The organism is Halomonas sp. N3-2A (assembly GCF_002216165.1).
Classification (GTDB): domain Bacteria; phylum Pseudomonadota; class Gammaproteobacteria; order Pseudomonadales; family Halomonadaceae; genus Vreelandella.
Genome location: NZ_CP022286.1, coordinates 1,677,995 through 1,734,593 on the forward strand (window position 1 = coordinate 1,677,995; position 56,599 = coordinate 1,734,593).

A 56,599-nucleotide genomic window follows, 5' to 3' on the forward strand; every position below is an offset into this window, starting at 1 on the left:
GGCCACACCAGCGACTAGCTGGAATGAGAGCGCGGACCACACTCCCTGCGCCGAAAGGCTGCTTTGTTCTGCGCCGCGCATCAGCTGCAAGGCGATAGCAACCACCAATGTCGTCACGGCAACCAACGCCAGCACTGCTAGTACCAGCAAGACAACCAGATGCCAGGTTTTGCGCCGAGCGTGTTCCTGAGCAGTAAAAAAATCCATCTAATCCTAGCTCCTGCGCAGTAGCTTAGAACGATACTTTGGGTGCCACTTGGATCTGGGCGCTGTCTTCGAATTCTAGCAATGAGGCATCTTGGCCATGCCCAAACATGCCAGCCACCGCCACTGGGGGGAAGCTCTGCCGATAAGTGTTGTAGTGCATTACCGCATCGTTGAATGACTGACGCGCAAAAGCCACCTTGTTTTCCGTGCTGGTGAGCTCTTCTGACAACTGCATCATATTTTGCGACGCTTTTAGGTCTGGGTAAGCTTCCATGACGACATTGAGCCGTCCCATCGCCTGAGTTAGTGCACCTTCAGCACCACCAAGATCAGCAATTGCTTTGGCGCTACCAGGGTTCGCCGCCGCCGCTTTAAGTCCGGCCACTGCCGTGTTACGAGCCTCAATGACCGACTGCAGCGTTTCCCGCTCATGGGTCAGATAGCCTTTGGCGGTCTCTACCAGGTTAGGAATTAGGTCATGCCGCCGCTTAAGCTGTACTTCAATCTGGGCAAAGGCGTTCTCAAAGCGATTTTTCAACGAAACAAGACGGTTGTAGATTCCGATAACGTAAAACGCGATAACGGCGACGACTACCAAAACAATGATGAGTGTCAGCATTTGAGTCCATCCTTAGCGTTAGCTGTAGTTAGCGGAAAGTGCTAGTGGAAAATGTTAGCGGAAAAATAATAGCAGTTGGGCGTCAGACGCGTATTAACGAAAGCGGACGTTTGGCCGCACTACAAACGCGCTGCCAGCCATTCGATCGGCCTTGCAAACGCATCACCCCTTAAGCGCCGCCTCAATCTCAGCAATGTTGATTTTTCTCATTTGCATCATCGCATCAAAGGCACGCTTAGCGATGTTAGGGTCGGGATTGGTAATCGCGTTCATTAGTACCGCCGGTGTTATCTGCCAAGATACGCCCCATTTGTCCTTACACCAGCCACAGGCACTTTCTTCACCACCGTTGCTAACAATGGCATGCCAATAGTGATCCGTTTCGGCTTGATCATTCGTTGAGACTTGAAAAGAGAACGCCTCATTGTGTGTGATCGCAGGTCCACCGTTGAGCCCAAGGCACGAAATGCCCATCACGGAAAACTCGACGGTTAATACATCCCCTTGTTTACCCGACGGAAAGTCTCCCGGTGCATAATGAACGGCCTTGATGAACGAATCAGGAAAGGTATCAGCGTAAAAGCGTGCAGCCTCTTCTGCGCGACCATCGTACCAAAGGCAAATAGTGTTCTTTGCGAAGCTCGTCATGAGGTTTCTCCAAGATATGCGGACCTAACTGCACCTAGGTTTTCAGCTTAACGCATCTGATCTGCTTCGCCAGAGGGGATTTAAGAGGATGAAATACGGTGGTGAATGGTGAACAGTTAATGGTTAATGGTTAATGGTTAATGGTTAATGGCTGTAGGGATGGTTTCGTCGTCGCGAAGTGTTAACACTTCAAAACCGGATGAAGTGACCGCAATCGTGTGCTCCCACTGTGCAGACAACTTCTTGTCACTGGTAACCACTGTCCAGCCATCTTTCTTGGTTTTTATCTTGGCTTTCCCCTGGTTAACCATCGGTTCTATGGTAAATACCATACCTTCTTGTAAAACCAGTCCTTTACCCTTCTTCCCATAATGCAGCACCTGGGGCTCTTCGTGCATTTCTCGGCCAATTCCATGCCCACAATACTCACGAACGATAGAGTAGCCCTGTTTTTCAGCATATTGCTGAATCGCGTAACCTACATCACCTAACGTTGCACCAGGCTTAACCGCGTGTATCCCTTGCCACATGGACTCGTAGGTTTTATCGACCAACCGCTTGGCATAGGGCGTTACATCTCCAAGAAGGTACATCTTGCTTGAATCTGCGATAAACCCGCCCTTCTCTAAGGTAATATCGACATTCACGATATCGCCTGACCTAAGTTTTTGCGTTTCAGATGGAATGCCATGACAAACCACATGGTTGACTGACGCGTTCAACACATACTGATAGCCATACTGCCCCTTGCTGGCAGGGCGAGCCTGTAAATGGTCAACGATATAATCTTCGGCCCAATGATTAATATCCATCGTGGAGATGCCGGGCACTATTTGTTTATCGAGATAACTGAAAACTGATGCGAGTAGCCGCCCAGCCTCGCGCATTACGCGCAGTTCCTCTGCACTTTTCAGCGTTACCTTAGCCACCAATCACCTTCCTTAGATCGACATCGGCTTGCTGCATTTGGTCACGCATAATTTCAGAGAAGGTCATGCCCGGATTAGCCTCCGCGAGCATCCCTACTTTTATCCAATATTCAGCTTGGGCATTGATGGAACGCACCATCACCGAACTAGCCTTGCGCACGTCTTCGTGCAGCTGATCATTAATTTTCACGATCCCCATAGCGCCCTCTCAAAATATACGAAATGAATATGAAACATATACGAATCATATATTATCGAACATTGAGCGACAAGCTTCCCTGCCATTAGCGCAGCAGGCCACACCAATGCATTGCGCTTGGTTAGCCGGGTTCGAAGATATCAGGATCTGAAAAAACTAACGGAAGTGTGATTTGGCCGCACGACAAACCAGCTAGCCAGCACCAAGCCACCAAACAGGGTATAAACCACGATAAATACCCATTCAGGCATAGTGAAATAGAGCAGGCTCTGCAACCAGTATTGAATAAAAGAGCCCGTATAAGTACCCGCCCCAGCCTTGGCCCGTAGCGCCATTTCCCACGTGGTTAATGGGCAAACGATCCCAAACCACGCCTGCACGACCACATAACCAATGGCACACAGATGAATGATCCGGAATGTCCGATGTCGCACCCACTGCCATTGCAGGAAATACCCTGCGTAGATGGCTAGCAGGCCGACAACAACAAACGCCACAAACAAAACGTGGAGAATTAAAATCAAATCTGCCAAGCGTAACAGTAGCGTTTGTTCAGACATAGTAATCTACGTGATCCTCACCTTACCCCAGAGCTTGAAGCGCACTGCGCAAATGCTGGGTTAGATGGTCGGGGTGGACATCAGTCAACGACACAGTATCACACTGCTGGAAATGACAAAACTGGGTGATGGCATCCACAAAAGCCGTTACGACGAGCCCCTCATCAAACGTATGTGGTTCGAAATGTAAGAACTTGATCTCTAAATGACGGCTTTTTCGATGGGCTTTACAATCCATACGCCCAATAAAGGCATCGCGATAAAGTAGCGGAAGGCAAAAATAGCCATACTGACGTTTGGCTTCAGGCACATAACATTCCAATTGATAATCATATTGAAAAAGCGCCTTGAGCCGTTCGCGCTGAATAACACTGTTATCGAACGGGGAAAGAATCAGCAGCCGGTTTTTTAACCTAGGCAACGGGCTCTCAAGCGTCCCCGCTTCCACTATAAAGACCTCGCCACTGCTTACTTTTACGCTTTCTAACGTTCCCTGCGCTAACCTTTCGTTTACCAGATGTTTCACTGCATTGCGCAGCTCAGAGCTACGCCGTAGATAGGTAAAGCCTTTGAGTGATGCAAACCCATGACAGCGTAATTGCTGGTCGACCATGTGCGTCGCAAACTCTTCCACGCTGGGCATTTGCGTATTGATATGAGCTGGAAGTACCCGCTCGGTTAGATCATAGGTTTTTTGAAAACCTTCGCGGTCGCTGACCATCAGGTCGCCCTGCATATACAACTGTTCCAGTGCCTTTTTGGCAGGTTTCCAGTCCCACCAGCCTGAGCGTTTCGTCGTCGTGTTTTCCAGGTCTCGAGAGCGCAGCGGGCCATCTGATTCTATACGAGCCAATAGCTCACTCATCAGCTTTTTGTCAGGGTTTCTGAACCAGTGCGTTTGGCCACTTTTGATGGTGTATTTGTAGGGTAACGAAAAGCGAAAATCGTCGATGGGTAAAAAAGCAGCCGCATGGGCCCAATATTCAAAGATGTCTCTATTGATCAACAACTGATGAATCATGTCTGGTTTGAACCCAGGCACTCGCGAGTGAACCACATGGTGATGGGCTCGCTCGACAACTGAAATAGTATCGATCTGAACATAACCCAGATGATTAATCGCGGCACGGGTTCCAGCCAAACCGCGCCCGAACGGCTGAACTTGCAGCAACCCTTGCGCAGCCAGGGCAATGCGACGTAAGCGCGCCAACGCTTGCGGACGTTCAATTTCAATCATCGTCGTACTTGCCTCAACGCCCGCCATAAACTGCGCGAAAGACGAGCGCCTGACGACCGTACTTAGTGTATTTAATGCGTTTTACTCAACAGTTACACACCGAGAAGGGGCAAATGCTTAAGCCTGTGATACTTCAGAGCCAACTCGATGCAATGCCCTAACGGGACTTGCTCAATATTCATACCCAAAGGGATCACAATAGCTCTCTTGCCTTCATACTCAAATTCACTGCGATATATCTCTTTGAACGTTTCAATCAAACGCGTTTGGCAGTGAAAAAATACCTTAATAGCATCTGGGTCTTTCGCTTTCCAATCGATGCGAATGGTCGTGCCTCCTTTAACAAGGTAACTAGCCTCTCCCCATTTGAGCACTTCTTCGACATCACCCAACCCATCCTCAGCCGCTATTGTCAGAATAAGTTGCCGCACACTCTCAAGCTGCCGCCGAGCGCTTTTCGGATAGGTTTCAAACTTAGCCTGAACAGCTGGATTCACAATAATCTTTCCAAAAAAATTAACGACAATATGGCATAAACGTTTATTTATTAACTCAATTATCTATGCTCAATGGTTCAAATATCATGCGGCCCGCGTTGCCATAAATTGACCATTGCCGACTGGCACAGTGCACGTAGCGAAATCTGGGTCTGCCGACACCAGCGCTACAAAACTAGCCATTTCATCAGCATGGGAGGTGGCGTTATCCACCACAAGAAGCCCACCACCTTTCAAGACTCGCTTAATATTCGGCCACCACTGCACATACTCAGAACGGTTAGAATCGAGAAAGAGCAGATCGAATGAAGAATCCTCCACGCTTTCCAGCAACTTGCCAGCCTCACATTGCAGCGATGTAATGTAGTCAGAAAGACCCGAGCGCTCAAAATTCGTGGCGGCCAGATCGAACTTGTATTCAGAAAGCTCTACCGTCGTGACGTGCCCGGAAATCTTCTGAGCGGCCTGGGCAAACCACAACGTGGAATAGCCATTAGAGGTACCAATCTCCAGCACTCGTTTTGCGTCCGTGGCTTGGGTAAGTACCGAAAGAAACTCCCCCGTACCACGAGTGATATTCAACATACGACGTGGACGATCAGCAATGGCAGCATCGTTTTCCTGGCCAAATTGCTCTAGCTCAGTTAGCAACTCGCGTAATGATTCGACCACACTTGCCCCCTTAGCAATCTAAACAGCTTTAAAACAAGAGCCGACTAATCGGCCTCAGAAGGTAGTAAAACGTCATGCCCACCTAGCTTAGAAACTTAACGTTTTCAGCTTAACGCACATAATAAACTTCACCAGATTGATCGAAAGCTCACCGGTGACGTTGACGCAGCTAAGACAACGGTATTCTAGTAACGCCCCTGGTTAGCTGTTCCCAAGCATGTACGCACGAAGCTGCCGCTCCTCTCGCATAACATAAAGGACCAGAACCTGTTTCTCCTCCTCACGATAAAAAATGCGACATGGTGGAACCACTACCTCCCTGTATACCGAATTGGGGAGCTCAGGAGGAATCCGTCCGGATTGGGGGAAATTTTCCAAACGCTCGGTCTTATCGAAAACGTCTTGGACCAGATGGCTTGCGGCAGCAGGATTATCCAGAGCAATGTACTCAGCGATGGCATCCAGTTCTTGAAGGGCAGGCTCTGTCCAAATTACTTCAGCCATTTACTCATTTTCTCCCTGGCCTCACTTTGGCTGTACGTTCTATCCTCAAGTACAGCGCGCTCTCCCCGCGAAAGCCCCTCAAGCAGCTCTAGTCGGCGCTGCATAAACTCGTAATCTTGCACATCGACAAGGTATGCGGATGGCTTGCCATGTTCAGTGATCAGTACCGGCTCTTTCGAAAGATGCAGGTCTGCCAAGATTTTTGTGGCTTGGCGCTTAAGGTTGGTAACAAGTTCAACTTTCATGGGCACACTCTGAGTCAGACTGATAGTGGCACTATAGTATCACTTCCCAAGTGGGGCAATCACCGCTGATGATCACCAGTTAACGACAAGTTGCCCACTAACAGCGGCAGTTTATGCACTATTCGTAGTGACTCCAGAGCCGAAGAACCTTAACCACCCGCTCTTCTTCAAGCACTTGCTAGACCAAGCTATGCTGGATATTAATCTGACGTAAATAAGCGCCTGCATGATCACCGAGGAGCTTTTCACATGGTGGAGGCTTTCGATTGCTCAAGGTGCTGGTTTTGGTTCATGAACTGCGGTGGCGGCGGATAGTCAGAGCAGTACCACAGCAGGAGATACAGCAGGAGATAGCGATATGCAGACAATAGAGCTAGGCGGAGAAAGCGTACCCCGTATCGGCCAGGGCACCTGGCATATGGGCGAGAATGCAGGTCAGCGGCAGGCTGAGGTCAGGGCGCTGCGCGAAGGCTTGGATCTGGGCATGACGCTGATCGATACCGCAGAGATGTATGCCGAAGGCGGTACTGAAGAGATCGTTGGCCAAGCGATCCTCGGTCGGCGCGATGAGGTGTATCTGGTCAGCAAGGTCTACCCCCACAACGCCAGTACCAAGGGTGTTCAAGCCGCCTGCGAGCGCAGCCTGCGGCGGTTGGGCACCGACACTATTGATCTATACCTGCTGCACTGGCGCGGCCAATACCCGCTGAGCGAAACAGTGGAAGCTTTTGAGCGGCTGCGCGAGCAGGGCAAGATTCTACGCTGGGGTGTATCGAACTTCGACATTGACGACTTAGCTGAGCTCGACGCGCCAGCTTGCGCCACCAACCAGGTGCTCTACAACCCCGAAGCAAGGGGGATTGAACACGACCTGTTGCCCTGGCAAGCACAACACAACATGCCGCTCATGGCCTACTGCCCCATCGGGCAAGGCGGCGCGTTACTGCATGATGCCGCCCTGCAACGCATCGCCGACAAACACAGCGCCACCACCGCGCAAGTCGCCCTCGCCTGGGCACTGCGCCACCCCGGCGTGATTGCAATTCCTAAGGCTGTGAATCTGGATCACCTCAAGCAAAACTTTGATGCTGATAACGTCAGACTCGACGACGATGACCTGGCCCAGATCGATGCCGCCTATCCTCCGCCAACGCGCAAGCAGCCTTTGCAGATGGTGTGAATCCGAGCCATTAACGGCCCAGCACTGGAGCGATGTCATATCAAAACCCAATGCCTGGATCAGCTTTCTCGCCCACCTGCTGTTCATACTCGCTGCGTGGACGATGTTCATCAAATACCCCATCACGTGTAGACAAAGCCTTACGCTCATCGGTATCGAACAGGTATGGGATAAAGATGGCCGAAGCGTGCAACTGGACGAAATCGACTTCGCCCAGGATGCCCTGCTCACTCAGCTGTTTTGCACCACCCTTGGCCAGAGCAACTGGCAAGACCCGCTGGATCAATTAGCGCTGGATTCCGCCACCCAAACGGCATTGATACACACCCTACGCCACTATAGCCAGCGCCGACTGCCAACTCTGCGCCCAACCGGTGGACTACCTGCGTGGCAATTAAAACGAGTGGTGGAGTTCATTGAGCATCACCTGAACCAACCCCTTACGCTGGCATGCATGGCGGGTATCACTGGCTTAAGTGACTACCACTTCGCCCGCATGTTCAAACAAGCCACTGGTTACCCACCACATCGCTATGTGCTGCACCGTCGTCTTATCCGGGCGCAATACTTGTTGGCGGAAACATCGCTAAATATGACTGAGATCGCACTACGCTGCGGTTTTGGCTCCAGCAGTCATTTCAGCAACCGCTTTCGCACAGAGACAGGTGTCAGTCCTACTGAGTATCGGACGCAACAACGTAGCTAGGGTTCTTACGAAGGCTGCCTGCTACCCGCCCCGCTCTGGGCCTACGCTGGCGTTATATAAGATCACCTCATCTCCAGCCCCATAGCCGCTAATCACGGCCGCGCGGGAGACTCCTAGCGTGGATTGATACAGCTTCTCTGCGAAGTTGCCTTCCGAGGTGGTCACCATCACCGCCCCCACATCGCAGCCCTGGCGGCGCACGTGAGCCTTGAACGGTGCTAGCGACTCCACAATGAGCTGCTTACCCAGCCCCCTACCTGCTGCTTCCGGGTGAATACCGATTTGCTCCAGCTCGATGATACTTTTTTCCCGAAAGCCGTTTTTCACGCTAAACGAGGCTTTTAACTCTTGCTTGAACGCATCAAATGCTGATGCGTCTGCCAACGCCAGCGTGACTGCGGATGAATGTTCCATGGCTGCGCCTATTTGCTCAACGAGCGTTATCAGTCTGCCATCATTTCTAGCGCTGCGCGCCCCGGTGCTTCGCGCGGCTTGCGATCAAAGAACCAATGACGATGAGCACGCTAGCACTCAATACGGCCACCGTGGCCTCGCCGTATCCCGCCAAGATCAGTAGCACCACCGAAATGAGTGGCGCGCTGTAGGCTAGGGTGCCAAGTAGCTGGATGTTCCCGTGTTTGACGCCATAGTCCCAGGTGAAAAATGCGATTCCAACCGGCCCAAGGCCCAGCCCAACCACGCCTACCCATTGCATCAAGCCATCCGGCCACACCGTCTCTTCCCACAGCATATGGCACCCTAAAGCCAGCAGCGCCGTCACGCCGCAGAACCAACCGACGGCATCGGTTGGCACTGAGCGCACCAATCTGCTAAGCACGGAGTAAGAAGACCAAATCAATGCACACGCCAGTGCTACCAGATAACCGGGCAGGTTCTCCCAAGCAAATCCGCCTGCATTTCGGCTGATCAACAACCAACAACCCACCAGCGCCACCAAGGCGCCAACGATAGACTGAGCTCGCATCCTCTCGTCCGGTAACAGGGCAGACAGCAGAACGATCAGTAGTGGCCAGAGGTAAGCCAACAGGCTGACTTCCACCGCCGGTGCTAGCGTCATCGCCTTGAAATATGCAAAGTGATAACCGAATAACCCGACGATACCGATACACCAAGCAAACGGCGACTGGCGTATATACCGAACGCCCGTATGGCCAGCCAAGACCCAACGCCCACCCATCAACAGAAACGCAATGCCGAAAGTCATGGCCATCAGCTGGAACTCTGGAATATCTCCGCCGGATAGCTTGGTCAGCAAAGCCAAAGTACCCCAAAGCAGAACGGAAATGGATCCGATCCAGGTAGCGGCATTCACGGTTGCCATGTCACTTTCCCCCGAGATTCTCATGCGTTAGCAGTGACGGGAGAGCGTATCCATGGCATCGATGGGAATCTTTTGAATCCTGGCGGAATTATGTCGAGAGACGGCGGAAGTGGCTAGGCGGTTTGCCAAAGTGACGTCTAAAGCGGTCGCTGAAGGCCGATAACGACGAATAGCCTACCGAATCAGCCACCCGCTGAACGCTGAGGCCTGACTGTTCCAGAAGCCGAAACGCCTCTTTCATTCGCACTTCTGTGAGGTATTGATGAGGCGTCACGCCCACCTGATGGCGAAAAAGATCGTTCAACTGCCGAATACTCAAATGGGCCACGTTAGCAACCTCTGCCATGGAAATCGGTTGGTGGAAATGATCATCCAGAAACTGTTGCGCTGTGTGAACCCTGCGATCCAGTTTCAATTGACTTCCATAGCGCTCCTGCAGCAGCTGTATCAGTAATAGCAGCATGTGATGCTGGGTAACGTTTGACCCAGCCCCGCTCATAGCCTGAGCATGAAGGAACTGGACATAATGGTGCAGTGCCGAATCCAGCCCCACGAAACAAGGCAGCTTATCTAGCGCAGGAGCCAGCCCTACAGGCAAATCGGCCACCAAAAACCGATTATCTTCTGTTGCAGCAAACCCATGGCCGCTTCCTGAAGGGATGATGGCCGCACGGTGCTGTGCCACCTCCCCCGCCATGGAATCTACTGACAGAAACAGCGTGCCGACCAGGGGCAATACCAGTTGATGATGGTCGTGGGAATGACTTTTCACTTCATCATCGTAGGTACGTATGTGCAGGCCGATCTCTGGATATTTCATGACCTTACTCAGCAGTCGTGGGCATATTCACTTCCTTGACCTGATTCCCCCAGCCTTAGGCTGTGGGTTTTTAGGCAACGCTCGCTTGGTGGATGGAGGTGGCATCCAGCGTTTTGTAACCCCATTGCGAATACCAGCTTTTCATCCCCTCGAATACCCTGCGGGACTCCTCGAATGTTTGATCACGCTCTGAATCTGTACCGTAAATGTCCTCCCATGGCGTCAGAAGAAAAACAACGGGATTATAGGGGAACAGTTGAACATAGTTGGCGATGTCCACCCGTGACAACGCGTTCTCCGCATCAAGCATGTACAGCGCATCCCGCACCCCACGATCAAAGAACGTGGCCTGCTCGCCACCAGCGACACTCCGGTACTTTTCAATATCGGATTTCAGAATATCCTGAGCGAAACTTACTTTGATCAGGGACCTCTACAGCCCAAAGCCCCCACCCACGCTCAGCAATGAGAGACTTGATTCTTCTCCCCATACTGTAGCTTTCTTCCTCCGTCAGAGGCTTCAGGAAGAACTCCATCACGTCCTTATCCCTACACATCTGTGAAAAGGGATATAGGTCTTCGTCATCCCATTGCCGAAGTATCAATCTTTCCGTTCTAAATCATACGTCAGGTGATGCCTTATAACGCCGCAATCACTCGCTTGTCGCGTGCATTCCCTGGTTATGAGATGCTGGATGGTCACTTACCAGCCGCCCATACATTGCCGAGTCAGAGACGATCTCTGCTTCAACTCGCCAAAGTCCCAATGAATTGAATCCGTGCCGAAAGAAACTCCCCCGTATCACGAGTGATATTCAACATACGGCGCGGACGATCAGCAATGGCAGCATCGTTTTCCTGGCCAAATTGCTCTAACTCAGTTAGCAACTCGCGTAATGATTCGACCACACTTGTCCCCTAGCAATCTAAACAGCTTGAAAACGAGAGCCGACTGGTCAGCCTCAGAAGATGATAAAACGTCATGCCCACCTAGCTTAGAAACGTAACGTGTTCAGCTTAATGCACATCATGAACTTCACCAGATTGATCGAAGGTCTAAAATCGGCCAAGAGCGGTCTTTTGGGTAGTGCTGATATGACGCTTTGGCTACGCCGCCAGCATGCAGCGCGAGTACGTTCACCAACAGCCACCTTTTGAAATGGTCAAAGCATCTGATTGAGATGCTTCATTGTCAGGTAACCGCGCACATTAGCACTATGCCACTACAAACAAGTATCGAATTTGCTTACTCTGAAAGCTACCCATATAGGATCATCTAAGGGTTCACCCATAGTCAATCTTGGGGCGATTGGATCAAAGTTCGCCCCATTAAAACCTTCAGGATAATCTTCTTTTGTTGATAATCTAGCAATCGGATAGTACCCAATACGCAAAACTGGCTGATGGATATTTGGTGACCTATTTCCAGATGTCAGACTAAAACTGTGCTGTATGATCTGGTCATCATCACTGTGTATTTCTTTATAGGCAGATATAAAAAGTTCTACCGCATTTAATCCAACAGCAACCATTCCTGTTCCAGACAAAGTAAATGTAGCATCAGCCATCGCTTTGGATAAAGCGCTATGCACGTCAAGACTCTGGGTATCTTCAGGTAGTCTCTGTGATATTTCCATTATTTGTGTCGTAATGTCGGATTTAAGTGCTTCTAATTCTTCCTTATCTTGTTCCACCATACTTATGTGAAAAAAAAGATCACCGCCTTCGTACCTGCGTGGCCCGTAGATAGGTACATTTTCTACTGCTAATGGTCTTTCAGACAATTGCCCTGATGTAGAAAATATGTTGTATTCAGCATTTGAAGGAAAAATCTCTTCTGGATTTTGGTTAATCGTTGTACTGTCCCTTCTCTCATATGTCGCTATTGCCACGGTTACTTCACTTCGAGCTCTTGACCCGAATAGTTTTCTTTCATGCATAGGTTCAAATGTTTGGTTTATATAGCCTCCAATCATATCAATCGCGATACATTCGCCTTTATTAATAACTTCATCCCCACTAGGGTATGAGATATTTGGATTCTGTATAGATATACCATTGCCACCTTCTCTGAGAGAATATGTTGTTGTATCTTCTATTGGCGGAACATAGCCAACCGCACTGTTCGATTCAAAGTTATTTGCAGTACCATCAAAAATACCGCACCCAGTTATTAACATATACACCGGTAAAGAAAGATATAATTTTAGCATATTTATCACCTTATTCTTTTAGTTTTCTTCAGATCTATGCTCAAACATGCGGTGCCTCGATAGGTGTATCCGGTGGAGGCCGCATGCTGGAAATAACTTAGCTGACTAATAAATTGGTAATTTCAATTTATCACACCTTAATTTTAATTTTCCTGAAGCTATGACGAACGTTTGAGCGCAGAAGTTTTTTTGGAGGTCAGCACCTATTCTTGCCCACCTTCCCTAACGCACAAAATCCAATACAATAATGGCTTGCCACATTTTCATTTCCACCAGCATTGTCAGCTTTAAGTGCCAACTGCCAATGCACTATCAAAGTAGCTCAAAGTTCTGCACTCGGCCAAGAGCGGTCTTTAAGGCGGTACTGATGTAATGCCTTGCTCTGGGGCTGCATGGAGTGGAGGGTAATGCAGTCCCTAGTAACTACTTGTTACTTGTTTTTTCGCTCCATTGTAATTAGTCCCGCAGTATTCATCCCACGTTGCCATGCTCTATTTGTCCAGTATGTCCCTTTCAAGACCGTATTTTCTTCATTAATTATGATCTCAAGCTTGGCCGCTCCCTCAAAAAATCTATCATCAGTATCTTTAGGAATAGGAACCAAAGCTTCAAAAATATAACTCAGATAGAAAGTTCCGGTGCGAGGATCTCTGTAAAGTTCGCTTTGTATTACCTTGCTTCCTTGGTAGCCATCCAGTGACCTCAATGCCAAATTAAATCCAAATAAATCTGCTTTAATTGTTAGCTCCACTTCCTTTACGGTTTTTTTTCCATTTTCGTCGGTGTAACTTGAGTGGACCTCGCCTAGCCACTTTCCGTTGAGATTTGGGCACACCGCTTTATGTAGAACACTACCAAGAAATGGAAGTTTCCAAAAAATCAGCCATCCCCACTTTCCAATGCAAAAAATAATTGCGACAAATATTAGCGTTATTGGCGTTGCAAGCTTAAAAGAGTCGCCAAAGTTGCCCCAGGAAAGATCGCCACCATCAGGTCCAATTAGTAGAATCAATGCAGATAGGAATAATGCTGAAAAAATAGCGAGCAATAGCTTTAATAGTCCGAGTTTCGGAAGTACTTTCCACATATCTATCAACCTTTAAAATATTTTATTCTCGGAGGGTTTCTCACTGAACGAGAAAAACCAGTTATTCGCAACTTCTCTGCGCCCGTACCCTTTAAGAGGAGGCGAAGCCGCAACGGTTAAGCCATCGTTGAGTCTGCGCTTATTAGGCTCCTTAGTAAAACGAAACATCCTTATTAGAGTCTTTACAAACCTGAGTTAGCCGAATTCTACCTACTGTTTTTCGGTCAGTATAATATTGCCCAGAAAGCTCATACTTTTTACCTTTTTCCGAGCCTATAGTACGGATATCAAATAATGTAGAACCATTATATGCAGGCCATCCTGGTGTTTTTGGAGTTGAACGATAGACGTAGTATAGCTTTTTTTGCCCTTGCTCTATTGTTGGAGTTGTTTCCAAAGTAATTGATTTAGTCGTTTCACCATGCATATCAATTTGAGTTGCGAGCAACGATTGTCGAATCACAGCCTTGGCGGAAATATCTTTACCATCTTCAAGAGTAATTTTTCCTTCCCATGTTCCATTTAAATCAGGAAACATTGATTTATCAAACCAAGCTAGAACACCCCATAATTTTCGAGAAATAAAGGAGGTCAATAATAATAGAACTAAAAGGGTGCTTACTATTGACGATATCGTAATGACCTTAAATAAAGATATACCAGGCAACCAATATGTTTGTATAAGGGCATAAATCCCCATGCTGATGACTACAGTAGTTAGAGCAATGTATTTTAAAAGAAGATCAAACCTAACGATTCTGAACAATTGCGCTCTCCTTGCTTGCATCATCTAATGCAGAATACTCATGCAAGCAATTTTTCCCACTGCACTTAGCTGAAGTTAACGCGATATATGATTCACGAAGATTCCCCCCTGCTCCAGCGGAAAAAGTCACTCCTTCTGGAGCAATTTCACGCATCTCAGAAAATAACGATCTCACATCAACCTCTAATGCTGTCGAGCCCACAACTCCATCTGCGGCGCAAAAAATAACGTCAAATCCATGCTCCTGAAGCTTAATGGATATTGCCTTAGTAGAAACCTCAAGGGACTGGCTTAACTTCACAAGCCCGTCACGATCATTACTTAAATAACATGAGGTTATTTTTCTACCTACATCATCACCATCAATTGAAATGTATTTCAACTAAAACCTCTGTTGCTATTTTATTGGAGCCTAAAGCTTGAAGCAGCTGCGCGGTACGCGTCGGCTGACTTTGTTTGTTAGCAGCCTACACCAAACTTGCGCGGCTTGCCGCACTAGCAAACCCGAACAACGGCACGGCCGCTTTGGTGCGAGGCTGTGTAAAAACGCTCGAAGAGTCTCGATCCGGCCAAAAAATTATCAAAAATCGCGCTCTCTCGCTAAATTTGAGTCATCTTCATTGCGAAATTTCTCCAGATTTTGCTTACGGACGTCAACTTCTGGACGGTTTAACAGTTTTCACACAGCCTCGATCGATTCCCAACCGTCAATTAATCTTAGAATATGACAAGCATGAATGCCATCCTTTTGACCCTACCCATGGATGGTCATGCCATGAACGTTTCAACTGAACATTCCTTTAAACATTGGAATAAAGGCAGTTGGTGGGATGATCACCACTAAGATACGTTGATAACTGAGCACCTATAAGTACCATCAAATCTTGAGAAGCGGAATGACAGTTGAAGTACATTTTTTAGCAGCCCATATTTCATTCTTACCTACTATCAGCAAGACCATAGGCTCGTCAGCAATAAGATATCGTTTCCATGAATTTAAATCTGTTGAAGACGGAGAGGGAACATCCTCAGGATGAGTGTGCCATTCTCCTAGGTACTGAAGACGGCCGGACGAACGTGAAAAAGCATCTTCGACAGCAGCTTGATGATGAGGCCCTCGGCGATCAACAAAATATCGGCGTCTGATATCGCCTTTTCCCGGCTCCGAGACCTGATGCACTACCAAGTGCGATCCCCGGCGCTCGCCAATGAGTACACCAGCTGCTTCGTTGTTGCTTAAATTATACTGGCGATAGCTTAGGAGTCTACTCAGGACTGTAGGCAAGATTACAAGTAGACTGCCCCGGCTATCTGTAAATGTCAGTTCCGTCTCAATCATGACAGATTGGGCAATTGGAATTACGCGGTAAAAGGCGAGGTCGCCTAGTTCGGCTGCCATCGAGCATATGCTCGCTGTACGTCCAACTCAAGCTGGGTTCCAAGAGCGACAGTACAGCTTCTTGCACCATTGCCGCCGTTATTACGCTGACCGCCGCGTCATAAGGTGTGAAAGTGCTCCCACAACTGACTAAACGCTCTTGGCTAACATCAATATTATCAAACCGTAGATCCAAGCCATTTTTGTAAAATGCAGGGGCGGTGAGTAGACAACCATAGCAACACATGCCGTCGTCAATTAAGACTTTTGATGCTCGGCCATTGCCGTCATTAAACCCATGGATGAGCTTAGGTCTCTCATCGGGTGCCATGGTGCGAACTACATGGGCCAGACGCTTTGCAACTGGGGGACGACCAGTAGCGTCGATGACAATGTCGTATTGGTTCAATAGCTCAGGATGAATCGAAAACTGATAAGGTTTTCCCTCAACATCACAGTTTAGATGTGTAGATGATTTAAGTGTAGCTGCTAACGATATTGCTTTGTTATGTCCAAAATCCTCGGTGGATAAGGGGTGCCGTCCAAAATTTTGAGGCCCGAAAGAGTCGTTATCATAGAGGTCAAATCTAGACTGACCGCATCCCGCCCCGGAGCGAAGCAATAGGCCACCAAGATACCCGCCAATGGTTCCACAGCCTATAAGCGCGATACTCTTAGTGCTCAACTCTTCACTGGCTACACGGCGCCGATTGCGGCCCAGGATTGTTTTCTTATCCGCCTTCGTCACCCCCATTCGAGTGAATTTTTGAACCGAACGGTTGGCAGATAGACAGCCAATCAATTTCTTAGTATTTACTACGCGTCTGGTATGTTTCTTTCGATTTTTTTTCTTGGGATAAGTATTCAGCCCGGTCGCAGCAAGATCAAGTTCAACGTAGAGACCCACCAAATCTTGATGCTTTACATCGAACAGGATTACGTGCCGTTTAACAGGATTATCAACAAAGTGTTTTAGAAGGCGGCTGAGAGCACTTAGATCCACTTCACTTAGCCATTGGAGTAGCTCCCGAAAGTTTTGTGGCGGCCACTCCACCCCAGCTAGACGCGACGGATTAACTTTGAGGTAACAAGTGAGAATGCTCTTACTACTACTTCGTGTTAGGCACCTTTGCTTCATCCACTCATAGAACTCCTTTTCCTCTTCCTTCTCAAAGACGACCCACTCCTCACCAGACCCTTTTTCTGATTTCTCATTTCCTATCGCATTAATTGCCACATGACACTGCATTTCTAACTTCTCTACAGCATCTGAAATAAGATAGAGTTCCTTATCAGACAACCAATAGGAGGCGAACTCTCCTTCCATCTCTTGATCATTCAGAGAGCCGTGCATTACTGACGCGACTGATGCATCCAATGTTCGTTGGATCTGACCATCTACCTGCAAATAAAGTCCATGCAGGTTATTAGCATCCCAGTCTGCTTCCATCTCTCGAACGTAGCAGAGATACCACCCCAAGTTAATATGAGGTAATAATAGGCCCTTGAATTGATCAGGTTTTTTGAGAATGTATGCGGTAGGTAAAGTGATATGTGGATCGGCAGGTAAGCTTAATGCGATTCTGAAATTGCCTTCCACTGTTCCATAGTTTTTAACGTAAAAGCCCTTGGAGGAGTTGAGGGCGCGCAGAGGTGTGCTTTCAGAAATATGCTGAGCCTTGGTGTACTGATACCCACAACCCAGCAATATCTGATGAAGTTCACTAGACACGTAATATTAACCGCTTGCCATAGTGGGACTGATGCTAGTGGCTTGAGCACCACGAGAAGGTTCAGCTACAAACGCAGGTGCAGACACTTCGCTCACGATCAGTTCGCTCTTAATTACACGCTGTCCGAATGCCCGGTTGATTGAATCGAGAGCAAGCACTTTGGTCGAGGATTTCTGAGCTTCTATTAAAATTTCCTGCAGTTCACTGAGTCGTTTAATAACCTCTCTCTCATATTCACCATGCTCACGATGGCCTGGAAATAAAGGTTTTTCAACAGTGAGATCTGGGCTTTTTACACCATTGAAAAACTCCGCCGGAAGATTCTCGGTAAGCGACATCATAGCCGCTCCAAGATCTCCTTTCTGGAGGGGCACTTTATCGAAAATGCTAACGGTTGCTGCCATAAGTGAAATCGAAGACGGACCGCCACCGTCCTGCCATTGCGCATCGCGCCAGGACTTCATAAAACGGCAAACTTTGCGCAAATCAGGGCCGATCCGTTCACAACTTTCAACAAACCAGTCTTCTATAGTTTTTGGATCACTCTTTATCCATTTCTTTTCACCTTCGCGCAAAGCGAGGTTCACGCAATCTTCATCAAGCCTGTAATCCTCACGATTAAGCATGATGGACCCGCTAATTGAATCCATAGCCTCCATACCCAGTCCGCGTGATTTTGCTACAGCTATAGATTCCTCTTTGAGTAGAAATTGATCCTTCGGTATCGCATACATGGGAACGTCAATATGAGTATGCTTAGCAGGAATTTTCAAGCGCGCGCAGGTGGCCTTTGACGAATCAAACTGCCAGCCTGCATTTTCTTTCTCCAAGGACTTCAATGAGGAGTCCACAAGCAGTATGAGAATCCTGTGACCAATGACAGGTTTGCCTTTAAAAACTTCCATAGGAAGGTAAGTGCCATCGTCTATATCCATCTCCTGTGGCGGGGTGGCATAGGGATTATTAAGGGTATCGTACTGAAAGCTCCCTTGTGTCCAGAAACGTGGCTTGAGATTCCGGAAGGAATTTCTTGCGTCTTCATCCATGTTCAATAGCAATATCGCTATTTCAGCCTGATCTTCATCGCTGAGGTGTTTAAGGTTTGTATCAGAAATACGCGCCTTAAAGCTCTCTAAGGAGCTGGTCAGATTTGACGTTTGGACAAGCGCTTTCGCTTCTTCAAACACCTCTTTAGTACGATCTCGAATTTTAGCGCGTAATTGTTTGAGCTCGGTAACGCGTTGCTCACTCAATTTCAACTTGCCAATAAGCCCGTCACTGGGGTCGTTATAATAGCGATGGAAGTTCCAATTCATTTCTTTGTCTCCTGTTGGGCAGAGGGACGTCTGCCACTGCCAAAGGGGGCCGAGGGCTGATAGAAAAACCCCGTAATCGACTGTTTTTGGTGAACTCGGTCGTGGCCTACTGCTTTCCACGGCTAGCAAAGTTGCGCAGGCTGCTTTCGCTCGCTTTGTCCAAGTAATGGCGGATGCCGCTTCGTTTGGAACAATAGTGCCAAGGCATTACTAACCCATTGAAAATTAATGTTATTAATTATTGCTCGACAGTATAACATCAATCATTGTGCCGCTGCGTTTGCTGACACGTCCGCTCAGGGTCGAAAACGGACTTCCAGCAAGGTGTCTGATCGCAGTAACCGACTCCGCTTACGTTTATTCAACAACCTGCAACTATCAAAATATAATTAGCCTAAAAGCTAGCAGATAATAATTGCTGCCGTCATTAGAAATTAGTCGTCTAGCTTTGGTTTCACCATGGATAGGCGCGTGATGCCGCCTCTTATTGTGAATACCGGCCTCCCTGGCCATGGTTAATTCCGTCGGTTTCCTGACAGTCTAAAATCACCAACCGCCTATTTCGCAGGCCGTTTATTATGCAGGTCGCTTAGCCAGCAGCGCCCAAACACCCGCCGAAGAAAGTAGCGTTCCGCCCACAATATTGAAACGGCGCTGGGCGCGGCGTGAGGCAAGCATCTTGCGCACGGATGAGGCAAACACCGCGTAAAGCGTGGCATTGAGTGTCGCTAACGCCACGAACGTGACTGCCAAAATCCACAATTGCTGCCCCGCATTAGCACCAGGGCTGACAAATTGCGGCAAAAAGGCGACGAAGAAGATGATGCCCTTGGGGTTCAGTGCCGTTACCAAATAGGTATTGGTGAACAGCTTCCAGCGCGACCCTGATACGGCGGGTGTTACCGGCTGAACCGACGATATCCCGGCACGCAATAGCTTTATACCCATATAGAGCAGGTATAAACCGCCAATCCATTTGATAACGGTGAACCAAAACGCCGAAGCGGCCAAAACAGCACCCAAGCCAAGTAGCGAAAAAATCAGCGCCGTGGAATCGCCTAATGCAACCGCAGCGACAAGCGAAATATTAGCGCGTCGGCCTTGGGCGATGGAGTAGCTGACAACCGTCAAAATCGTCGGCCCAGGAATAGCGAGCAAGGCCACGGATGCAAGCGCAAAGGCAAACCAAATTTCGATAGACATAGGACAGCACCTTAGACGTAGTAATGACTAAGTTAGCATAAGCCTCGGTAGGCTGGAGTCCCCCATTAGCAACGCCCTCTGAGATCCCCACTATTTTGACGATGTGAGCTCCCCTGGTGGTCGAGCTCGCACCATATTTTTAACTAAATAAATATAAAACGTTGACGAAATATAAAAATGTAGATATTTTTTAAGCGTAGGTTATTTATTCAATCGGTTCTTTTTCACCCTTTTGCTAAAGAGAGGCGTCCAATGAACGCTCCAGCCACTATCCCCGCACAGCAGCATCATGGTTTCACCCTTGGCCGCTCACCGCAGTCGGACCGCTTACTGCAACTGAGCTTCCCTAAGGAAACAGTGAAAGCGTTTCTTGACGCCGTGTCGGAATGGCCGGTTCAGGCACTGGAATATAAGTCTTTCCTGCGTTTTCGAGTGGCCAAGATTCTTGATGACCTGTGTAAGAACACCTTGCAGCCGGTGTTGATCGATACCATGGTGGATCGGGATACGGGAGCGTTTCTGGTGACGCCAGAGGGGCTGGATCAGGTTGAGCAGGCTGACGACATGGTGATATTCGCCACGGCAGTGTCTCACCTGATGGGACGCTCTAATTACGACGCCATGAGTGGCCAGTACTATGCGCGTTTTGTGGTGAAGAACGTCGATAACTCAGACAGCTACCTACGTCAGCCGCACCGCGTGATGGAGCTGCATAACGACGGCACGTTCGTGGAGCAGGACACCGACTACGTGCTGATGATGAAAGTTGACGAACAGAACATGCAAGGCGGCAACTCGTTACTGTTGCACCTCGATGACTGGGAAGGGTTAGACAGTTTCTACTCTCACCCACTGGCGCGTCGTGACATGCGCTGGACCGCGCCACCCAGTAAGAATGTTGATCGCGATATCTACCACCCCGTGTTCGATGTGGACACCGAGGGTCGCCCGATCATGGCCTACATTGACCAGTTCGTTCAGCCGAAGGACTTGGAAGAAGGCAATTGGCTAGCTGATCTGTCTGATTCGCTGGAAGGTAGCCAACATCAGCTATCGGTTCCGGTCGCCACTGGCAGCTTCCTGCTGATTAACAATCACTTCTGGCTGCATGGTCGCGATCGCTTCACCCCGCACCCTGACCTGCGTCGTGAGTTGATGCGTCAGCGTGGCTATTTCACCCATGCCAAAACACTACGTCAGCCGCGTCAGGTATAATCATTTAGAATAAGCTGGCCACCGCCATGACGGTGGCCATTTTCCCTTGGCTACCGAGACGCCTATGTACGACTACATTATTATCGGGGGCGGCATTCTTGGGCTGTCGACTGCCATGCAGCTGATCCGCGCCTACCCTGACAAGAAGATGCTGCTGGTTGAGAAAGAGGATGGCCCTGCCCGCCATCAAACAGGCCACAACAGTGGCGTGATTCATGCAGGGGTTTATTACACGCCCGGCAGCTTAAAGGCGCGTTTTTGTTTAGAGGGAAACCTCGCCACCAAGGCGTTTTGTGACGAACATAGCATTGCCTACGACGAATGCGGCAAGCTGCTGGTCGCCACGAATGACCTCGAACTCCAGCGTATGAAAGCACTGTGGGAACGCACGGAGGCTAATGGCCTGGAGCGGTATTGGTTGACGGCGGAAGAACTGCACGAACGTGAGCCTAACATCACGGGCGTCGGCGGTATCTTTGTCCCCTCCAGCGGTATCGTCAATTATGCTGAAGTGGCTGCCGCCATGAGCCGCGAATTCGAAGCCGCTGGCGGTGAGATCCGCTACAACACTTCAGTGACAGGCTTAAATGAGCGAACCAATGAGGTAGTGGTATCCACCAGCCAGGGTGATTTCTCTACCCGCTATATGGTGTCCTGCTCTGGCCTGATGGCAGACCGCGTGGTACGCATGCTGGGTATCGAGCCAGACTTCACTATCTGCCCGTTCCGCGGCGAGTACTTCCGCCTTCCCGCGCAGCACAATCAAATCGTTAATCACCTAATCTACCCGATTCCTGACCCTTCGATGCCGTTTCTTGGCGTTCACCTGACACGCATGATTGACGGCAGCGTAACGGTCGGCCCCAATGCGGTGCTGGCCTGGAAACGTGAAGGCTATCGAAAGACCGACATCTCGTTTTCCGACACGCTCGCCATGCTGCGCCACCGCGGCATCCGCCAAGTGCTGAAAGACAACTTGCGTCCAGGGCTTTCCGAGTTTAAGAACTCAATCTATAAAAAAGGCTACCTACAGCAAGTGCGTAAGTACTGCCCAAGCTTAACGCTGGCTGATCTTGAGCCTTACCCGGCTGGCGTGCGCGCCCAAGCGGTGTCCAACGATGGCAAGCTGGTCGATGACTTCCTGTTCGTCAACACGCCGCGTACTGTCAACGTGTGTAACGCACCCTCGCCTGCGGCGACGTCTGCCATTCCCATTGGGGCGTATATCGTAGAGAAAGTTAAGCAGCAGGTTGGCGATAGCGCCGCCGTAGTGAGCTAAGAGCCCACCAAGCTGCTTAGTATCAAGCCTATTTCGGGCGCATAGTTTGCGTCCGAAATAGGCCTAAACGGTTACTTAACCAGCGCCGCGTAACGCCATCAGCATTGCCTGCATCATAAGAGAAGAGTCCTTCCTAAGCGGCACCGGCTGCCCCATTGCCATAAATCCAGACGACCGATACAAATCAACTGCCGCCTCATTACTGGTTGTAACGTCAAGCGCGAGACGCTCACACTCTTTATCTATCGCCCAGGTTTTAATCTTACCCAGAAGCGCCTTGGCGATGCCTTTCCCTCTTGCCGCAGGCGAAACCCACATTTGGTAGATATGCGCGGTTTCCACCTCTGGTGCATGTATCACACCCCAAGCAAGCCCCACCGGCCGGCCACCCTGCTCTGCCACTAACGGGAAAGCCACAAGCCCTCGCGCGTTAAGATCTAAGCGCGCTTGCCAATCAGCATCCGACAATGCAGATTCCTGCTCGTAAGTGGCACCAAACGAGTCAGGGGAATCCTTGAGCGATTCCAGCCTGACTGACTTGTACAGCGCCCAATCTTCTGGGGTTACTACTTTGACGTTGAAATTTTTCATTTAAGGGATGGGCTGCATAGTGTGTGGGTGCTTAGGGAATGAAGGCAGCAAGCCAGCGTTAAGACATTAATACACAGAACAGGCCGCCATCAAAGGCGACCCATGGCATTAAAAGGAGATGACTTCGCCATCAGCGGGGATAGACACGCGATCCTGGATCCCAACTTCTTGCACGTAACCAGACAGCTCGTCACGGCTTAACGTCATATGGTTCACGGCGTCCATATGCACCGCGATGATCGCCGCATTAGGAGCTGCCTGATGCATACGTAGCGTATCTTGCTTACCCATGATGATTGGGTCGCCTGTGAAACCAGTGATCTCTGCGGCGCCGGCATTCACGACAATCACCTCGGGATTATAACGCGCCAGCGTCTGCTCAACCTCGTCGCGCCAGATGGTGTCGCCCACCAGGTACGTGGTTTTTTGGCCTGGGGCTTCGAAGACCACACCCATCACATCACCAAGGGTTTCCGCCAGTACAGGCACAGCGTAGAGAGTATCAGAGCCATGCTGACCGCCCGTTTTATGCAGTGTCACTCCACCAAATTCCACTTCTCCGTCCAAAATACGCACATCGCTGAAACCTTGAGAGCGAATAAGCTCGGCATCGGCAGCATTCTGTGCAAACAGGGGCATGTCCTTCGGCAGCAGTTCCTGGGCAGCATCGTCCCAGTGGTCGAGGTGTGTGTGAGTAACGATGATGGCGTCGACGCCGTCGGTTATCTCCTCAACGGGCATGGGCAGCCCCACCAGCGGGTTACGCAACTCGCTACGATAGGTATTTTCGAAGCCTGGATAAACACCCTGCTCGGCCAGCATCGGGTCCACCAAAAAGGTGGTATCCCCATAGGTAATTTTCACCGTTGCATTGCGAATCTGCTGCACCTGCTGCGTCGCCCTCTGAGCGTTTGAATCTGCCAAGGCGTTACCGGCAATGAGTCCTGTGGCGAGGACAAGAGAACTGGATAAGGTTTTGATAGGCATCTAACGACTTCCTTCAATACGCTATTGGATTGATAGCAAGCAGTGTAGAGAGAGACGACTGACAAAAAAATTGGCCTAAAAGTCAGTGTTCGAAAGTTTTGGGCCATCATGATACGGTTACGTTGAGAACAGCATAGGAATTACCCATGTCCTTACCCCGCGTAGGTTTAATTCTCCATCCCCGTATCACTCCTTTTCATTTCTCGGTGCCCTATACGGTGTTCGGCATGGCTTTCCCCGATCGCTCACTCTTCGATCTGACCATCGTCGCGCCTTGGGAAGATTCGCTAGAGAGTGATGAGGTGATGACAATAAAGCCCAATGGCGGCTTATCTCTCTTGGATAACGTGGATATAGCCGTGGTACCTGGCTGGCATGACCTGGATGAGCCGCCACCGCCTGAGCTGGCAGAGGCGCTCGTACGCTGCCATCAACGGGGCGCTCATGTGGTGGGGCTTTGTTACGGTACTTATGCGCTGGCGTACGCTGGACTGCTCGACGGCAGGCGGGCGTCAACTCACTGGGTCGCCGAGCAGGATTTCAGTGACCGCTTCCCCAAGGTCAAGTTGGACACCAATGCGCTTTATGTGGAGGAGGATCGTCTAGTGACGTCCGCAGGCACGGCGGCAGGCCTGGATTGCTGCTTGTTCTTGGTGCGCGAGTATTACGGCGCGAAGATCGCCAACAAGATTGCCCGCATCATGGTGATTCCCCCGCACCGCGAAGGTGGACAGGCACAGTTCATTGAGCAACCCGTTGCCATCTCCACTCAAGACGCCCATATCAATCGCTTATTGGACTATTTGAGAGAAAACCTAGCAGGTTCGCATCGCATCGATGAGCTAGCCGCTCGCACCTCCATGAGCAGACGCACCTTCACGCGTCACTTTCAAAAAGCGACCGGAATGACGGTGGTGGAGTGGCTTGTCAACGAGCGCCTACGGCGTGGGCGCGATCTACTGGAAACCACCTCCTTGTCGGTGGAAGCGATTGCAGAACGAGTTGGCTTTCATACAGCGACGTCTTTCCGTCAACACTTTAGGCAGCAGCATCAAGTCAGCCCACGCGACTGGCGTAAAACTTTTGGCGGCAACGCCTGAGTTTTTCGGGCCAGAATTCCCTTAACCACGCTCATAGATTTTTGGGTGGACTGATAGGAGCTACCTTCAAGTCTCGTCGAGTTTTCGGAGCTATCTCATGGGTTCGTCAAACAACGGTTTGGCCTAAACCGTCGTTATCGGCCAGGAGCGGTCTTTTAGGTATCACTGATGTGGCGATTTATAACGCCCGCATTACGGGCTGGTTTGTAGTGGCAGCGCAAAACCAGTCCCGGTACACGCAATTTAAAGGTTGTCAGAAAGGAACCTTACAAAGTGCATTTCGAGGCCGTTGCAGCGGCCCTTCAATCGTAGTCGATAGCGTATCAAACGCGCATAACCGTGTTCCAATCTATACTGTGGCCAGCCGCTTCGAGTTCACGCGCAAGTGCCTCTTCCAGCTACCGTTGCTGTCCATCGTCTCCAACACAACTGTTGTCAACGCACTGAATCAAGAATATTAAAACACTAGGCAAGCGCCGGTACGACAACGCATACGCCGCACCTCACTTAGTGAACGCGCAAACCTTCCGTCTGATAAAGCAGATTGACTTCTACCACCCGTCCTTCCAACAGGTGGCAATACTGACGAGTCTTGCCCGCTTCCTGGCGCGATCGCACCTCGCCGCCTTCCTGCTCACAGTAATTGACGGCAACCTGCTGCGCCTGGTTAGCACCATCAGTAGTACCTAGGGTCGAACATCCCGCCAGTGCCATCCCTATCAAAACCAACAGGCCATAACGAGCCATGTGCTTCTCCCTTTGCATTGTTACGTTGAACAGTGATTATTAGCAGCGCAAAACCCGCTGATATTCATTCATTATAGTCAACGTTCGGACTTTCTTGGCATGGCAGCCAGAAATGATGACCTGCTTCTAATATGTCGAAAGTCAGGTTGAATACGCTATCCCCCTGCCACCATCAAGGCGCTGCCAGCGCGTGACCGATTGGGTACGTTGATCACTTTTGTGATCCAATCCCCCGTTCTTGCCAGCGCGTTTAAATCAATGCCTGACTCGATTCCCAAACCCTCAAGCATATACACCACATCTTCGCTGGCCACATTGCCAGAAGCTCCTTTGGCATAGGGGCAGCCCCCCAAACCGGCGACGGAACTATCAATAACGCTTAGGCCCTCTTCCAGCATCGCATAGAGATTCGCAAGTGCTTGGCCGTAGGTATCATGACAGTGGGCGGCCAGGTTATTTATTGGCACCTGAGCGGCAACAGCCGCCAACATATGTTTGGCTTTTGATGGCGTTCCGGTGCCGATCGTATCGCCCAGTGATACCTCATAGCAGCCCATCTGGTATAGCGCCTTGGCAACTCGCGCCACCTGTAAAGGCGCGATCTCCCCCTCATAAGGGCAGCCAAGCACGCAGGAAATATATCCCCGTACACGTAGCCCGGCCTGGCGCGCATGCTCTACCACTTGCTCAAAACGCTCGAGCGACTCGGCGATAGAGCAGTTTATGTTCTTGTGAGAAAAGGCTTCACTTGCTGCGCCAAATACGGCGACTTCGTCAACATCGCACTCAATCGCTGCCTCAAGGCCTTTCAGGTTAGGTGTCAAGGCTGAATAGACAACGCCAGGGCGTCGCTCAACGCCCTGTATTATTTCCCGATGGTCGGCCATTTGCGGCACCCAGCGAGGCGACACAAAGCTCGCCGCCTCGATATTTGCACACCCCGCCTCCACCAGGCGCTTGATAAACGCAAGCTTCAGGTGAGTAGGCACAAACGCCTGTTCATTTTGCAAACCGTCGCGCGGGCCGACCTCGACCAGGCGCACAGAGGATGGCAAGGCCATGCTGTCTCCTTAGCCGTTACGCAGCTGTTCAAGCAGTTGCTGGGCGATATCCACACGCACCTTGCCGCCATCCACAAGCAGCGCTGCGATACGATCAACTTCATCGTTCTCGGCCCCGGCCATTACCGCAATATTTTTAGCATGCAGTGCCATATGGCCCTTCTGAATGCCGGTGGTCGCCAGCGCCTTAATGGCGGCAAAATTCTGCGCCAAACCCACCGCGACAATAATACGAGCCAAGCGATCCGCTGTTTTAACGCCCAGAATATCAAGACAGTGCCGAGCACTAGGGTGCGATCGAGTAGCGCCGCCTACCAAGCCTACCGGCATAGGCATTTCTAAGGTGCCGGTCAGGTTCCCTTCGCTATCGGCTTCCCAATGTGTCAAGGAACGGTAACGCCCCGTGCGAGCGGCGTAGGCATGCGCACCCGCTTCTACCGCGCGGGTATCGTTGCCCGTTGACAGCACGACAGCGCTAACTCCATTCATGATGCCTTTGTTGTGGGTAGCTGCCCGGTAAGGGTCCTGGTCTGCGAAGCGATACGCGTTGAGCATACCGTCACGTACCGACTCCCCGCCAAGATCTTCAAGTTTCCAGGTAGCACGTGCGCGAGCAATGCGTCGATCAGCGAGGTTGGACAGAATACGCAGACAGCTGCGACCACCGCTCCACTCCGCTAGAGAAGGCGCGACAGCTTCCGCCATCGAGTTGACAGCATTGGCACCCATGGCATCACGCACATCCACCAGCAAATGAACGATCAGCATGTTGTCGAGAACGCGCACTTCCAGGTCACGGAAACCCCCACCGTGCTGGAGCAGTACTGGATCGGTTGCATCACAAATGCTTTTTACCTGTTCGAACTCGGAAAGCAGCCGAAGGCGTGCAAACTCGGGGTTAGGCACATCCAGCAACTGCACCTGCGCAATCATGATGGGTTCTGACGTATCGGTATGAAACCCGCCCAGCGCGCGACACTGCCTGGCCGCATTACACACGGCGGCGACCACGGAAGACTCTTCGGTCGCCATGGGTACCAGCTGTTCCTCGTCATCAATAATCAAATTGGTGGCAACGCCGATTGGCAGGTTCAGCGTACCAATGACGTTTTCGATCATGGCATCGGCAGTGGCCGACGAGATATTGCCCGTATCAGAGAAATGCGTGCGAACCTCGCTGCCGAGCTCAGCTATTTCGATGACTTTCTCAAGCCGCTCGCTGGGAGTAAGCTGATAAAAACCAGGAATGCGGGATGTGCTGTGTGCCATGAATAATGCCTCTGATCAATTGAGGTTGAATAAGTAAATGTGCCTGACGTGTACGATTTACCAAGAGTCAGCATATGCGTCAGGCATGGATCCAAACGGATTAAGCGATTAACCCTAAAAGCCACGGTGCGGCATAAAGCGTCATGAACTGCACGCCATAGTTGACGCCCCAACGGTTGAGTAGACCTGCCATCAGTGCCAGCACCATCACGCCCAAAATGCCCATTACTCCGGCATCCATATAGGCAAGCAGCATGACCAGCGAGAAGAACATCGCCAGGAACGCTTCGTGAGGAATGTGCTTGAACACAAAGATGCAGATACGCCGCGCGTACCGAACCGCAATCGGGTAGGTAATCAGCAAAGCGACACCGGCACCCAAAATGCTGGCGATGGTAATTTCAGAAAAACTCATCAAGTGGTGAGCATTTTGCTCGAGCGTCAGTACCGGCGGTGCGTTGAAGAAAGCGTTGCCCGGGCCAATCGCCATCGGGCTCATCGGTATGCCTAGTGCCGCTAAGGGAATCAAGATGCCCGCGATGTAAGAGGCGTTGGTGACGGCATCCATTGAAGATAGCGCGCGACTAGCCTTATTGACCGTACCTTTCACCCAGCTCGACATTACTTCGCCCAGAAAGATCGTGATGCCGACCGGGCTCATGAAGAACGTGACCGAACCCAGGACAGAGCTAGCTGCGGCCGAGGCGGTTTCCTGACGCGTCAGAATGCGAAACGGATTGGGTAGCTGCCCTTTCTCATCGTTACCGTAGATCTGGATCTGCTTGGGCTCAGACTCCGCCATTTTATGGCGCTCACTGTTGACCGTGAGCTGTGCCAGATTAAACATCATCGGGCCAATGGTGATGCCCAAGAAGAACGAGATGAATACAGTCTGCCCTTCCGGAATGACGCCCATCCCCCAATACAGGTGCCGCAAGCCCTGAATCAATGCTGCCAGTAGCACAATACTGATCAGGCTGATGACTTTCTCCTTGCTCATCAGGGCAAGAAATACGGCCCCACCAAAGAAGATCTGGCTGGCATACTGGCCAAGCACATCGGCTAGGGGTGTCAATAGAAAAGCCAGAAACAGACTAATGGGGATCGCCACCAGCGTACCGATGACCGAACCGGACGCCATTTTACGAATCGCCAGGGTGGCATGACCTTCACGCTTCAAGATCAGTGCGTGCTCAACCATAGGTGCCGACATCACCCCTCCCGGTATACCGGCTACCGAAACGGGAATGGAGTCGGTCAGCTTCTTGGCAACAATGGCCGCCATAAAGAAAGCCAGCACCACGGGAAGCGGTATGCCCGCGACCACCAGCGCCAGCGTTACCGGAGCCAGTACGGCGGTTTCATCGGTACCCGGTGCAACACCGATCGCGGTATAAACGATGACGGCAATGATCGCAGCCGCCAACATTTGAAGTAATAAGACGGGATCCATGACTACTTATCCTCACCGGTTTGCAGCTGTCGCTTAGGGCGAAACAGCAGCGCATTGATGAAGAAGCCCAGAATAGCGCCGCTCAACCCAAGAATAAGAGGAAGCGGAGGCTGCGCTGGAGCAAGTAGATAGCCGCCTAGTGTTAACGGCGTCGAAATACACAGTGACAGCAGAAGGTCTCTCCCACTCACCGAGTCATCCCACACATTGAGAAACCGATTCTTCTTTTCAGACATAGCGTGTCTCCTTGAATTTATTATGGATGTGTCTTTTTTAATGGAGCACATGATGGGTAAACTTGCTGAGTACTGATAGGTACAGTTGGCGAGATTGTACGAAGTACTGTACCCATCAAAAGACAGGTACACTGATTTCACCGGGCTTAACCCGTTTTGCGGAAGATACGGATCATGTCGAAATCCAGGCACGTGGCCGACACCATTCTCAAGGCTATCAACGAAGGCCGCCTTGCCCCAGGGGCTAGGCTCGCTTCTATACGCGAAGCCGCCCGGCAGCATGGAGTGTCAAAAAACACCATTGTGGATGCTTATGATCAGTTAATTGCGCTGGGCAGGTTGCGCGCCCGCCAAGGGGCAGGCTTTTTTGTTACGCAGCCACCCGCGCTTGAAGCGCGGGAAAAGACCTACGAGCTAAAGGAAGCCGTCGATAGCGTCTCGCTTCTGAGGGAGCAGTTGGTAGGTAACTTTCAGGTACGGGTAGGCGACGGCCGAGCGCCCGCCAGCTGGATGGGCGGCGCGGCGCTTGCGCGGCAAGCCAAGCGATTAACGTCTATCGGCAATGATGATATCGAGTACGGTGCTCCTCAAGGGTATCTCCCACTGCGTGAAACGATTGCCAGGGTACTGGCCGGACGCTCCATTCACGCTTCTCATGAACAGGTATTGCTGACCTTCGGCGCCAATCATGCCTTTGATCTTATTATTCGCCACCTAATCGCCCCGGGCGACCGCGTCCTGGTGGAAACGCCCGGCTATTACCCGCTGTTTGGCAAGCTGCGCCTGGCCAAGGCCAAGCTGATTGGCGTTTCGCGCAGCCACGATGGGCTGGACCTAGATGACCTGGAGCGCAAGATTATTCAATATCGCCCCAATGTTTTCTTTCTCCAGCCCAATGCCCATAACCCTACGGGCTCTACCCTTTCACTTAACCAGCTGTATCGGCTACTGACACTCGCAGAACGCTACAACCTGATACTAGTAGAAGACGACGCCTTCGCTGACCTACTCCACCGAGGAAGCGCTCACTTGGCAGCACTGGATGACCTGAGTCGCGTGATTTACGTCGGTACGTTTTCCAAGACGCTTTCCACCGGCATTCGCTCGGGTTACTTGGCGGCCAACCCTGGGCTGGTTAATGCACTTACCGATATCAAAATGGTGACTGTCGTTAACAGCTCCACCTTCAGCGAGCGCCTGATTCACGAAATGATTACCCACGGGCGTTACCGCCGTCACCTGGTACAGCTTCGCGAACGTATTACCAAGGCCAGTGCCAGTACCATTACCGCATTGAAAGAAGTGGGACTTGAGAATATAGAGGGGCCTGGTGAAGGTTATTACTTATGGGCGCGCCTGCCGAATAATATCGACGCGATGCAACTTGCCAAAATAGCCTCGGACGAAGGTATTTTCATCGCGCCTGGCAGTATCTTTTCACTACGCCCTAATGGGCCGGATGCATCGTCTATGCGTATGCATATTGCCTATGCCAATGATCATCGGTTTTTGGGATTTCTTGAGCGTTTTTTGGGGTAGGGTTGGGCTCCTGGAAAGTCTAGAACTATAAGTAAACATATAAATCTAAAAGATTTTATATGCAAACTCGAAAAGTATACCGTTGCGTATACCAGTGCCCCTAGAGGCAACCCGCTAAAAGAAAAGCTTATCATTGGATAATATCAATCACTGCTAATTCTGTTTTAGCATATATGGGCTGCTCACGGCCAGAAGCGGTCTTTTAGTCGTATCTGATATAACGCTGAGCGAAGCGGCGGCCCGCTAAGGGCGTTGGACTTCCCCCAATAAAATGGACACCCCCCATCAGTTGATTCCTTCGAACTCTAGCGGAGCCCGGTAACCAAGGCCACTGTGCAGCCGTTGGGTATTATAAAAGCCCTCAATATAGGCTTTTATATGTTTCCGTAATTGGCGCATCGTCACGAAACTGGTGGCGTGTAGCAGTTCTCCCTTGAGCGTCTGGCTCTGGCTCTGGCTCTGGCTCTGGCTCTGGCTCTGGCTCTGGCTCTGGCTCTGGCTCTGGCTCTGGCTCTGGCTCTGGCTCTGGCTCTGGCTCTGGCTCTGGCTCTGGCTCTGGCTCTGAAGAAAGCATGGCGGCACTCTCCACCTCGTCAAGCGACCAGGGTGGCGCTTGCTCTGATGAAACAGCGTCAGGCGCGCTTAACTCGTCAGTTGCACCCGAGGCAGCACTCGCCTGCACCGCGGCTGAGTCAGGCATTGTTGCCTGATTGCTCGGCAGCGCAGGCTCAGGCTTTTTTGCCGCTGGCTCATGGGCAGAGACTGGTTCAGGTGCGCCGCTATCCTCAGATGCAGCTACCTGAGCAGCAGGTTCATGAGAGACAGGTTCATGCGACACCGCGGCTTGGGAAACAGTGTCACTGGAAGGCTCGCGACGCAGCGGAAGCGGCGTGGCAGCAGGCTTTGGTACGCCCTGGGGGCGAAACGCCAGCATTCGCAACAGCGTCATTTCCAGCGCACTGCGCAGATCAGGTGCATGCACCATGTCGCCGCGCCCTTGAATGCCGATCTGGTAATAGAGTTGAATATCCTCGGCAGTAAAGCGGCTCGCCAGCTGTTGAATAAGCGCTCGATCACCGTGGCTATTATCAACGGCATCAGGCACCATCTGCGCCACGGCCAAGCGATGCAGAACCGCACTCAACTCATCCAATACTGCTGCAAAGTCAGGCCCCTGCTCCGATAATTGAGCAACCTCGGCTAGCAGACGCTGAACATCAACATCAGCCAGTGCTTCTACCAGCGCCAACACATGGCGATGATCCAAGGTACCCAGCATGGCAGCGACATCCGCATGGCGAATCGCCCCCTGGCCAAAGGCAATGGCTTGATCGGTCAGGCTCATTGCATCGCGCATAGAACCTTCCGCGGCCTTACCTAACAGCCACAGAGCGCTCTCATCATACTCGACCCCTTCCTCTCCCAGCACATAGGTTAGGTGCTCTACCACTCGCTCAGGGGGCATATGCTTAAGCGTGAACTGTAAACAGCGGGATAGGACGGTGGCGGGCAGTTTTTGCGGATCCGTGGTGGCCAGCAGAAACTTCACGTGGGGTGGCGGCTCTTCCAGCGTTTTAAGCAGCGCATTGAAACTGCTGGTCGACAGCATGTGTACCTCGTCAATCAGGTACACCTTATAGCGCCCTTGCGTTGGCGCATACTGCACGTTATCGAGCAGCTCTCGGGTATCTTCAACCTTTGTCCGTGAAGCAGCATCGACCTCGATCAAGTCAACGAACCGACCTTCATCAATCGCGCGACAGCTGTCGCACTGACCGCAAGGCGTCGAGGTAATGCCTTCATTACCACGGCCATTCGCGGTGCAGTTAAGGCATTTAGCCAGGATACGCGCAAGGGTGGTCTTGCCTACCCCGCGAGTACCCGTAAATAGGTAGGCATGGTGAAGACGGCCTTGGTCGAGCGCATTGACCAAGGCGCGCTGAACATGGGCCTGGCCCACGAGCTCGTGGAATGTACGCGGCCGCCATTTGCGGGCCAGAACCTGATAGCTCATTGAGCATTACTTCCTTTGGCGGGCTAACTGTCGATGCGAAAAGGACACCATTCTAGCGGCTGCGCTGCAGCCCGCCAACCGCTCAGCCCAATAGACTAGCAGTCCACCAGACCAAGCGGCATTGGGCAATAAACGTTAAGCGTTGTTGTCACTTTCAGCAGCGCCAGCACGCTGGGCAGCTTCTTTGATTAGCTTTTCGAGCTCACCACTTTGATGCATCTCGATCACGATATCGCAGCCGCCAACCAATTCGCCTTCCACCCAAAGCTGCGGAAAGGTCGGCCAGTTAGCAATTTTTGGCAGCTCAGCGCGAATATCTGGATTATCCAGCACGTTAACAAAGGCAAAACGCTCACCGCAGCCCATCAGCGCCTGCACTGTTTGTGCAGAAAAACCACACTGCGGCAGTTGGGGGGTACCTTTCATGTAGATAAGAATGGGGTTTTCACTAATTTGGCGCTGAATATTTTCGGCAGTCGTACTCATGATGTGCTCCTAAAACAAGTGATGTTATCTCGCCAGTTTACGCAATTCGTTAACTCGCTTTAACCCTTAAAGCCGAAGATTACCTTTTGTTGCTGTGCAACCTAATACTTGAGCAAACTACTCGGCCTTACCATGTGGGTCGTCATTCTACGCATGCCGAGCGCGTTGCGCATCCCCCGCCGCATCGCTAGGATAGTGTTTTTGCGCGGAGAGATATCATCATGGCGACACGCCATTTCTTAACCTTGCTGGATTTAACCCCAGATGAGCTGGCGTACCTGATTCAGCGTGCGATTAAGATCAAAACCGAGCTCAAGGCTAATGGCCCCATCTATACGCCGCTGCCTAACCGCACGCTGGCGATGATTTTTGAAAAATCATCGACTCGCACCCGTGTGTCGTTTGAAACCGGCATGGCGCAGTTCGGCGGTCACGCCCTCTTCCTCTCTCCCCGCGACACCCAGCTAGGGCGTGGAGAGCCGATTGAAGACACCGCCCGCGTACTGTCCGAAATGGTCGATGCGGTAATGATTCGGACCTTTTCACACGCAGGCTTAGAAGCCTATGCCAACGCCAGCAGCGTGCCGGTGATTAACGCGTTAAGTGACGATTACCATCCTTGCCAATTGCTTGCAGACGTGATGACCTGGACCGAGCTGCGTGGCAGTGTAGAAGGACGCACGGCTGTTTGGGTAGGTGATGGCAATAACATGTGCCACTCCTGGATTAATGCCGCCCGTCAGTTTGGTTTCAAACTGCGCGTTTGTTGCCCTAAAGGCTATGAACCCCGCGCTGACATTATGGAAGCCGCCGGGGACTGCGTAACGTTGCATCACAACCCCCACGAGGCTGCCAAAGACGCCGACTTGATCACGACAGATGTGTGGGCATCCATGGGGCAGGAAGAAGAACAGGCTAAGCGCGAAGCAGACTTTGCAGGCTTCCAGGTCACTGAAGCAATGCTTGATAGCGCACAACCTGATGTGCTTTTCCTACACTGCCTGCCTGCCCACCGCGGCGAAGAGATCAGCACTACCTTATTGGACGATCCACGCGCTGTCGTGTGGCAAGAAGCGGGGAATCGCCTGCATGCACAAAAAGCGCTAATTGAATTTTTACTGCTTGGCAAAATTGCCAACGAGTAGCGCTTAAGGGTACGTGCTTTTTAGTACAGGCTTTCAGTCACGTGAGCGCCCAACATCACGTACCCTCACACGTACTCCCGCATGTACCCTCGCACAAACTATCAATTGAAAATGATAAGCATAAAAAAATGCCTCGTTACTGGTAACGAGGCATTTTTTTGGATTCTGGGGGTCTGTAAGATGGTGGAGCCTAGCGGGATCGAACCGCTGACCTCAACACTGCCAGTGTTGCGCTCTCCCAGCTGAGCTAAGGCCCCACATAGTTTTACATGCCGCTTTTTTCAAACCACTCATTGAGCAGCGGCGAGATACTACGCCAGTAATTTGCCTAGCGTCAAGCTAATCATGAACAACTATCAACTAAATTCTCCTTTGTTTAGAGCTGTGGCACTCTATATCATGCAACGCGGCTTAGGCCCACCACTACGATGATTTCATGCAGGAGCCTGCACCTTGATCAAAGTTTTAATCGCCGATGATCATCACCTAGTGAGAACCAGCATTGCTCATCTGCTAAACGAAGAGTGCGATATTAAAGTCGTAGGTGAGGTCGACGATGGCGAAAGCGCAGTGGCTCAATGCCGTCGTTTAAAACCTGACATTGTCGTTATGGATATTCGCATGCCGGGCATCGGCGGACTCGAAGCTACTCGCCGCATCCATAGAACAATGGAAGACGTCAAAGTACTCATATTAACCGCTCACATTGAAGATAGTGCGCTGCGGCTCATGCTGGAAGCGGGTGCGATTGGCTTCCTCAGCAAAGGGGCTGACACGTCAGAAATGACCGACGCTATCCGCCAAGTCTTTCACGGAAAGCGCTATGTCAGCCAAGAAATCGCCCAGCGGTTGGCGCTTTCCCATTTTACTGACGAAGACAATCCGTTTAGACACCTATCGCATCGTGAGCTACAAATCGCCCTGATGATTGTCAACTGCCAGCGCGTCCAGGATATTTCAGACCGCTTGCACCTTAGCCCCAAAACAGTGAACACCTATCGCTATCGGCTATTTGACAAACTAGAGGTCGCTACCGATGTAGAGCTTACCCACCTGGCACTACGCCACGGTTTAGTTGAGGGCTTTGACGCCATGCTGGGATAGACCTACCATCGCAGCTTCCGTTGCCTAGAAGCGCCGATTTCCAGCCATGACTTTTGATGCCAAGCAATTTTTAAGCTCTGTCAGTGCCTCGCCCGGTGTTTATAGGATGCTGGACGAGCACAGCAACACTCTCTATGTCGGCAAAGCCAAGCGCCTGAAAGCTCGACTTGCTAGCTATTTCCGTGGCCAGCTTAATGCCAAAACCCAGGCGATGGTGGCACGAATTGCAGATATCCAAATTACCGTCACCCGTAGCGAAACAGAGGCCCTGCTGCTAGAGCAGACGCTGATAAAAGAGCTGCGTCCGCCCTATAACATTCTGCTAAGAGACGACAAGTCCTACCCTTTCGTATTTGTGACCGATCGGCACGCTTACCCTGCGCTTGAATATAAACGCGCGCGACAGCGTCGAGGAGATGGCCGCTATTTAGGTCCTTATCCAAGTAGCGGAGCGGTGAAAGAAAGCCTAGCGCTGATGCAGAAAATTTTTCGCATCCGTAATTGTGAAGATAGCGTGTTTGCCCACCGCTCTCGACCATGCCTGCAATATCAAATTCAGCGCTGTAGCGCGCCTTGCGTTGACTTCATTTCGGAAGCAGATTATCGACGCGACGTTGAGCATGCAGTGATGTGCCTTGAAGGTAAAAGCGAACACGTCACCCAGCTTCTTAGCGAGGAGATGGAAACGGCCAGCCGCGCTTTGAATTTTGAAGAAGCAGCAAGGTTGCGTGACCAAATACAGCAGCTACGCCAATTACAGCAACGCCAGTTTGTCGATAATGAAAGTGGCGATGCCGACGTCTTTGCGCTAGCCCAACGCCCAGGGGCGTTAGGCATATCAATACTTAGCGTTCGCGATGGCCGCTTACTGGGCGCTCGCCATCACACGCCTAAAAACGACCTCGACCTGCCACCGGACATGCTGCTGACGGAAGTCGTTAGCCAGTACTACTTTGGTCAACCCCACAACGTACCCAGTGAAGTAATTACCAGCCACCCACTGGAAGATAGCCCACTGATTGCCGACGCACTTTCACAGCAAGCGGGTAAACGCGTTCGCGTCACCAGCCAAGTTCGGGGGCATCGCGCCCAGTGGCAGCATCTGGCTATGACCAATGCCGAGCAACAGCTTGCTTCGCAGTTGGCTAACAAAACCCAGCTTACTCAGCGATTTGAAGCCCTTCAGAAAGCACTCGCATTGGACAAAATACCCCAGCGCCTTGAGTGCTTTGACATTAGCCACAGCCATGGGGAAGCAACCGTTGCTTCCTGTGTAGTATTTGACCATCAGGGCCCACGCAAGAGCGATTACCGCCACTTCCGCATCGAAGGCGTCGCCGCAGGCGATGATTATGCAGCCATGCAACAAGCACTAACACGCCGCCTTAAACGGGTAAAAAGTGGCGAGGCAGTGGCGCCTGACATTTTGATCGTCGATGGCGGTAAAGGTCAGTTGAACATGGCTCGCGGTGTGCTAACCGAGCTAGCGGTTACCGATATCATTTTGCTCGGTGTTGCTAAAGGCACCACTCGTAAAGCAGGCCTGGAAACGCTCTTTCTAGAAACCACTGACAATCCCTTACCCCTTGACCCCGCGTCGCCAGCATTACATTTAATTCAGCATATACGCGATGAATCTCACCGTTTTGCCATTGCCGGCCACCGCGCCCAACGAGACAAAGCACGCCGCACCTCTACGCTTCAAGACATTCCCGGCATAGGCCCTAAAAGACGGCGCGAACTATTACGCTTCTTCGGCGGCTTGCAGGGCGTTCAGAAAGCTAGCCGCGATGAGCTGGCGCGCGTACCCGGCATTAATGCCTCGCTCGCTGAGACAATTTACCAATCCCTAAATGGATAAACCTACTGTTAACATGGATGCCAAGCACCAAGGGGGATAGAATATCCCCCACTACACTCCGTCTTCCATGACTCTCCGGCAAGGATCGCGCCCCGCGATGAATATACCCAACATACTTACTCTGGCAAGAATCGTTTTTATTCCACTGTTAGTAGTGCTTTTTTACCTACCTTTCAGTTGGAGTATGCCAGTCGCTGCAGGCTTATTTGCACTAGCATCCATCACCGATTGGCTAGATGGCTACTTAGCCCGCCGCTGGAATCAATCAACGCCGTTTGGCGCGTTTCTCGATCCTGTAGCTGATAAATTGATGGTCGCTGTTGCACTGGCGCTACTCATTGAGCGCTTTGACACACTGGTATTAACACTGCCCGCATTGGTCATTATCGGCCGCGAAATCGTCATTTCGGCACTTCGTGAGTGGATGGCCGAAATGGGCAAGCGAGGTATGGTTGCGGTGTCCTGGATCGGTAAGCTTAAAACAACACTGCAGATGGTTGCCTTGCTCATACTTCTGGCCTTCCCTCCAGGACATGAGTTTGCGCTAATGGGTGTGGTTGTTCTTTACGCTGCAGCCATTCTTACGCTGTGGTCCATGGCGCAGTACCTTAAAGCGGCCTGGCCTCACTTGAGTCGTTCCATGTGATCGACTCTCTAGACGACTGAACCTTCAGACAAATTCATTAATTGACAAGCGCGTAGCGATGCGTATAATTCGCCCTCGAGTCGAGCGGGAATAGCTCAGTGGTAGAGCATCGCCTTGCCAAGGCGAGGGTCGGGAGTTCGAATCTCCTTTCCCGCTCCAACTTGGATAGCGTAGTAAAGCAAGAGAAGGTCGTGAGCTGGAACGCCAGTCCGGTCGAATCTACTTTCTCGCTCCAACGACTTGTTAGGCTGGATGGCAGAGTGGTTATGCAGCGGACTGCAACTCCGTGTACGCCGGTTCGATTCCGACTCCAGCCTCCATTTAAGTGTGGCGATGAATAGCAATATTCCTGCGATGCACTGCCCGGATGGCGAAATTGGTAGACGCAAGAGACTTAAAATCTCTCGGAGGCAACTCCGTGCCGGTTCAAGTCCGGCTCCGGGCACCATATTTAATTAGCACCTCCCCTTCTTTCAGCAGCAAACGTTTCCCATCTTGTTTTAAGAGCACTAGAGAAGCTTTTTTGTGCTTCTTACAAGGCTCTTCAATTTTTTGATTACCCCTCTTTTTTACCCATCCTGTTGTATCCGATCGTCAAATAGCTTGCCCCCTCTTAAATATCGCACTAGAGCGTTTAGCCGCTATCTATATGCGCTGAAAGCAATTTTTCACAGACCCTCATCGCCAAGTGACAACAGTCACGCTATGATGCCTTCCTCTGCTGTCTACAGCACGCGAAGCATTTAGCACCTACTGCGTTTGAATGTAAAAGAGGATCCGGCCCCATGAGCTCGCCAACATCCGACGTACTTGTCATCGGCGGCGGCGTCGCCGGCCTAACTTTAGCCCTTGAAGTTGCTGACCACCTTTCGGTAACCCTGGTTAGGCCCGCTCTGGATGACCAAGGAGCCAGCCGCTGGGCGCAGGGTGGAATAGCCGCCGTACTCTCGCCAGACGACGATCTGGACGCCCATGTGCGAGATACGCTCATTGCTGGTGATGGCCTATGTGATGAAGAGGCTGTTCGATTTACCGTGACACACGGCCCAGATGCCATTCAGTGGCTAATCGACAACGGCGTCCCCTTTACACCGGATCCAGACCCGAGCGCCCGCTACCCTTATCATTTAACACGGGAAGGCGGTCACAACGCACGTCGCATTATTCATGCTGACGATGCAACTGGACGCGCGGTAGTCGATACGCTGTACGAAAAAGTCACTTCTCACCCCAATATTATTCAGCGCAGCGACTTAACCATCCTGCACTTAATCAGCGATGCCACAGGTCGCTGTATTGGCGCGGAAGGCGTAGATCAACAGCAGCATCGACAAACACTGCTTGCCAAGCACATCGTACTAGCAACAGGCGGTGCAAGTGGCCTTTATCGACACACCACCACCCCATCGCCCAGCAGCGGGGAAGGCATGGTGATGGCCGCTGAACTGGGCGCAAAACTGATGAATCTTGAGTTTCAGCAGTTTCATCCTACCTGTCTGTTTGACCCAGAAGGACCTGCTTTTTTAATTAGCGAAGCCGTACGAGGAGAAGGCGGGCACCTGCTAAATGAGGCCGGTCATCGGTTTATGCCCGATATTGATTCTCGCGCTGAGCTGGCGCCCAGAGACGTCGTTGCTCGAGCAATCGATTCGCAAATCCAACAAAGCAGCCAAGGGCATGTATGGCTAGATATCAGCCACCTTGGAGCAGCCGCTATTCGCCACCACTTCCCTACTATTTTGGCACACTGCGCCTCTCGGGGAATTGATATAACCCGCCAACCCATCCCAGTAGTGCCTGCCGCTCATTACAGCTGTGGCGGTGTTGCCACAGACCAGCGTGGCGCAACTCACGTCACCAATCTCTATGCGGTTGGTGAGCTTGCCTACACAGGCCTACATGGCGCAAATCGCATGGCTAGCAACTCACTATTGGAGTGCCTGGTATACGCCAGAAGCTGCGCAAAGCACTTACTCACGCAGGAAAAACGCGCACAAACACGGCCAGTTGCACCTAAAGAGACTCTTAGCGATACCCCCGATACAATGCCGCTGCTAGGCCAGCAGTGGTCATCCACTTCCTTGGAAGCCCTGGCGGCTATACGTAGCGAACTGCGGGCAACAATGAGTCAGCACGTTTCGATTGTTCGCAGCAATCAGGGGCTAACTATCGCTCACCATAAGCTGAACGAACTTGAGACGCAGCTTAACGACATTCTAAACGACAGCCTTGACGGTGTTGCTGACAGCTCTAAGAGTGGCTCTAACAACGCTTTTGAAGACACCGCAGGCAAGCGCAGCCACCCTGAAAGCGTGCGTTTACAGCAAGCACTGTGGCTTGCAAAGTTGACGGTATTGGCGGCACTTCAGAGACATGAATCACGGGGACTGCATTACTCTATCGACTGGCCTAAGCACCAGGAGAATACAGCGGCTTCGGAGATGTCACTTGATCAGCTAGCGCCCGGGACGATGGCATAAGCGCCGCAGCGAACGTTGACTGTGTGCAGGCAAACTATCTGGCCACAACCAAAGCCGCTGCGGCCCGACACGGAGCCCGATTAACCAAGGGCCCACGTAATCAGCGTTAACAGGCTGTTCGTTTTCAAGCTCACCCTCTTCCGATAACCACTGCGCACTTAAGTGATGGCCGCTTTTTGAAACTCTTAACTCTCCCATGGGTTGATAGCGATACTCACGGCTCAGCAACAGTATCGCGATTACTGCCGCAAGCAACGCTACCCATGGACTAATAAGCCATGCTGTCACCGCACACAACCCGAATGCCAAGAATGCGTGAAAAGCGCACTGGATTTTAGAGCGTGCGATAAGCAGAGTTATCGGTATTTTCTGCATGTTCTACGATCATCTGCACGATGCGCTTTAATGATGGCTCCTCGGGCCATTCACGACGCATCAACCATCCAAAGAGATCTTGATCCTCTTCCTCAATTAAGCGCTGATAGGCCAACTGCTCATCTTCACTCAGTTCATCAAAGCGGTGTTCAAGAAACGGTATCAGCAGCAGGTCAAGCTCCCACATGCCACGGCGAGAGTGCCAATAAAGCCGTTTACGCAATATGGCTGCAGGGGAAGTATCGTCGTTCAACGTCAGCCTCTCCAGTTACAAAATGAGTCGCCAGTATACCTAAGCCACAGGGTCGCGCCAGCGCCTCACTTCGCCTATGCTGATATTCATTCTAGTACCTTGTTTTATCTGAATTGTTTTATCCTGTTATGCGCAGTATGCTGACTCTGTTGTTATCGAGGTCGCAAGCGCGTCACGGCCATTAAAGTTCGCAGGGAGCCAACCGATGACCAAATCTGAACTAATCGAACAAATTGCGATGCGTCAACCGGAGCTATCCGCCAAAGAAGTAGAAACGGCGGTGCGTATTATTTTAGACGATATGACCGATGCTCTTGCTAGCGGGGGACGGGTTGAGATCCGGGGGTTCGGCAGCTTTTCGCTACACTACCGAGAGCCTCGTGTCGGGCGCAACCCTAAAACAGGAGACCCGGTCGACTTGGACGGCAAGTATGTGCCGCACTTCAAACCGGGCAAAGAGTTGCGCGAACAGGTAGATGCAAGCCGCGCACTTGGCTATTAATGAGCTAACCGAGGCTACACAACCTCGGCGTTGCCAATAGCAAGGCTCTTTTGATCTTGTTATCCGACTTTATGTGGGATGACGCCGCGCCACGACTCATACACAATAGAGCCATTATGAACGTCACTGACTAGGAAACTCTCATGCGTTGGATCAAAGGGCTGATTCTGGCCGTCATATTGCTGGTTGTTCTACTGGTGGGCATTTTATTTGCCGTCAACAACCAACAAACCATTGCCTTAAACCTAATTTGGGCAGAACTGCCGCCTGTGTCACTCTCTGTCTGGCTGCTTGCTACGTTAACTTTCGGCGTTATCTTAGGCATGCTTGCCATGCTAGGTGTTTACGTGCGCCTTAAAGCGCAGCTAGCACGAAGTGAACGACACAATAAGCAACAGCGCAAAGAGCTAGACCGCTTACGCACTCAGGAGCTTAAGGAACTGGCTTAAATGTATGATGTCGTGCTGCTAGGCGTTCTACTGGCAGCCATTGCCATCGGCTTTGGCCTGGGTGTTCGTCACGCTTCCCGCCGCCGCCAGCGCACTCACGACTCTCGCCCATCTGGTTTATCGAGAGAGTACTTTGTCGGGCTGAATTACCTGCTCAATGAGCAGCCCGACGAAGCTATCAATACGTTTGTCAATGCACTGGATGTTAACAGCGATACTGTGGAAACCCACATAGCGCTAGGTAAGCTGTTTCGCGCACGCGGTGAAGCAGACAAAGCCGTTAGCATTCATCAAAACCTACTTGCTCGCCCTGCCCTTTCCACCAGCACTAACGAACATGTGCAGCTTGAGCTAGCACGTGACTTTATGGCGTTAGGCGTTCACGACCGAGCTCAGCGAATGCTGAGAGCGCTGCTGGATAAATCAGACAATGACACCTACCGTCAGGAAGCCAAGCGGCTACTGATTGATTTGCTTGAGCGCGAAAAAGACTGGCAAGAAGCACTCGACGTGGCTCAATCACTGTTCAAGCAACAGCCCGGCATGCAACGACCTGCTGCTCACTGGCTATGTGAACTCGCCCAGCAGGAGATACAGCAAGCAAGTCGCGCGATCGCCCGTAAGCACTTAAAAAAAGCGCTTCAATTGGATGAGCGATGCGTCCGCGCGACGTTACTACTTGCTGAGCTGGAGATGGATAATGGGCATTACACACGTGCCATTGAGCGCCTAAACCATATTCCCCAGCAGGATATTGCCCACATCCCCACCATGCTGCCCACCCTCCAGCATGCCTATGAGCGTAATAACGACATTCAAGGGTTTGAAACGCATCTTTATCGACTGCTGGGACAAGCACCGTACACCAGCATTATTATCGCCCTCGGAGAGCTCGTTCATCAAAGAGATGGCGTAGATAGTGCTATTGAGCAAACGGGCGAGTGGCTAAGGGAGGCACCCAGCCTGGGGGGACTCGATTACCTAATCGACCTTTATCATGAAAGCCAACGCTTAAGCGGTAAAACCCCGCCTGACACGCGCTTGCTGTTACTTAAGCACCACACCAATGCCCTTTTAGAGGGCAAAGCCCGCCATCGCTGCCGTCGCTGCGGCTTTGCCAGCGACAGCTTGGCGTGGCAATGTCCTAGCTGCCGCCGCTGGGGCACCATTAAGCCCATTACCGGGGTTGATGGCGAGTAAGCGATGATTACCGTCAGTCAGCCAGCTCAGCTTCTATGGCTGCTAGCGCCATCATTGGCTCTGCCGCCTGTGTTACCGGTCGCCCAATCACTAAGTGCGTACTGCCAACACGCATTGCATCACTGGGTGTCATAATACGCTGTTGGTCATTAGCCGCAGCAAAGCTAGGGCGTATTCCAGGAGTTACCTTCAAAAAGTCATCGCCACACAGCGCCTTGATTTGCGCCGCCTCTTGGGCTGAACAGACAACACCGCCTAATCCACTCTGCTGAGTTAATGCGGCTAAACGCAATACATGCTCTTCCGGCGTAGCAGCTATGCCTACCTCATGCAGATCCTCAGCTTGCATGCTGGTTAGCACCGTAACGGCAATTAGATGTGTACTTAGCCCATGATCATCTAAGCGCTTAGCGGCCGCTTCCATCATCTTGCGCCCGCCAGAAGCATGCACGTTAACCATCCATACGCCTTGCTCAGCTGCCGCCTGCACCGCGCCTGCCACCGTATTGGGAATGTCATGAAATTTTAAGTCTAGAAAAATTTCAAAACCACGCCCATGCAAGGCTTCCAGTACCGCAGGGCCACTGCGCGTAAACAACTCTTTACCCACCTTTACCCGACAGCGCTTAGGGTCAAGCTGATCTGCCATGCATAAAGCCGCATCAAGAGAGGAATAATCCAACGCGATAATCAACGGGGTATCAGTAGACACTGTGCTTAACTCCATTTTTCATTTGACAGCATTATAACAGCCATCCCGACCCCGCTGTGTAAGTGATTAACCATTATCAGAGAGCAAAAATCTTACAAACACCATCGTTAATATCTTACAGCCTACCTCCTATAAACGTATTAGTTTAATTAAGGCAAAAGGTATTGAAGGAACAGTCAACCTTTTTGCATACGCAAACCGCCAAAGCCTATCACTCCAAGTACAACAACCGATGGGAAAGGCGGCTTTAGGGAAATCTATGAGGATATTAACAATGAAAATAACGCTAAAAGGACTATTGGCTGCACTGCTATTGAGCCTAAGCTTAGGGGTTTCGGGCCTTGCATTGGCACAAGACATCGCGCCTATTAATGTGAATACAGCGGATGCTGAGCTGCTTGCTGAGTTACCTGGTATCGGACCCAGCCGTGCGGCCGCTATTATAGAAGAGCGCGAAAATAATGGCGCATTTGCTAATGTAGATGATCTCACCCGCGTTAGCGGCATTGGCCCCGCCACTGTTGATCGTATGCGCGAGCAAGTAGCGATTGAAGAGTAAACTGCTAAAGCAAAGATAAGTATAAAACTTACATCTCTCTAGGCTGAAGCCGCCGTTTAGGGCATTCCCAAAACGGCGGCAAGGCGTCACCTAGCATTCACGCGCGAATACTCTTTAAAAGCTATCACCGGGTATGCGTACAGAGCCTTCCATTAACACCCGCGCGCTGCGGCTCATGACAGCTTGATCAATCTGCCAGCGCCCATCAGTCAGGCTTGCTTTTGCACCTACACGCAACGAGCCAGAAGGATGCCCAAAGGTCACCGCTTCACGCTCCTCACCACCTGCGGCTAAATTTACTAACGTGCCTTGAATGGCTGCTGCCGCGCCGATGGCAACCGCTGCGGTACCCATCATTGCGTGGTGCAGCTTACCCATGGAAAGCGCCCTTACCACAAGATCGATGTTTTCCGCACTCACTGCTTTGCCACTGGACGCCGTATAGCTGGCTGGCGGGGCAACGAAAGCCACCTTCGGCGTGTGCTGCCGGCTGGCCGCTTCATCAACATGCTTAATCAACCCCATCCGCACCGCAGCATGGGCACGAATGGTCTCGAACATGGCGAGTGCTTTGGCATCGCTGTTAATTGCTTCCTGCAGTTCGCAACCGGTATAGCCTATGTCCTGGGCGTTAACAAACACGGTGGGAATACCCGCATTAATCAGCGTCGCTTTTAAAACACCAACCCCGGGCACTTCCAAGTCATCTACCAAGTTCCCGGTTGGGAAAATTGCCCCCTCACCATCCGCAGGATCCATAAAGGCCACAGGAATCTCAGCGGCAGGAAAGGTCACACCATCTAGCTCAAAATCGCCGGTCTCCTGCACCTGTCCATTAACAATAGGCACTTTAGAGACAATGGTTTTACTGATATTGACCTGCCAAATACGTACTTCAGCGACACCATTTTGCGGTATTTTGGCGGGGTCAACTAACCCATTAGCAATCGCATAAGGACCTACTGCTGCCGATAAGTTGCCGCAGTTGCCGCTCCAATCCACAAACGGCTTATCAATTGAAACCTGGCCAAACAGGTAGTCCACATCGTGATCTGACGACTCACTCTTGGAAAGAATCACCGTTTTACTGGTGCTTGAGGTTGCTCCTCCCATCCCATCGATCTGCTTTTCATAGGGGTCTGGGCTACCAATCACCCTCATCAGCAGTTTATCTCGCGCCTCGCCCGGCACTCTTGCCGCCTCGGGCAAGTTGTCCAAGGTGAAAAACACCCCCTTACTGGTGCCACCGCGCATATACGTCGCAGGAATACTAATTTGTCCAACATGAGACATAAATAACGCTCCCTAACCATTTTCAATGACGATGCCTGAACATTCTCAATGTCGATTATCAATGACCATGTTCACTAATCGCATGCCGAAAAAAGAGCCCGGCGCTTAGCGACGGGCTCTTTCATTAATCGCCTTGGCGCTACGTTACACGCCAATTTGGCTAAGCCGTGGTGGACTCAAGAAAGTCTTGGGCAAAACGCTGCAAGACCCCACCGGCAGAGTAAATCGTGACCTCTTCGGCGGTATCAATACGGCAGATCACCGGCACACGTTCAGTGGTACCATTTTGACGATGAATAACCAGCGTTAGCTTGGTGCGCGGCTGAGGAGTGCCCTCTACGTCGAAGACTTCCGTACCGTCCAGCGCCAAGGTTTTACGTGTGGTGCCCTCTTCAAACTGCAGCGGCATCACGCCCATACCAATTAAATTGGTACGGTGAATACGCTCAAAGCCCTCGGCCACAATGGCTTCAACACCCGCTAGCGCAACACCTTTCGCCGCCCAGTCACGTGAGGAGCCCTGGCCATAATCCGCACCGGCAATAATAATCAGCGGCTGTTTACGCGCCATATACGTCTCAATGGCTTCCCACATCCGCGTCACGGTGCCCTCTGGCTCAACCCGTGCCAACGACCCCTGCAGCACATTGCCCTGCTCGTCGTGGACCATTTCATTGAACAGCTTGGGGTTCGCCAACGTCGCCCGCTGGGCAGTTAAATGATCGCCACGGTGGGTCGCGTAGGAGTTAAAGTCCTCCTCAGGCAAGCCCATCTTGTGTAGATACTCACCTGCTGCGCTGTCCAGCATAATCGCGTTAGAAGGCGACAAATGGTCGGTGGTGATATTGTCCGGCAAAATCGCCAACGGACGCATACCTTTCAAACCACGTTCGGCAGCCATATTGCCTTCCCAGTAGGGAGGCCGACGAATATAAGTGCTCTGAGGCCGCCACTCATAAAGCGGGCTGACCTGAACGCGCGCGCTCTTGTCGAGGTCGAACATCGGGATATAGGTTTGACGGAACTGCTCTGGCTTCACGGAAGCCTTCACAATCGCATCGATTTCGCTATCGTCGGGCCAGATATCTTTTAGCGTGACGGGGTTTCCGTTTTGGTCGGTGCCCAGTACGTCTTTCTCAATATCAAAGCGAATCGTGCCAGCAATTGCATAGGCAACCACTAAGGGCGGTGATGCCAGAAATGCCTGCTTCGCATAGGGGTGAATGCGCCCGTCAAAGTTACGGTTACCGGAAAGTACCGCTGTGGCGTATAGATCACGGTCGATAATTTCTTTCTGGATGACCGGATCTAACGCCCCGGACATGCCGTTACAGGTCGTACAGGCGTACGCCACGACACCAAAGCCAAGTGTTTCCAGCTCATCCATCAGCTTGGCTTCTTCCAGATACATCTTGACGGTTTTCGATCCCGGCGCCAGCGACGATTTCACCCACGGTTTGCGGGTTAACCCTAAGCGGTTAGCATTACGAGCAATTAAGCCAGCTGCCACCATGTTGCGCGGGTTAGAGGTATTCGTGCAGCTGGTAATCGCGGCGATAATCACCGCACCATCTGGCATTCTACCTGCTTGCTCGTCGGCCCTTGCTTTATCCAAGTCGATCGCGATACCGCGCTGGGCCAGCTCCGAGGTGGGCAAATGAGCATGAGGGTTGGAAGGCCCTGCCAAGGTGCGATTAACGCTTGAAAGATCAAAGCGCAGTATCCGCTCATACTCAGCAGTTTTTAGACTATCGGCCCATAGCCCTGTGTGCTTGGCATAGGCTTCAACCAGAGCAACCTGCTCATCCTCACGCCCCGTGAGCTTGAGGTAATCAATGGTTTGGTTGTCGATGTAGAACATCGCCGCCGTGGCGCCGTACTCTGGCGTCATGTTGGAAATGGTCGCCCGGTCGCCTACGGTTAACGCGTCGGCACCTTCTCCGTAAAACTCCAGGTAGGCACCGACGACGCGCTCTTTACGTAGAAACTCGGTAATCGCCAACACCATATCGGTGCTGGTAATGCCTGGCTGCAGTTTGCCAGAGAGTTCTACACCTACGATATCCGGCAGACGCATCATCGAAGCACGGCCCAGCATCACACTTTCGGCTTCAAGACCACCCACACCAACGGAAATAACACCCAGCGCATCAACCATCGGCGTGTGGCTATCGGTGCCCACACAGGTATCTGGATAAGCAATACGCACGCCTTGCTCATCAGGGCGGCACTGCACCACCGGCGACATTTTTTCCAGATTGATCTGGTGCATAATGCCGTTACCCGGAGGAATAACATCAACGTTCTCAAATGCCACTTTGGTCCAGTTAATGAAATGGAAGCGGTCATCGTTACGGCGATCTTCCACCTGGCGGTTTTTTTCGAACGCGTCTTTCTCAAACCCAGCGTGCTCAACGGCCAATGAGTGATCAACAATCAGCTGTGTAGGTACCACAGGATTCACTTTAGCCGGATCACCGCCCTTCTCAGCGATGGCATCCCTTAGGCCAGCAAGATCGACTAGCGCGGTCTGCCCCAGGATGTCATGGCATACAACGCGTGCCGGGTACCAAGGAAAATCCAAATCTTGCTTGCGCTCGATGAGCTGTTTCAGTGCATCGGTTAACAGCGCTGGATCGCAGCGGCGTACCAACTGCTCAGCCAACACTCTGGACGTGTAGGGCAGCGTCGCGTAGGCGCCGGGCTTGATATCTTCAACGGCTTGATGCGCGTCGAAGTAATCTACCGGAGCACCCTCTGCCGTCACGCCTGGCAGCGGCTTACGATAATTCGTGTTCATAATGCCTCTCACTTAATCACGGCCCGTTAAGGGTTAGTCACGCGCTTCGATGGGCACCCACTCGCTCTTCTCAGGACCAGTGTAGTCGGCGCTGGGGCGAATAATGCGGTTATTGGCGCGCTGCTCAAACACATGCGCTGCCCATCCCGTTAAACGGGACATGACGAAGATTGGCGTGAACAGTTTGGTCGGAATATCCATGAAGTGGTAAGCACTGGCATGGAAGAAGTCCGCATTGCAGAAAAGCTTCTTCTCGCGCCACATGACTTCTTCGCAGCGCACAGAAACGGGATAAAGCACGCTGTCGCCAACGTCTTCAGAAAGTTTCTTCGACCACTCTTTGATAATTTCATTACGCGGGTCAGACTCGCGATAAATGGCATGACCAAAGCCCATGATTTTCTCTTTGTGCTCAAGCATACCAAGCATTTCACGCTCAGCTTCTTCCGGCGAAGCCCAGTTCTCGATCATCGCCATGGCCGCTTCGTTAGCACCGCCATGTAGCGGGCCACGCAACGAGCCAATTGCGCCGGTAACACAGGAGTGCATATCGGAAAGCGTCGAGGCGCAAACCCGCGCCGTGAACGTTGACGCATTGAACTCATGCTCGGCGTATAGAATCAGCGATACGTTCATAACCCGCGCATGCAGCTCAGAAGCGGGCTCGCCGCGCAGCATATGCAAGAAGTGACCACCTACCGAGGCATCGTCGGTTTCAGTATCAATACGAACGCCGTCGTGGCTAAAACGGTACCAGTAGCAAATAATTGAGGGCAGTACCGCTAGCAGTCGATCAGAAACATCCTGCTGCTGGTCAAAGCTCTCTTCTGTCTCCAGGTTACCCAGCATGGAGGTACCGGTGCGCATAACATCCATCGGGTGCGCATCTTTGGGAATTTGCTCCAGTACGGTTTTCAAAGCATCGGGTAAGCCACGCAGCCCCTTCAGCTTGGTAATGTAGCTATCAAGCTCGGCTTGATTGGGCAGCTTGCCTTTCAGTAATAAATACGCGACTTCTTCAAACTTCGCCTTCTCGGCCAGCTCTTTGATATCAAAACCACGGTAGGTTAATCCGGAACCCGTTTTACCCACCGTACACAGCGCTGTAGTACCGGCGCTTTGACCACGGAGTCCTGCGCTGTTTTGCGGTTTGTCAGCCATGTCGTGTCTCCTGTTAGCTCTTTTTATATGTTTTAGTATTGATAATGTTAACGGCTATTAAGCGTCTTTCTGCTCAGCAAATAGCGCGTCGAGCTTTTGCTCGAAATCGTGATAATTTAAAAAGTCGTACAGCTCATCGCGAGTCTGCATGGTATCGACCACCTCTTTTTGATGACCGTTATCTAAAATGCTCTGGTACACCTTCAATGCGGCAGCATTCATAGCGCGGAAGGCCGATAGCGGATAGAGCACCATACGACACCCCACCTGGCCCAGCTCCTGCTGAGAGAACAGCGGCGTTGCGCCAAACTCAGTGATGTTGGCCAGTATTGGCGCATTCACGCGCGAACAGAACGCACGATAATCATCCAGGGTGTGCACGGCTTCGGCGAAGATTGCATCCGCACCCGCCTCCACACAGGCATTAGCACGCTCGATAGCGGCGTCTAAGCCCTCTTTCTGGAACGCATCGGTACGCGCAATCAGATAGAAATCGGGATCAAGCTTGGCATCTGCCGCGGCTTTGATGCGGTCAACCATTTCCTGCTGGGACACAATGGCTTTATTCGGGCGGTGGCCGCAGCGCTTTTGAGCCACTTGGTCTTCCAGGTGAACCGCAGCAACGCCTGCGCGCTGCATCTCTTTAACGGTACGCGAAATATTAAAAGCACCGCCCCAGCCCGTATCGATATCTACCAGCAGCGGAAGATCGGTCGCGCCGCAGATACGATGTGCATCTTCCACCACGTCGTTCATGCTGGTCATACCCAAGTCCGGCAAGCCAAAAGACGCGTTAGCCACGCCGCCGCCCGACAGATAAATCGCTTGGTGGCCTACTCGCTCGGCCATCATCGCGGTATACGCGTTAATCGTGCCTAGAATCGGTAGAGGGCGGTTCGCGTCTAGCGCAGCACGAAAGCGAGCACCTGGCGTGAGAGTAGATGAAGTGGACATTGGCATTGCTCCTTTAAAAGGCTTGGCGGATAGGCGTAACGAACTAATCCGCTGATGACGTTGATTGTTGTTCAAGAACAGCAGCGTAACGGTCGGCGACGTTGGCTCGGGAAGCGCTAACGTGGCGGCGCATCAGCAACTCCGCTAGCTCGGCATCTCCGGCTTCAATGGCATCTACAATACGATGGTGCTCGACAAAGGCGAGCTGGGGCCGCTTACCGCTGGCGCTGAACTGGGTACGGTAAAGACGCACTAAGTAGTAGAGATCATCGCAAAGCAGGTTCATCAGCATTTTGTTATGGCTGCCTTGAACAATGCGATAGTGGAAGTCGAGATCGCCTTCGCGCTGATAGTAAGCTTCGCCACGCTTGAGATCTGCCTGGCCTTCGTGAAGGGCCAACACCTCACGCAGCCCTTTAATCTCCTCGGCAGACATATGCTCAGCAGCCAAGCGGGCTGCCATGCTCTCAAGCGCTTCGCGCACATCAAACAACTCAAGCAGCTCTTTCATAGAGAGTTTGACAACGCGAGCGCCAACGTGAGGAACACGCTCAATTAGACGGTGCGCTTCTAAACGCCGCATGGCTTCGCGCAACGGACCGCGAGAGATACCGTACGTTTTAGAAAGCCCCGGCTCGGTAATTTTGCTGCCCGGCGCCAGCTCTCCACGTACGATAGCGTCTTGAAGCTGGTGAAAGACCCGCTCAGCCAGCGTTCGGACTTCTGGTGAGGTCTGATCACTGGGCGAATCAGCTTTAGAACGAGAAAGAGTAGCAAGTGAGGTCATGGCTAATTGTCGACAATTATGAGGTAGGAGAACTTTAGCCCGCCACATTTGTGCCGTCAACTAGTCAAAATGGTCGATTTTATTCACCTTTCGTGTAACCCAGCCATTTATTCTTGGGCTAATGTCAACAATCATGCTCTTTCCGTTAACCGTGTTTAACCTACCGTGAGAAAGGCGTCAGTGGTTAACACTGGTGTCATCTATTAACGACCTCTAGAATGCGATGCCTTCCATCGGCCTGGCGTTTGCTCCATGACATCGGCGTTGACCATTAAAGCCCTGCCCTACTCTCCTACTCCCCTGGAGATCTTTGCTCACCTGCGAAAGCGTCATGGTGCGGTATTACTTGATAGCGGCCGCCCATCAGCAAACGGGCGCTACGACATTATCAGCAGTGATCCGTTAGCTACACTAGAAGTCATGCCTGATGGACAAACTAACTTCACTTCAACGCAGCTGGACCTTCCCTCGGCACTCGCTGGAGATATGACCGCCCAGCAGCAATGGATGCTTGAACAGCTACCCAGCACAGATTTCCCCAGCGAGCTGCCTTTTTTAGGCGGCCTGATGGGTTATTGGAGTTATGACCTAGGACGTAATAACCTCGCGATTTCCAGCCGCCACCCCAATGTTACTAATCTGCCATTGGCACGTTTGGGGCTTTACGACTGGTGCATTACCTTTGATCACGAAAAGCAGGCAACATGGCTCATTGCAACAGCAACTCGCCAACAGCAGGTCATGAAATGGCTAGCTCAGCCACCTGCCAGTGTTGCTAAAGACTTTCACTTAACCAGCCCCTTTCATGGCGAGCTAAGCCAAGCGGATTACACCGAACGTTTTAACACTGTTCAGCACTACATTCGCGCCGGCGACTGCTATCAAATTAACCTTGCTCAGCGGTTTACAGCGAGCTATGAAGGCGATGAATGGCAGGCTTACCTACGCCTTCGCAAGGCAACGCCAACGCCCTTCTCAGGCTTTATGGCATGGAAAAACCAGGCGGTACTCTCGCTTTCCCCCGAACGCTTTATCCAGTGTAAAGACGGGCGAGTGGAAACGCGCCCAATCAAAGGCACGCGACCACGTGGTAAGTCGCCGGAGGAGGATATCACCCTAGCGGAACAGCTATTAAGCAGCACGAAAGACCGCGCGGAAAATGTCATGATTGTTGACTTGCTGCGCAATGACTTGGGACGCGTATGCGCTCCTGGGTCTATTCGTGTACCGCAGCTATGTCAGTTAGAGAGCTACCCCAACGTGCATCACCTGGTAAGCGTGGTTCAAGGTCAGCTCGCCAAACATCGCTCACCGCTATCTCTGCTGACAGCAGCGTTTCCTGGCGGCTCTATTACTGGCGCGCCTAAAATACGCGCCATGCAAATTATCGACGAGTTGGAGCCTTGCCAACGCAGTGTCTATTGCGGAAGCCTGGGGTACATTGATAAACGGGGCAGCATGGACACATCAATTGCGATACGCACCATGGTGGCAGATGCAGGCAAGCTACATGTTTGGGGCGGCGGAGGATTAGTCGCCGACTCTAGAGCAGACGAGGAGTACACAGAAACACTGGATAAAATCCGTCATCTAATCGGCGCTTTGGAATAAATAACAAAATTCTTACATCAAAAAGGAATATAAAAGCCAAACCAAACGGTATTGGGGCTAAGCCCCTTCTCTTTGATAGCCTAGTGTCATACTCGACCTTATGACAGGAGGCAGCATGTCTTCAGCGCTTGACAGCATTAACCGTGATTTTGCCAATAATCCCCAAGAGCTTATCAAGTGGGCGCTTAGCCAAGGCGAGCGGCCTATTTGCACAACCAATTTCCGGCCGTTTGAGGCGGTGATTCTGCATATGGTCACTCAGGCACGCCCAGACATACCCATCGTATGGATGGATAGTGGCTATAACACTGAGGCCACTTACCAATTCGCCGATGCCTTAATCCAGCGGCTGAACCTAAACATGGTCAGCTTTATTCCGCAGCGAACCCGTGCTCACCGCGAAGCGCTAGAGGGGGCAATGCCCAGCATTGACGACCCACGTCACACAGCCTTCACTCAAGAAGTAAAGATTGAGCCGTTTGAGCGTGCCCTGCGGGAAATGCAGCCGGATGTATGGTTCACAGCCCTGCGGGCAGAGGACACCCCAGAGCGGGCTAAAATGCAGCCTGCCAGCCGTAACAGCGATGGCTTATTAAAAATTGCCCCGCTGCTGCAGTGGACAGCAAAAGATATGTACTACTATCTTGAGGCACACGACCTGCCCAACAACTTCGACTACTTCGACCCCACCAAGGTAGAAGACAAACGTGAGTGTGGCCTGCACTTACAGCACTGATTAGGCAGAGAACGGTGAATAGCGCCCAGACACCCACGTCAAGCGCTATTCACCCACTACGCTCCTAATGCTCAGGAAGCTCTACTCCCTCAAACAACTCATGCTCAAAACGTGGGCCAGCCAACAAGGCTTCGTCTACCAGGTCCCGGGTAAGATGAGGTGCAAAGCGTACGAGGAAATCGTACATGTAGCCACGCATAAAAGTGCCACGACGAATCCCAATCTTAGTCGTAGAACTCGCGAAGAGATGGCTGGCGTCCAATGCGACCAAGTCTTCATCTAGCACCGGATCAACCGCCATTTGGGCGACAATACCAACCCCCATGCCCAGTCGCACATAGGTTTTAATCACATCAGCATCAGCGGCCGTTAACACCACATTGGGCGTAAGTCCCTGTGCTTTAAACGCATCATCTAACTGCGAGCGGCCGGTAAACCCAAACACATAAGTAACGAGAGGATGTTCGGCCAACGCTTGAAGCGTCAGCGGCTTGTCTATCGATGCCAGTGGGTGGTCTTTAGGTACTAAAGCGCAGCGATTCCAGCGGTAGCAAGGTAACAACACCAAGTCGGTGAATAGCTCTAGCGATTCAGTGGCAATTGCAAAATCGGCCTGACCTTCGCTAACCATCTGAGCGATTTGCTTGGGTGTGCCCTGCTGCATATGTAGGGCAACATCAGGATACTTGAGGGTAAACTCGCTGATGATAGGAGGTAGTGCATAGCGCGCCTGAGTATGAGTAGTAGCAATCGACAAACTCCCCCGGCGCTCGTCACTGTGCTCTTGGGCGACTTGTTTGATGTTTTCGGTCAGCTTCAACACCTGACCTGCCAGCTCAATGATAGACAACCCTGCAGGCGTTACGCGGGTAAGGTGCTTTCCGCTACGTGCAAAAATCTCCACACCTAGCTCATCTTCAAGCAAGCGTATCTGCTTGGAAATACCCGGCTGCGAGGTAAACAAACTCTGCGCGGTGGCTGACACATTCAGGTTGTGTCGATTGACTTCCCAGATATAGCGAAGTTGCTGTAGCTTCATATCCTCACCTTATTATCTATGCAGGAAGCACGTTGAAGCGCATCCTCGCGCCGCTGCTAACTTGCACCACCCGCGAAGCACCAAAAGGTGCAGTACGCGGGGGGCGACACGCCTCATACATACAATTTTGAATAAAAAATTCTCTTATAATTCACTTATAGTATAAAAAATAGCCGTTACGAACACCTCAAAATTTTTCATAATGGTTGTCTAAACGTCATAGGAAATTTGCCAGCACCTTCTTCGCCCGCTAACATCTGCCAACTTGGCGCGGTGAAGTGCGCTAGTAAAACGCGTAATGACCGTTGCTCCATTTGAGGCAACGAAACAGCAAGAGCAACGCAAACGGGAGAAACAGATGGCTAACAATGTTGATGTCACCAACGCCAATTTTGAGCAAGAAGTCCTCAACGCCGAACAGCCAGTCCTACTGAAGTTTTGGGCCCCCTGGTGCGGTCCCTGTAAAGTAATGGCACCTGTGGTTGATGAAGTTGCCGCCGAACGTGGTGATAACCTGAAAGTGGTTAGCGTGAACGTTGACGATGCGCCTGAAATTGCTGCAGAACAAGGTGTGCGCGGCGTTCCGACAGTGATGTTATTTAAGTCGGGCACGAAAGTGGCATCGCTGGTAGGTGCACAGTCTAAATCCCAGCTGACCCAATTTATCGATCAAAACGCCTAACGCGCGCGAACGCTACCGCTGGCACTGCCAGCGGTAACTCTCTGCACTTCCCATCCTAAACGCTCCCTTTATTCTCGACGCTTCCAAGGCGGACGACGTGCATCACCAAGACGCGTTCGACGCTGCCCTCCCGGCCCCAGCAAATGAGCAATCCAGCGAGTCTGAGGATGGCTATCCAAGGCGATTTTTAATGTCATCGTCAATACGACCGA

The 56,599-nt window shown here is 51.5% G+C and carries 63 protein-coding genes, 4 tRNA genes and 1 pseudogene (2 of these 68 cut by a window edge); 21 read left to right on the forward strand and 47 right to left on the reverse strand.

Features of this window, described 5'->3' with window-relative positions:
- From CEK60_RS07900 to CEK60_RS07955, 12 genes and pseudogenes are all read right to left on the reverse strand, one after another.
- Positions 1–207, reverse strand: the beginning of a protein-coding gene (locus CEK60_RS07900) for a M48 family metallopeptidase (protein ID WP_089038559.1). It extends 1,752 nt beyond the left edge of the window; only the first 207 of its 1,959 coding nucleotides appear in the window; its start codon is at positions 205–207; its stop codon lies beyond the left edge, outside the window.
- Between the two features lie 25 nt (positions 208–232).
- Positions 233–826 carry a LemA family protein gene (locus CEK60_RS07905; RefSeq protein ID WP_089038560.1) on the reverse strand — a complete coding sequence of 198 codons (594 nt, stop codon included), beginning with the start codon at positions 824–826 and terminating at the stop codon, positions 233–235.
- A gap of 162 nt (positions 827–988) precedes the next feature.
- Positions 989–1,474, reverse strand: coding sequence for a VOC family protein (locus CEK60_RS07910; RefSeq protein WP_089038561.1), 486 nt, complete (start codon positions 1,472–1,474; stop codon positions 989–991).
- A 137-nt stretch (positions 1,475–1,611) separates the two neighbouring features.
- Complete coding sequence (gene map, locus CEK60_RS07915; RefSeq protein ID WP_089038562.1) at positions 1,612–2,403, reverse strand: type I methionyl aminopeptidase; 792 nt, start codon at positions 2,401–2,403, stop codon at positions 1,612–1,614.
- A complete protein-coding gene (locus CEK60_RS07920) occupies positions 2,396–2,602 on the reverse strand; it encodes a ParD-like family protein (protein WP_038485042.1) in 207 nt (68 codons plus the stop codon). The genes map and CEK60_RS07920 overlap by 8 nt, the downstream gene beginning before the upstream one ends.
- A 140-nt stretch (positions 2,603–2,742) precedes the next feature.
- Positions 2,743–3,162, reverse strand: a complete 420-nt coding sequence (locus CEK60_RS07925) for a DUF2784 domain-containing protein (protein WP_089038563.1) — start codon at positions 3,160–3,162, stop codon at positions 2,743–2,745.
- Positions 3,163–3,184: 22 nt separating this feature from the next.
- The gene (locus tag CEK60_RS07930; protein ID WP_089040879.1) at positions 3,185–4,399 is read right to left on the reverse strand and encodes a winged helix-turn-helix domain-containing protein; all 1,215 of its coding nucleotides are present in this window, start codon (positions 4,397–4,399) and stop codon (positions 3,185–3,187) included.
- Positions 4,400–4,491: 92 nt separating this feature from the next.
- The gene (locus CEK60_RS07935; RefSeq protein ID WP_089038564.1) at positions 4,492–4,896 is read right to left on the reverse strand and encodes a DUF1801 domain-containing protein; all 405 of its coding nucleotides are present in this window, start codon (positions 4,894–4,896) and stop codon (positions 4,492–4,494) included.
- An 84-nt stretch (positions 4,897–4,980) separates the two neighbouring features.
- Positions 4,981–5,568, reverse strand: a complete 588-nt coding sequence (locus tag CEK60_RS07940) for an O-methyltransferase (RefSeq protein WP_089038565.1) — start codon at positions 5,566–5,568, stop codon at positions 4,981–4,983.
- Positions 5,569–5,769: 201 nt separating this feature from the next.
- Positions 5,770–6,072, reverse strand: a complete 303-nt coding sequence (locus tag CEK60_RS07945) for a type II toxin-antitoxin system RelE/ParE family toxin (RefSeq protein WP_089038566.1) — start codon at positions 6,070–6,072, stop codon at positions 5,770–5,772.
- Positions 6,060–6,317: a type II toxin-antitoxin system Phd/YefM family antitoxin gene (locus tag CEK60_RS07950; RefSeq protein WP_089038567.1), complete on the reverse strand. Its 258-nt coding sequence runs from the start codon at positions 6,315–6,317 to the stop codon at positions 6,060–6,062. Before CEK60_RS07950 ends, CEK60_RS07945 begins: the two co-directional genes overlap by 13 nt.
- Before the next feature lie 178 nt (positions 6,318–6,495).
- Positions 6,496–6,582 (reverse strand): annotated as a pseudogene (locus tag CEK60_RS07955) (Txe/YoeB family addiction module toxin); the annotation flags it as partial.
- A gap of 93 nt (positions 6,583–6,675) precedes the next feature.
- Here CEK60_RS07955 and CEK60_RS07960 point away from each other — a divergent pair.
- Both CEK60_RS07960 and CEK60_RS07965 read left to right on the forward strand, forming a co-directional pair.
- Positions 6,676–7,497, forward strand: a complete 822-nt coding sequence (locus tag CEK60_RS07960; RefSeq protein ID WP_089038568.1) for an aldo/keto reductase — start codon at positions 6,676–6,678, stop codon at positions 7,495–7,497.
- A gap of 187 nt (positions 7,498–7,684) precedes the next feature.
- Entirely contained in the window at positions 7,685–8,203 is a 519-nt protein-coding gene (locus CEK60_RS07965) for a helix-turn-helix domain-containing protein (RefSeq protein WP_198361476.1), read from the forward strand.
- Between the two features lie 21 nt (positions 8,204–8,224).
- Here CEK60_RS07965 and CEK60_RS07970 read toward each other — a convergent pair whose 3' ends face one another.
- The 14 genes from CEK60_RS07970 to CEK60_RS08035 all read right to left on the reverse strand — a co-directional run bounded on the left by CEK60_RS07970 (position 8,225) and on the right by CEK60_RS08035 (position 20,061).
- Positions 8,225–8,617 carry a GNAT family N-acetyltransferase gene (locus tag CEK60_RS07970; RefSeq protein WP_089038570.1) on the reverse strand — a complete coding sequence of 131 codons (393 nt, stop codon included), beginning with the start codon at positions 8,615–8,617 and terminating at the stop codon, positions 8,225–8,227.
- 46 nt (positions 8,618–8,663) lie between these two features.
- Positions 8,664–9,545: an aromatic amino acid exporter YddG gene (gene yddG, locus CEK60_RS07975; RefSeq protein WP_232471487.1), complete on the reverse strand. Its 882-nt coding sequence runs from the start codon at positions 9,543–9,545 to the stop codon at positions 8,664–8,666.
- Positions 9,546–9,633: 88 nt separating this feature from the next.
- A complete protein-coding gene (locus tag CEK60_RS07980; protein ID WP_089038572.1) occupies positions 9,634–10,365 on the reverse strand; it encodes an AraC family transcriptional regulator in 732 nt (243 codons plus the stop codon).
- 70 nt (positions 10,366–10,435) lie between these two features.
- Positions 10,436–10,792, reverse strand: coding sequence for an AAA family ATPase (locus CEK60_RS07985; protein WP_332459900.1), 357 nt, complete (start codon positions 10,790–10,792; stop codon positions 10,436–10,438).
- Positions 10,746–10,922: a hypothetical protein gene (locus CEK60_RS23005; RefSeq protein WP_446718662.1), complete on the reverse strand. Its 177-nt coding sequence runs from the start codon at positions 10,920–10,922 to the stop codon at positions 10,746–10,748. The genes CEK60_RS07985 and CEK60_RS23005 overlap by 47 nt, the downstream gene beginning before the upstream one ends.
- A 190-nt stretch (positions 10,923–11,112) precedes the next feature.
- Entirely contained in the window at positions 11,113–11,274 is a 162-nt protein-coding gene (locus CEK60_RS07995) for a hypothetical protein (protein WP_232471488.1), read from the reverse strand.
- A 314-nt stretch (positions 11,275–11,588) separates the two neighbouring features.
- Positions 11,589–12,578 (reverse strand): hypothetical protein, encoded by a 990-nt coding sequence (locus CEK60_RS08000; RefSeq protein ID WP_089038574.1) that lies wholly within the window; start codon positions 12,576–12,578, stop codon positions 11,589–11,591.
- Positions 12,579–13,008: 430 nt separating this feature from the next.
- Positions 13,009–13,665, reverse strand: a complete 657-nt coding sequence (locus CEK60_RS08005; protein ID WP_089038575.1) for a Cap15 family cyclic dinucleotide receptor domain-containing protein — start codon at positions 13,663–13,665, stop codon at positions 13,009–13,011.
- A 151-nt stretch (positions 13,666–13,816) separates the two neighbouring features.
- Positions 13,817–14,431: a Cap15 family cyclic dinucleotide receptor domain-containing protein gene (locus tag CEK60_RS08010; protein WP_089038576.1), complete on the reverse strand. Its 615-nt coding sequence runs from the start codon at positions 14,429–14,431 to the stop codon at positions 13,817–13,819.
- Entirely contained in the window at positions 14,415–14,813 is a 399-nt protein-coding gene (locus CEK60_RS08015; protein ID WP_089038577.1) for a mCpol domain-containing protein, read from the reverse strand. The genes CEK60_RS08010 and CEK60_RS08015 overlap by 17 nt, the downstream gene beginning before the upstream one ends.
- Positions 14,814–15,308: 495 nt before the next feature.
- Complete coding sequence (gene cap3, locus CEK60_RS23010; protein WP_198361477.1) at positions 15,309–15,830, reverse strand: CBASS system CD-NTase/cGAS isopeptidase Cap3; 522 nt, start codon at positions 15,828–15,830, stop codon at positions 15,309–15,311.
- The gene (locus tag CEK60_RS08025; protein ID WP_089038579.1) at positions 15,763–17,541 is read right to left on the reverse strand and encodes an E2/UBC family protein; all 1,779 of its coding nucleotides are present in this window, start codon (positions 17,539–17,541) and stop codon (positions 15,763–15,765) included. Before CEK60_RS08025 ends, cap3 begins: the two co-directional genes overlap by 68 nt.
- Positions 17,542–17,547: 6 nt before the next feature.
- Entirely contained in the window at positions 17,548–18,858 is a 1,311-nt protein-coding gene (locus CEK60_RS08030; RefSeq protein WP_089038580.1) for a CBASS cGAMP synthase, read from the reverse strand.
- 576 nt (positions 18,859–19,434) lie between these two features.
- Entirely contained in the window at positions 19,435–20,061 is a 627-nt protein-coding gene (locus CEK60_RS08035; protein ID WP_089038581.1) for a LysE family translocator, read from the reverse strand.
- A gap of 252 nt (positions 20,062–20,313) precedes the next feature.
- Between CEK60_RS08035 and glaH the strand changes: the two genes are divergently transcribed.
- Together glaH and lhgO are read left to right on the forward strand one after the other, a co-directional pair.
- The gene (gene glaH, locus CEK60_RS08040; RefSeq protein WP_089038582.1) at positions 20,314–21,276 is read left to right on the forward strand and encodes a glutarate dioxygenase GlaH; all 963 of its coding nucleotides are present in this window, start codon (positions 20,314–20,316) and stop codon (positions 21,274–21,276) included.
- Between the two features lie 64 nt (positions 21,277–21,340).
- Positions 21,341–22,555 carry an L-2-hydroxyglutarate oxidase gene (lhgO, locus tag CEK60_RS08045; protein WP_089038583.1) on the forward strand — a complete coding sequence of 405 codons (1,215 nt, stop codon included), beginning with the start codon at positions 21,341–21,343 and terminating at the stop codon, positions 22,553–22,555.
- Between the two features lie 75 nt (positions 22,556–22,630).
- Here lhgO and CEK60_RS08050 read toward each other — a convergent pair whose 3' ends face one another.
- On the reverse strand, positions 22,631–23,146 hold the full coding sequence (locus CEK60_RS08050; RefSeq protein ID WP_089038584.1) for a GNAT family N-acetyltransferase: 516 nt from the start codon (positions 23,144–23,146) through the stop codon (positions 22,631–22,633).
- Positions 23,147–23,254: 108 nt separating this feature from the next.
- Positions 23,255–24,133 (reverse strand): MBL fold metallo-hydrolase, encoded by an 879-nt coding sequence (locus CEK60_RS08055; protein ID WP_089038585.1) that lies wholly within the window; start codon positions 24,131–24,133, stop codon positions 23,255–23,257.
- Positions 24,134–24,279: 146 nt separating this feature from the next.
- Here CEK60_RS08055 and CEK60_RS08060 point away from each other — a divergent pair, with 146 nt between their 5' ends.
- A complete protein-coding gene (locus CEK60_RS08060) occupies positions 24,280–25,233 on the forward strand; it encodes a GlxA family transcriptional regulator (RefSeq protein ID WP_089038586.1) in 954 nt (317 codons plus the stop codon).
- Positions 25,234–25,740: 507 nt separating this feature from the next.
- On the opposite strand, the gene CEK60_RS08070 is transcribed toward CEK60_RS08060, so the two are convergent.
- The 5 genes from CEK60_RS08070 to CEK60_RS08090 form a co-directional block, all read right to left on the reverse strand.
- A complete protein-coding gene (locus tag CEK60_RS08070) occupies positions 25,741–25,980 on the reverse strand; it encodes a DUF333 domain-containing protein (RefSeq protein WP_089038588.1) in 240 nt (79 codons plus the stop codon).
- 155 nt (positions 25,981–26,135) lie between these two features.
- Positions 26,136–27,041 (reverse strand): hydroxymethylglutaryl-CoA lyase, encoded by a 906-nt coding sequence (locus tag CEK60_RS08075; RefSeq protein ID WP_089038589.1) that lies wholly within the window; start codon positions 27,039–27,041, stop codon positions 26,136–26,138.
- Between the two features lie 9 nt (positions 27,042–27,050).
- On the reverse strand, positions 27,051–28,310 hold the full coding sequence (locus CEK60_RS08080; RefSeq protein ID WP_089038590.1) for a hydroxymethylglutaryl-CoA reductase, degradative: 1,260 nt from the start codon (positions 28,308–28,310) through the stop codon (positions 27,051–27,053).
- 100 nt (positions 28,311–28,410) lie between these two features.
- On the reverse strand, positions 28,411–29,763 hold the full coding sequence (locus CEK60_RS08085) for a tripartite tricarboxylate transporter permease (RefSeq protein WP_089038591.1): 1,353 nt from the start codon (positions 29,761–29,763) through the stop codon (positions 28,411–28,413).
- Positions 29,764–29,765: 2 nt separating this feature from the next.
- Entirely contained in the window at positions 29,766–29,999 is a 234-nt protein-coding gene (locus tag CEK60_RS08090; RefSeq protein WP_089038592.1) for a hypothetical protein, read from the reverse strand.
- A gap of 174 nt (positions 30,000–30,173) precedes the next feature.
- Between CEK60_RS08090 and CEK60_RS08095 the strand changes: the two genes are divergently transcribed.
- Entirely contained in the window at positions 30,174–31,538 is a 1,365-nt protein-coding gene (locus tag CEK60_RS08095; RefSeq protein WP_089038593.1) for an aminotransferase-like domain-containing protein, read from the forward strand.
- A gap of 285 nt (positions 31,539–31,823) precedes the next feature.
- On the opposite strand, the gene CEK60_RS23015 is transcribed toward CEK60_RS08095, so the two are convergent.
- From CEK60_RS23015 to grxD, 3 genes are all read right to left on the reverse strand, one after another.
- Complete coding sequence (locus CEK60_RS23015) at positions 31,824–31,964, reverse strand: IS3 family transposase (protein ID WP_446718663.1); 141 nt, start codon at positions 31,962–31,964, stop codon at positions 31,824–31,826.
- Positions 31,900–33,552 carry a DNA polymerase III subunit gamma/tau gene (gene dnaX / locus CEK60_RS08105; RefSeq protein WP_446718655.1) on the reverse strand — a complete coding sequence of 551 codons (1,653 nt, stop codon included), beginning with the start codon at positions 33,550–33,552 and terminating at the stop codon, positions 31,900–31,902. The genes CEK60_RS23015 and dnaX overlap by 65 nt, the downstream gene beginning before the upstream one ends.
- A 135-nt stretch (positions 33,553–33,687) precedes the next feature.
- Positions 33,688–34,038: a Grx4 family monothiol glutaredoxin gene (gene grxD / locus CEK60_RS08110; RefSeq protein ID WP_038482899.1), complete on the reverse strand. Its 351-nt coding sequence runs from the start codon at positions 34,036–34,038 to the stop codon at positions 33,688–33,690.
- Positions 34,039–34,259: 221 nt separating this feature from the next.
- Between grxD and argF the strand changes: the two genes are divergently transcribed.
- On the forward strand, positions 34,260–35,183 hold the full coding sequence (argF, locus tag CEK60_RS08115; RefSeq protein ID WP_089038594.1) for an ornithine carbamoyltransferase: 924 nt from the start codon (positions 34,260–34,262) through the stop codon (positions 35,181–35,183).
- Between the two features lie 181 nt (positions 35,184–35,364).
- Here argF and CEK60_RS08120 read toward each other — a convergent pair.
- Positions 35,365–35,440 (reverse strand) — tRNA-Ala (locus tag CEK60_RS08120).
- Positions 35,441–35,636: 196 nt separating this feature from the next.
- Between CEK60_RS08120 and uvrY the strand changes: the two genes are divergently transcribed.
- The 7 genes from uvrY (at position 35,637) to nadB (ending at position 41,274) form a co-directional block, all read left to right on the forward strand.
- On the forward strand, positions 35,637–36,287 hold the full coding sequence (gene uvrY, locus CEK60_RS08125; RefSeq protein WP_038482893.1) for a UvrY/SirA/GacA family response regulator transcription factor: 651 nt from the start codon (positions 35,637–35,639) through the stop codon (positions 36,285–36,287).
- A 46-nt stretch (positions 36,288–36,333) separates the two neighbouring features.
- Positions 36,334–38,148: an excinuclease ABC subunit UvrC gene (uvrC, locus tag CEK60_RS08130; RefSeq protein ID WP_089038595.1), complete on the forward strand. Its 1,815-nt coding sequence runs from the start codon at positions 36,334–36,336 to the stop codon at positions 38,146–38,148.
- Positions 38,149–38,245: 97 nt separating this feature from the next.
- Positions 38,246–38,794 (forward strand): CDP-diacylglycerol--glycerol-3-phosphate 3-phosphatidyltransferase, encoded by a 549-nt coding sequence (gene pgsA / locus CEK60_RS08135; protein WP_038482886.1) that lies wholly within the window; start codon positions 38,246–38,248, stop codon positions 38,792–38,794.
- An 84-nt stretch (positions 38,795–38,878) separates the two neighbouring features.
- A tRNA-Gly gene (locus tag CEK60_RS08140) sits at positions 38,879–38,953 on the forward strand.
- 87 nt (positions 38,954–39,040) lie between these two features.
- A tRNA-Cys gene (locus CEK60_RS08145) sits at positions 39,041–39,114 on the forward strand.
- Between the two features lie 41 nt (positions 39,115–39,155).
- Positions 39,156–39,242: transfer RNA gene (locus CEK60_RS08150), tRNA-Leu, on the forward strand.
- Between the two features lie 337 nt (positions 39,243–39,579).
- On the forward strand, positions 39,580–41,274 hold the full coding sequence (gene nadB, locus CEK60_RS08155) for an L-aspartate oxidase (RefSeq protein WP_089038596.1): 1,695 nt from the start codon (positions 39,580–39,582) through the stop codon (positions 41,272–41,274).
- On the opposite strand, the gene CEK60_RS08160 is transcribed toward nadB, so the two are convergent.
- A complete protein-coding gene (locus CEK60_RS08160; protein ID WP_232471489.1) occupies positions 41,251–41,562 on the reverse strand; it encodes a hypothetical protein in 312 nt (103 codons plus the stop codon). The genes nadB and CEK60_RS08160 overlap by 24 nt on opposite strands.
- Before the next feature lie 46 nt (positions 41,563–41,608).
- Positions 41,609–41,902: an FAD assembly factor SdhE gene (locus CEK60_RS08165; protein ID WP_009722716.1), complete on the reverse strand. Its 294-nt coding sequence runs from the start codon at positions 41,900–41,902 to the stop codon at positions 41,609–41,611.
- Positions 41,903–42,107: 205 nt separating this feature from the next.
- Between CEK60_RS08165 and CEK60_RS08170 the strand changes: the two genes are divergently transcribed.
- From CEK60_RS08170 to lapB, 3 genes are all read left to right on the forward strand, one after another.
- Complete coding sequence (locus CEK60_RS08170; protein WP_009722715.1) at positions 42,108–42,404, forward strand: integration host factor subunit beta; 297 nt, start codon at positions 42,108–42,110, stop codon at positions 42,402–42,404.
- Between the two features lie 143 nt (positions 42,405–42,547).
- Positions 42,548–42,853 (forward strand): lipopolysaccharide assembly protein LapA domain-containing protein, encoded by a 306-nt coding sequence (locus tag CEK60_RS08175; protein ID WP_038482879.1) that lies wholly within the window; start codon positions 42,548–42,550, stop codon positions 42,851–42,853.
- Complete coding sequence (gene lapB / locus CEK60_RS08180) at positions 42,854–44,053, forward strand: lipopolysaccharide assembly protein LapB (protein WP_089038597.1); 1,200 nt, start codon at positions 42,854–42,856, stop codon at positions 44,051–44,053.
- A gap of 13 nt (positions 44,054–44,066) precedes the next feature.
- On the opposite strand, the gene pyrF is transcribed toward lapB, so the two are convergent.
- Entirely contained in the window at positions 44,067–44,765 is a 699-nt protein-coding gene (pyrF, locus tag CEK60_RS08185) for an orotidine-5'-phosphate decarboxylase (protein ID WP_089038598.1), read from the reverse strand.
- 274 nt (positions 44,766–45,039) lie between these two features.
- Between pyrF and CEK60_RS08190 the strand changes: the two genes are divergently transcribed.
- Positions 45,040–45,324 carry a ComEA family DNA-binding protein gene (locus tag CEK60_RS08190; protein WP_089038599.1) on the forward strand — a complete coding sequence of 95 codons (285 nt, stop codon included), beginning with the start codon at positions 45,040–45,042 and terminating at the stop codon, positions 45,322–45,324.
- 114 nt (positions 45,325–45,438) lie between these two features.
- Here CEK60_RS08190 and prpF read toward each other — a convergent pair whose 3' ends face one another.
- The 5 genes from prpF to CEK60_RS08215 form a co-directional block, all read right to left on the reverse strand.
- On the reverse strand, positions 45,439–46,617 hold the full coding sequence (gene prpF / locus CEK60_RS08195; protein WP_089038600.1) for a 2-methylaconitate cis-trans isomerase PrpF: 1,179 nt from the start codon (positions 46,615–46,617) through the stop codon (positions 45,439–45,441).
- A 160-nt stretch (positions 46,618–46,777) separates the two neighbouring features.
- Positions 46,778–49,417, reverse strand: coding sequence for a Fe/S-dependent 2-methylisocitrate dehydratase AcnD (gene acnD / locus CEK60_RS08200; protein ID WP_089038601.1), 2,640 nt, complete (start codon positions 49,415–49,417; stop codon positions 46,778–46,780).
- 33 nt (positions 49,418–49,450) lie between these two features.
- On the reverse strand, positions 49,451–50,578 hold the full coding sequence (prpC, locus tag CEK60_RS08205) for a bifunctional 2-methylcitrate synthase/citrate synthase (RefSeq protein WP_089038602.1): 1,128 nt from the start codon (positions 50,576–50,578) through the stop codon (positions 49,451–49,453).
- A gap of 57 nt (positions 50,579–50,635) precedes the next feature.
- Complete coding sequence (gene prpB / locus CEK60_RS08210; protein WP_089038603.1) at positions 50,636–51,532, reverse strand: methylisocitrate lyase; 897 nt, start codon at positions 51,530–51,532, stop codon at positions 50,636–50,638.
- A gap of 43 nt (positions 51,533–51,575) precedes the next feature.
- Positions 51,576–52,319 carry a GntR family transcriptional regulator gene (locus tag CEK60_RS08215; protein ID WP_089038604.1) on the reverse strand — a complete coding sequence of 248 codons (744 nt, stop codon included), beginning with the start codon at positions 52,317–52,319 and terminating at the stop codon, positions 51,576–51,578.
- Positions 52,320–52,571: 252 nt separating this feature from the next.
- Between CEK60_RS08215 and pabB the strand changes: the two genes are divergently transcribed.
- Entirely contained in the window at positions 52,572–53,930 is a 1,359-nt protein-coding gene (pabB, locus tag CEK60_RS08220; protein ID WP_089038605.1) for an aminodeoxychorismate synthase component I, read from the forward strand.
- 115 nt (positions 53,931–54,045) lie between these two features.
- Positions 54,046–54,666, forward strand: a complete 621-nt coding sequence (locus tag CEK60_RS08225) for a phosphoadenosine phosphosulfate reductase domain-containing protein (protein WP_089038606.1) — start codon at positions 54,046–54,048, stop codon at positions 54,664–54,666.
- Positions 54,667–54,730: 64 nt separating this feature from the next.
- Here CEK60_RS08225 and cysB read toward each other — a convergent pair whose 3' ends face one another.
- Entirely contained in the window at positions 54,731–55,705 is a 975-nt protein-coding gene (gene cysB / locus CEK60_RS08230) for an HTH-type transcriptional regulator CysB (protein WP_089038607.1), read from the reverse strand.
- Between the two features lie 298 nt (positions 55,706–56,003).
- Between cysB and trxA the strand changes: the two genes are divergently transcribed.
- A complete protein-coding gene (gene trxA, locus CEK60_RS08235) occupies positions 56,004–56,387 on the forward strand; it encodes a thioredoxin (RefSeq protein ID WP_009722702.1) in 384 nt (127 codons plus the stop codon).
- Between the two features lie 68 nt (positions 56,388–56,455).
- Here trxA and CEK60_RS08240 read toward each other — a convergent pair whose 3' ends face one another.
- Positions 56,456–56,599: the end of an AI-2E family transporter gene (locus CEK60_RS08240; RefSeq protein ID WP_089038608.1), read on the reverse strand. It continues 954 nt past the right edge of the window; 144 of the gene's 1,098 nt are visible here — the last part of the coding sequence; its start codon lies beyond the right edge, outside the window; its stop codon occupies positions 56,456–56,458.

Excerpts from the sequence above, each read along its gene's own strand:
- CEK60_RS08085 (WP_089038591.1), bottom strand. The coding sequence starts at position 29,763 with ATGGATCCCGTCTTATTACTTCAAATGTTGGCGGCTGCGATCATTGCC.
- prpC (WP_089038602.1), bottom strand. The coding sequence starts at position 50,578 with ATGGCTGACAAACCGCAAAACAGCGCAGGACTCCGTGGTCAAAGCGCC.
- uvrC (WP_089038595.1), top strand. The coding sequence starts at position 36,334 with ATGACTTTTGATGCCAAGCAATTTTTAAGCTCTGTCAGTGCCTCGCCC.
- CEK60_RS08035 (WP_089038581.1), bottom strand. The coding sequence starts at position 20,061 with ATGTCTATCGAAATTTGGTTTGCCTTTGCGCTTGCATCCGTGGCCTTG.
- CEK60_RS07945 (WP_089038566.1), bottom strand. The coding sequence starts at position 6,072 with ATGGCTGAAGTAATTTGGACAGAGCCTGCCCTTCAAGAACTGGATGCC.
- lapB (WP_089038597.1), top strand. The coding sequence starts at position 42,854 with ATGTATGATGTCGTGCTGCTAGGCGTTCTACTGGCAGCCATTGCCATC.
- cap3 (WP_198361477.1), bottom strand. The coding sequence starts at position 15,830 with ATGGCAGCCGAACTAGGCGACCTCGCCTTTTACCGCGTAATTCCAATT.
- CEK60_RS08080 (WP_089038590.1), bottom strand. The coding sequence starts at position 28,310 with ATGGCACACAGCACATCCCGCATTCCTGGTTTTTATCAGCTTACTCCC.
- CEK60_RS08215 (WP_089038604.1), bottom strand. The coding sequence starts at position 52,319 with ATGACCTCACTTGCTACTCTTTCTCGTTCTAAAGCTGATTCGCCCAGT.
- CEK60_RS08090 (WP_089038592.1), bottom strand. The coding sequence starts at position 29,999 with ATGTCTGAAAAGAAGAATCGGTTTCTCAATGTGTGGGATGACTCGGTG.
- pabB (WP_089038605.1), top strand. The coding sequence starts at position 52,572 with ATGACATCGGCGTTGACCATTAAAGCCCTGCCCTACTCTCCTACTCCC.
- CEK60_RS08175 (WP_038482879.1), top strand. The coding sequence starts at position 42,548 with ATGCGTTGGATCAAAGGGCTGATTCTGGCCGTCATATTGCTGGTTGTT.
- CEK60_RS07910 (WP_089038561.1), bottom strand. The coding sequence starts at position 1,474 with ATGACGAGCTTCGCAAAGAACACTATTTGCCTTTGGTACGATGGTCGC.
- argF (WP_089038594.1), top strand. The coding sequence starts at position 34,260 with ATGGCGACACGCCATTTCTTAACCTTGCTGGATTTAACCCCAGATGAG.
- CEK60_RS08095 (WP_089038593.1), top strand. The coding sequence starts at position 30,174 with ATGTCGAAATCCAGGCACGTGGCCGACACCATTCTCAAGGCTATCAAC.
- CEK60_RS08055 (WP_089038585.1), bottom strand. The coding sequence starts at position 24,133 with ATGCCTATCAAAACCTTATCCAGTTCTCTTGTCCTCGCCACAGGACTC.
- CEK60_RS08000 (WP_089038574.1), bottom strand. The coding sequence starts at position 12,578 with ATGCTAAAATTATATCTTTCTTTACCGGTGTATATGTTAATAACTGGG.
- trxA (WP_009722702.1), top strand. The coding sequence starts at position 56,004 with ATGACCGTTGCTCCATTTGAGGCAACGAAACAGCAAGAGCAACGCAAA.
- CEK60_RS08070 (WP_089038588.1), bottom strand. The coding sequence starts at position 25,980 with ATGGCTCGTTATGGCCTGTTGGTTTTGATAGGGATGGCACTGGCGGGA.
- CEK60_RS07950 (WP_089038567.1), bottom strand. The coding sequence starts at position 6,317 with ATGAAAGTTGAACTTGTTACCAACCTTAAGCGCCAAGCCACAAAAATC.
- CEK60_RS08170 (WP_009722715.1), top strand. The coding sequence starts at position 42,108 with ATGACCAAATCTGAACTAATCGAACAAATTGCGATGCGTCAACCGGAG.
- CEK60_RS08225 (WP_089038606.1), top strand. The coding sequence starts at position 54,046 with ATGTCTTCAGCGCTTGACAGCATTAACCGTGATTTTGCCAATAATCCC.
- CEK60_RS08005 (WP_089038575.1), bottom strand. The coding sequence starts at position 13,665 with ATGTGGAAAGTACTTCCGAAACTCGGACTATTAAAGCTATTGCTCGCT.
- nadB (WP_089038596.1), top strand. The coding sequence starts at position 39,580 with ATGAGCTCGCCAACATCCGACGTACTTGTCATCGGCGGCGGCGTCGCC.
- CEK60_RS08075 (WP_089038589.1), bottom strand. The coding sequence starts at position 27,041 with ATGGCCTTGCCATCCTCTGTGCGCCTGGTCGAGGTCGGCCCGCGCGAC.
- CEK60_RS07930 (WP_089040879.1), bottom strand. The coding sequence starts at position 4,399 with ATGATTGAAATTGAACGTCCGCAAGCGTTGGCGCGCTTACGTCGCATT.
- CEK60_RS07905 (WP_089038560.1), bottom strand. The coding sequence starts at position 826 with ATGCTGACACTCATCATTGTTTTGGTAGTCGTCGCCGTTATCGCGTTT.
- CEK60_RS07960 (WP_089038568.1), top strand. The coding sequence starts at position 6,676 with ATGCAGACAATAGAGCTAGGCGGAGAAAGCGTACCCCGTATCGGCCAG.
- glaH (WP_089038582.1), top strand. The coding sequence starts at position 20,314 with ATGAACGCTCCAGCCACTATCCCCGCACAGCAGCATCATGGTTTCACC.
- prpF (WP_089038600.1), bottom strand. The coding sequence starts at position 46,617 with ATGTCTCATGTTGGACAAATTAGTATTCCTGCGACGTATATGCGCGGT.
- prpB (WP_089038603.1), bottom strand. The coding sequence starts at position 51,532 with ATGTCCACTTCATCTACTCTCACGCCAGGTGCTCGCTTTCGTGCTGCG.
- lhgO (WP_089038583.1), top strand. The coding sequence starts at position 21,341 with ATGTACGACTACATTATTATCGGGGGCGGCATTCTTGGGCTGTCGACT.
- CEK60_RS23005 (WP_446718662.1), bottom strand. The coding sequence starts at position 10,922 with ATGTGTAGGGATAAGGACGTGATGGAGTTCTTCCTGAAGCCTCTGACG.
- CEK60_RS07920 (WP_038485042.1), bottom strand. The coding sequence starts at position 2,602 with ATGGGGATCGTGAAAATTAATGATCAGCTGCACGAAGACGTGCGCAAG.
- CEK60_RS08030 (WP_089038580.1), bottom strand. The coding sequence starts at position 18,858 with ATGAATTGGAACTTCCATCGCTATTATAACGACCCCAGTGACGGGCTT.
- dnaX (WP_446718655.1), bottom strand. The coding sequence starts at position 33,552 with ATGAGCTATCAGGTTCTGGCCCGCAAATGGCGGCCGCGTACATTCCAC.
- yddG (WP_232471487.1), bottom strand. The coding sequence starts at position 9,545 with ATGGCAACCGTGAATGCCGCTACCTGGATCGGATCCATTTCCGTTCTG.
- CEK60_RS07980 (WP_089038572.1), bottom strand. The coding sequence starts at position 10,365 with ATGAAATATCCAGAGATCGGCCTGCACATACGTACCTACGATGATGAA.
- cysB (WP_089038607.1), bottom strand. The coding sequence starts at position 55,705 with ATGAAGCTACAGCAACTTCGCTATATCTGGGAAGTCAATCGACACAAC.
- CEK60_RS08060 (WP_089038586.1), top strand. The coding sequence starts at position 24,280 with ATGTCCTTACCCCGCGTAGGTTTAATTCTCCATCCCCGTATCACTCCT.
- acnD (WP_089038601.1), bottom strand. The coding sequence starts at position 49,417 with ATGAACACGAATTATCGTAAGCCGCTGCCAGGCGTGACGGCAGAGGGT.
- CEK60_RS08190 (WP_089038599.1), top strand. The coding sequence starts at position 45,040 with ATGAAAATAACGCTAAAAGGACTATTGGCTGCACTGCTATTGAGCCTA.
- CEK60_RS08050 (WP_089038584.1), bottom strand. The coding sequence starts at position 23,146 with ATGAAAAATTTCAACGTCAAAGTAGTAACCCCAGAAGATTGGGCGCTG.
- CEK60_RS07925 (WP_089038563.1), bottom strand. The coding sequence starts at position 3,162 with ATGTCTGAACAAACGCTACTGTTACGCTTGGCAGATTTGATTTTAATT.
- pgsA (WP_038482886.1), top strand. The coding sequence starts at position 38,246 with ATGAATATACCCAACATACTTACTCTGGCAAGAATCGTTTTTATTCCA.
- grxD (WP_038482899.1), bottom strand. The coding sequence starts at position 34,038 with ATGAGTACGACTGCCGAAAATATTCAGCGCCAAATTAGTGAAAACCCC.
- CEK60_RS07970 (WP_089038570.1), bottom strand. The coding sequence starts at position 8,617 with ATGGAACATTCATCCGCAGTCACGCTGGCGTTGGCAGACGCATCAGCA.